This window comes from Paenibacillus sp. FSL R5-0766 (assembly GCF_037971845.1).
In the GTDB taxonomy this organism is placed as follows: Bacteria; Bacillota; Bacilli; order Paenibacillales; family Paenibacillaceae; genus Paenibacillus.
The window spans coordinates 1-57,671 of record NZ_CP150227.1 but is presented as its reverse complement, the minus strand read 5'-3'; the positions used below and the strand labels follow the sequence as shown (position 1 = coordinate 57,671).

Sequence of the window (57,671 nt, the reverse complement as noted above, 5' to 3'; positions counted from 1 at the left end):
CCATTCGATTAATTTGAATTTTCGTGTTTCGTTCTCGATGGTTCTGATTATAGATAGATTAGAAGAAGTAGTTTGTCAGAATAGGTGGGCAGGGTCCAAAAAGTTTACGACAAAAGAAACAAGCCTGGCGCGGTGGAGCGAAACCCCCGGCCTTATTGTGGTTTCATTCCTTCTCCTACTTGATTCCGACAATCGGAATGTCTGATTTTGAACCGAAGATGGTTTGGTCTCGCCATCATTTGAGCAGGATAACTGTGGAATGCCACGGAAACCTGTCGGTAAAAAATGGTAGACGACAAATGTTCTTATGGTTTCATTTTGCCGTGCAGAAAAACCGGGGATATGGAGCTTCACCTTACAAAAAAAGCTATTCAACTCCTTATCTGTGATAGAAACGCAAAAAAACCGCTAGCCCATGGGCTAACGGTTTTACTTATATGTTTAGATCAGGTTGTGACAGATTACACACGCTTGGCCCCACGGCCTCCGCGTTTGCCTTCTGTGTTCTTCTTAAGCGAAGAGATCCGCTCTTCACTATCTTTCAGGAAGCGTGACATTTTATCCTCAAATGAAGGTTTGCCTGCTGCGGGCTTGAAAGAACGGCCTCCGCGGTCACCACGGTTAAATCCACCGCCGCCACCACCACGACCTTGGCCACCACTTGGGCCTCCGCCGCTGAATCGTTCGCGATCTCCTCCACTGCGTTCCGGTCTAGGAGCTCTCGGGGGTCTAGATTGGGTTTGTTGCTCAACCGGTTTGTCAACAGCTTGCTTAATGGAAAGTCCGATCTTGCCATCCTTGTCAACGTTGATAACCTTGACTGTAACGAGGTCATTCAGCTTCAGGTGGTCGTTGACATCTTTGACGTAATTGTCGGCGATTTCCGAGATGTGAACGAGACCCGTGACACCTCCTGACAGATCCACAAATGCTCCAAAATGCGTGATTCCTGTCACCTTGCCCTCTAACTTGGTGCCCACTTCAATTGCCATAGAATAAAATGATCCTCCCTTAAAAATATACAACCCGATTTTTTGAATGCCAAAATCAATGCTGCGCTAATGTAATTATACCTTATGCCGTAAACCAAGGTCAACTGAACACTACCCCATCAGAGAGCCTATTTTTTCCGGTTTAACGGCTTCAGACACACGGATAACAAACCTAGCTCGGTAATGGACCGAATTCCATCAGTTCCCTGACTCTTCAACCTGGATCGGCGTTTCCTCAGGAAGATAATATCCTTTTTTCCGTGCCAGCTGTCCTATGTATTCAGGGTCATTCAACCGGCTGACTTCGTACTTCAACTGTTCCAGCTTCTTCAATGTATCTTCCTTTGAAGCTTGCTGAGTGGCCAGATGAGAACTCTTGTCCGAAATTTGTGCAGTCTGCACAAGGAATGTATATCCTGCCCATATTACAAATACAATCATAAACGTCATCCAAAGCATGAGGCGCCTTTTTGCACCGGCAGATTTTCCTTGGTTAGTTGGAGCCTTTGATCTGCCCACAGGTGTTTTACCCATTACGGACCTCCTTAAAACCAGCGTTTCCATATCGCTGCAATTCTTGTACCCACACGGATCATGAAGCGTGGCGTTACCCAATGTTTCAGGAGCGGCCTAAACATCCAGCGGAACAACTTGCCGAAAGGTACCAAACACTGCAGCACCAGCCTGCCCAGGAATAATAGTATCGCGATTACAAAACCGAATAATACGCGAATTAACTTATAAATTCCTTTAACCGGCATAACGATCAGGATGTTAAGGATATGTCCACACCAATGAATCAGCGTTCTTGCGAGTTTAATTAACATTACCACAAAACGCTGGGTTGTAACACTTAAAAGCCAAAAATAGAAGCAAACCCCTATAATCAGCCCCAAAAAGACATAAAACCGCAACTGTCCGTGGTTTCCGGCGTATAGCATCCGAAAAACGAACAGCGCGGAAGAAACCCAGTACAACAGATCGAGCGTGTGTATACTCCATCTCGGAAATCGCAGCTGTCCGGACAGTACCCGGTAACTGTCGTAGGCCATTCCCATCACGACCCCCGAGGTAAGCATCCACATCAATGTGATCCATTGAGTATCCGGACTCATCGGAACATCTTGCCAAACAGGCCTTTACCATTTTTGGGCTGGGAACCGGGGTCCAGATATTGGAGCGAACTGACTGTGCCTTCAATGGATAACAAACCTTCCTCCAGGCTCAGGTTTTTGATATGTAAATTGTGCCCCCGGATGGTCAGATGCCCAAGTTCAGTCTGCAGCAAAAATTCCTCACTGTCGAAGCTCTCCACGTTGGAGACACCCGTCAGATCCAGCAGTTTCCGATTCTGCATGCTCAGATGATGCTGTTTGGCCTTACCGTGCTCAACCATGGCATGTACCCCTCCTTCTTACACCTAGCTTATGGGTGTGGAGGTTGGAATAGAACCAGCGTTGTTGAACAAATAACCCAGCATCTAGTAAAAACAAAAACGCCCTTCCCTGTTACAGGAGGACGTTTCGATTCAACTTGCATTGAATGAATATTTAATACCAGATGTACTGTTACCAGTTCATTCCGTTATCCTTGGCGATCGGCTCTTCCTTCACCAAGGTGTAGAGGCTGCTCGCCTCATCCTTCTTGGTACTCTCGGCAATTCGTTCCACCCTCACGGTGACCAGTTTCTGACCGAACTGAACCGTCAGCTCATCGCCCACTTTGACAGCGGCGCTGGGCTTTGCTTCACGTCCGTTCACCAGAACACGTCCCTGTTCAGAGACGTCCTTGGCCACAGTGCGGCGTTTGATTAGCCGGGAGACCTTCAGGAATTTATCAAGACGCATTATTTTACGGCTTCTTTAAGTTTGTTGCCTGCTTTGAATGCAGGAACAGTGGACTCAGGAATCACGATTTCATTCCCTGTTTGTGGGTTACGTCCGGTACGACCGGAACGTTTGCGGGTCTCAAAAGTGCCAAAGCCGATCAATTGTACTTTGTCTCCGCTGGCAAGTGCATCTGTAATTTCTCCCAAAAAGCCGTTTAATACGGACTCAACGTCTTTTTTAGTCAAACCACTTTTGGTTGAAATGTTGTTAATCAGATCTGTTTTGTTCATTTTTAAAAGCCTCCCAAATTGAAAAAAAAGTATCTGCGATTCCTGGCAATACATCGATTGCCGCTGATTCGCGTTAGGTTACTACACATGTATTCTGGCTTGGCATCTGAAATCCTGCCTTAGTCCGCGACTTTTTTTAGCTTTTTGTCGATGGTCCGCAGGCAACAGTCTAAGACCAGTACCCGAAACCTTCCGTCGCTAAACACCTATCCCAGTCAAGACAGATGAACACATGTTCGTATATCATAACACACTGCATAACATGATGGAATAAGGTTTATCGGTATTTCCCAGAAAATTGAACCCGTTATAATCCTGCCTTCTTCGCATCCTGCCAGAATTGCTCCATCTCTTCTACATTGCTATCTGCTGGTGTTCTTCCCTGTTCACGCAAACGCTCTTCGATGTACTGGAACCGCCCAACGAACTTGCGGTTGGTCGCAGCAAGCGCCTCTTCCGGGTCCGTATCGATGAATCTTGCAACGTTGGCAGCTGCGAATAATAAATCACCCAGTTCGAGCTTCCGTTCTTCCGCAGACTGGCCTTGTTGCACCGCTTCTTTTAACTCCGCCAGTTCTTCCTCGATCTTGGCAAACACACCTTCAACATCATCCCAGTCAAAGCCTACTTTGGCTGCTTTCTTCTGTAACTTGTATCCCTTCATCAATGCAGGCAAGTCACGCGGTATACCATCCAGCACGGAAACCTTCTGCTGATCCTGGCCTTTGCGCTTCTTCTCCTCTGCCTTCATCTGTTCCCAGTTCTGAAGAGCTTCATTCGCATCTTCTGCCTGATGATCTCCAAAAACATGTGGATGACGGAAAATCAGCTTATCATTCAAACCTTCGATGACATCATACACATTAAATGTGCCGACTTCTTCTTCCATCTGGGAATGCAATATAATCTGCAGCAGCAGATCACCCAGCTCTTCTTTCATATGGTCGGGGTCATCCTCATCGATCGTCTCAATGACCTCATAGGTCTCTTCAATCAGGTTTTTGCGAATGGATTGATGCGTCTGCTCCTGATCCCATGGACAGCCACCCGGACTGCGAAGAATATTGACGATCTCATGCAAGCGCGCAAAGGATCTGCGACGCAGGGCATCATCGGTGTTCTTCGGTACATAGATCAGTGACAGATTACCATACCCTTCGATCCGGTCCAGTTCGTGCAATGGGATCTTGTGAATGACCTCCTGACCCTGCACACCCAACGCATGACCTACAAATACGGGATAATCATCCGGGTAAACCTCCATCAGGCATAGCTTCACATCTGAAGCAGTGAACACATCGTATACTTGTCCGATCAACGTATGTAACTGTGGTTGTACCAGTTCTGTGTTCAGGCTGCTGGCATCCAGGAGTTGAAACCCTTCGATTGGATCGAATCCAAGCCGGATAAAGGCTTCATCCAGGAAGCTCTCCCCGCCCATGACACGCAGTGAGATACCCATCTGCGGACAACGTTCTTTGAGCAGACGTACACTTGCCTCTGCCACCATCGGATGACCGGGTACGGCATACACAATCTCCGTTCCGGCCTCCCCCTTGCGAGCGGCTTCTATCAGTTGATTCGCGATCTCATCATATACTTCGGGGAAGGAGGACTTCGCCTCATATATAGCATCAAATGATGTCATCTCCAGTCCCTCTTGCTTCAGATCATTTAATACGGGATGATCCAGGGTGCGTACATACAGCGTAGCTGCATGTTTCATTTTTTTGATAATACCTACGGTCAGTTGGTCTGCATCTCCAGATCCAAGACCCACTACGGTTAAAGCTGCACTCATTACGTAAACCTCCATCCGGACTATCCTGTTGCAAGCTCACTAGTTCATCGTGCCTGAACAGGACTAATTACACGTATTATACCAGAATCATGCGATATCCTATAATTGCATATTAGCTGTGCTGGGTGCAGAAGCACCGTGAGCATGGAGCTAGCGCAGCACACGCAGTCTGCGCAGCAGCTTGGCAAGGCGAGGCCCCAACTTGGGCACAGCCGCCAGCTCTGCGGCGGTCAGTAGCCCTGTCCGGGCCGCCGCCAGCAAGAACACGGCCGAGCCTGCGGCAATGCCCAGCAGGCTCACGCCCATCGCGGCCAGCCGGCGATCGGCCGCGATACCCATGCCGCCGAGCACGGCTTCGGCGGCCCAGGCCGTGCCTACCGCCGCCAGACTCATGGCGGCGATCACCAGCGCCGGCTTCGCTAGGACGGCGCCAGGGGCAGGGCGCAGGGCGACAAGTCGCGCCAGCAGCGCCACATTCAGGCCAGCCGCCAGCATGTAGGCGACTGCGCCTGCCAGGGCCGCGCCGCTGATGCCTAGCGCCGGCACAAGCATGACGTTCAGCAGCGCCTTGACGCCTGCGGCGGCCAGCATGCTGAACGCGGGTGCGCGCACGGCGCCGAGGCCTTGCAGCAGCGCCGCCGCAATAATGCTGACGGTGCTGCCCGCAGCCGTCAGCGCCATGTACCGCAGTGCTTCGGTGCCTGCGGCATCTCCGTACAGCATGCGGTTAATCGGCTCCGCCAGCACCGCGAGACCCGCGGATGCCACCAGGCCGATCAACCAGAACCAGCGCAGCGCGAGGCCTGCTTGCTGCCGGACGGCTTCTGGCCCGCCCTTTAACCGGGCTTCCGCCATCGCCGGAATAAACAGCACAGACAGTGACGTAGCCAGCATCGTCACCAGTTGAACCAGCGGCAATCCACGGTTGTAGATGCCGAAGGAAACCATCGACTGAACCTCATCCAGCCCTTCTCCTCGCAGCAATCGGGGCACGGTGAAGGTATCCACCAGATTCATCAGTGGCACAGCCAGCGACCCGAGACAGACGGGAATGGCGTACATGAGAAGCGTCTTGATCCACTCCCCATTGGATCGTGATCTTTCTGCCAGACCAGGGTTAATAGCACTCACCGTTTTCTTCTGCGGCGTAACCGGTGTATTCTCCTGACGCTCATGACGATCTGATCCAACCTCTCCGCTGTTACTGCTCCATTCCGAATTCAACTGTTCGGTGACTACTTCCCTGCCTTTCCTCCGATGACGGACCATGTACCCTAACATGGTTAACAGCCCAACCATTCCACCAGCAACGGAGCCCATCATGGCACCAGCAGCAATAGTCTCAAGCGAAGCGTCCCGTCTCATCAACCACAGAAGCAAAACAATCATGACGGTGACACGTATCGTCTGCTCCACCACTTGTGATACCGCTGTTGGAACCATCTGTTGTAATCCCTGAAAATATCCACGCAGCCCTGTCATCACCGGTACGAACAATAACGCCCATGAAGCTGCACGAATCGATGGAACCACATGGCGGTTGCCAATCATGTCAGCGATCAGCGGCGCACCTGCATACATCAAGAGCGCCATTATAATTCCAATTCCCCCGAGCAGTAGGGAAGATAGTCGAATAATTCTTCTGCTCTCGTCTGGTCTTCCGAGTGCGTTCTGTTCTGCTACGAATTTGGATACGGCCAGAGGCAGCCCTGCAGCAGCAAGCGTGATAATGAGCATATATAACGGATACACCGTATTGTAGATGCCAAATACACCGTCTCCCCCCAGATTCTGCAGCGGAATCTTCTGAAAAGCACCAATAATTTTAGAGATAATGGCAGCAAGCCCAAGTATAAATGCACCCTGTAGCAGCCTTGAGCCTGTAGACGGCTGTTTCATAATTCCCTCCTGCGTAATCCTTTTAAGCATACCTTGATATTATACCTGCCTGAAGGCACACAGACTAACCCTCCCAGCACAATTATCCGGATCTACTTCTCTTTGTCCCTTTAAAATGCAAAAACTCCCGTATGCCCAAAACAGGGCACCAGGAGTTGATCTGCGATCTATTGTTCCATTTGCTTGCCAAGGAAACCAGCAGCCGTCTCAGACATCTTCACTTCCATCTGAGACATCTTCACCGATTCATCCTTATTGAACATGATCACCGTTCCGATGGGGTCACCACCCGAGATAATCGGCGCAATAACAAAAGAGGATAACGTCTCGTCATGATCTTTGCTAAGCTCATAAGAACCATTGTTTGTTTCCAAAATGGTCTTTCTGTTTTCCATACACCCCTCTAACAGTTGACCTACCTGCTTGTCCAAATATTCTTTCTTGGAGCCGCCTGCCACCGTGATAATGGTATCCCGGTCAGAAATCATCGTTACATGTCCTGTACTCTCATACAGGGATTCTGCATATTCTTTGGCAAAATCACCAAGTTCGCCAATTGGCGAATATTTTTTAAGGATAACTTCTCCATCACGATCCACGAAAATTTCCAGTGGATCACCTTCACGAATACGTAACGTACGGCGGATTTCTTTTGGAATGACCACACGACCAAGGTCATCTATACGGCGGACAATACCAGTAGCTTTCATTTCACATGTTGCCCCACTTTCTCGAGAAGATTTTTCAACTACTGTTCCTTAATGGGTAGAGGAAAGTCCCAGAACGTTTAGTGTGATATCTTGACCATAGTATTCATCTGTTCCCATTTCCTTATACATGCTTCGGAGAATATAGTTGTGTAACTTTCGAAGAAGGCGACCATGTACCCATACAGCTTGAATATATAAAAAAAGAAGCAAGAAGGAGGTCCTAAGTCCTCCCCTTGCTTCTCTGTATGGTTGTCCATATTTACGTAGCACAAGGCATTCATTCGGGCGAATTCAACCCTGAACGTATGCTAACACAGCAATTTTCCCAGCTTACTTGCTGCTTGTACCTTCATCTGTAGTTGCATCTTTGTCTGTTCCAGTCGTACCTTGGTCAGTCTTGGTATCCGTACCTGTGGAGTCATCCGTTTTTGGTTCGGTTGTTTTCTCTCCTTCAGTTCCTGTACCCGTAGTACCTTCAGTCGTACCTTCTTCAGCTTTTTCTGTTTTTGGCAGTTTAACTTCTTTTACGATTTTGTCCAATTCATTTTGCATGAACGTATCGATTTCAGCTGCAGCCAATTGGCTCTTCAGACTTTCTTTTTGTTCAGCCGACAATTTAGTAAAGTCCGCTTCCGTACGGGATTCTACTTTTATAATGTGATAACCATATTCTGATTCTACAGGATCACTGATCTTATTCAATGGCAGTGTTTTAGTTGCTTCTTTGAAGGAATCGACCCAGTTGGCCACTGGTGCATCTTTAAATAACCCACCATCAGCAACTGAGTTGGTATCGTCAGAATATTCTTTCACCACTTCTGCAAAGTCAGCTCCACCATCCAGTTTGGCTTTAACTTCTTTTGCAATTTTAAGTGCATCTTCTTTTTTACGCTCTTTTTGTGTTTTGGAATCTGTAAATCCAATCAGCACGTGACGAACGGAAGCCGTTGTGAACTGATCTTTGTTTTTCTCAAACTCAGCCTTGATTGCGTCGTCCGTAACGCCTGTTTCTTTATCTTTGATTACTGTCATGATCCGAGTCATGTAGTCTTTAATGTTGTCGTCAGTCAGTTTCTGAGCTTTGAGCATTTCTGTCCATTGATCTGCCTGAACAGAAGCTTTCATTTTATCGAATTGCTCAGTTGCCGCTTTTGTACCTGCTGTTTTGGCTTCTTCACTTGCTTTGCCACTCAGATATTCATAAGCAACTTCCTGTTTTACCAGATACTCTTTGAAATCGTCCATATCCATCATTTGTGCATACTCCGGATAGAGGAATTTCATGACACGTTGCTCCATATCGAATTCATTGGCTGTAATGGTACCACCATCATACGTAGCGACTACAGCACTTGTATCCGTGGATTCAGGTGTTTTTGCTTCTTCCTTCTTGCCACATGCAGCAAGCAGTGATAAGGATAGTACTGCAACCATGCTCACAGACAGTACTTTTCCTACTTTTTTATACTTTGGTAACATCCTTTAGTTCCCCCTTTGATTTAAAAGCAGTTTTCATGGACTCCAGAATTTTCTCTACCAGCTCCATCAGTTGCTTATCCCCAAGCCCCTTGCCTTTTGCGTGAATCAGCATATGGGGTCCTTGTTCAAATTGTACACGTCTTTCGAACTGATTTCCAATGTGCGCGATTTTCGAGAGTTCAAAGGCATGTTCACGCCCTTCATAGAACTTCACGGTAATGTCCTCACCACGTTGGGAAATGGACTCAATACCGTAGATTTTGCCGTATACTTTCATCCGCGCAACAGCCAGCAAGTTATTGACAGCTTCCGGAAGATCACCGAATCGGTCAACCAATTCGTCTTCCAACTCCATCGCATCGTCGAAGGATGCAATGACCGCCACTTTTTTGTAGATCTCAATCTTCTGAATACTGTCATAGATATAATCGGACGGCAAGTAGGCATCGATACTGAGATCCAGCGTTGTGTTCCACTGGTCTGAAGGTACCGGCTCTTCGCCAAGCATCGTAACTTTGCGTTTGTTGATCTCCTCTGCGAGCATCTGGGAATACAGATCAAACCCGACGGAAGCGATGAAACCATGCTGCTCCGCTCCTAGCAGATTTCCCGCACCACGAATTGACAAGTCACGCATGGCAATTTTGAATCCTGAACCCAGTTCGGTGAATTCCTTGATTGATTGCAAACGTTTCTCAGCAACTTCAGTAAGCACTTTATCCCGTTGGTACGTAAAATAGGCATACGCAATACGGTTGGAACGACCCACACGTCCGCGCAGTTGATACAGCTGGGAGAGTCCCATTTTATCCGCATCATGTACGATCAGTGTATTTACGTTTGGAATATCTACCCCGGTCTCGATGATACTTGTGCTCACAAGCACGTCATATTCACCATCCAGGAAGTCCAGAATCGTTTTCTCCAGCTCTGTTTCCGACATCTGACCATGTCCTACACCAACTTTGGCTTCAGGCACAAGTTCAGAAATTTCGGCTGCCATCTCCTGGATTCCCTGAACACGGTTGTAGAGGTAATACACTTGCCCACCACGGGCAAGCTCACGCTCAATCGCTTCACGTACAAGCGCCTGGCTGTGTTCAACCACATAGGTCTGCACCGGGAAACGATTCTCTGGTGGAGTCTCGATAACGGACAGATCACGCACACCCAGCATGGACATATGAAGCGTACGCGGAATCGGCGTTGCCGTCAGCGTCAGCACGTCCACATTGGTTTTCAGCTTCTTCAGTTTTTCCTTATGGGTTACACCGAAGCGCTGTTCTTCATCAACAATGAGCAGTCCCAGGTCCTTGAACACCAGATCCTGCGACAGCAATCGATGCGTCCCGATGACAATATCCACTGTGCCTGCCTTGATGCCTTTGGCTGTTTCATTCTGCTCTTTACGGGAGCGGAACCGGCTAAGCACATGAATGTTGAACGGATAACCGGAGAAACGCTCACGGAACGTCTCAAAATGCTGCTGTGCCAAAATGGTTGTTGGCACGAGTACAGCCACCTGTTTGCCTTCAATAGCTGCTTTAAATGCAGCCCGAATAGCGACCTCGGTTTTGCCGTAACCAACATCCCCACACAATAAACGATCCATTGGACGGTTTTGTTCCATGTCCTTTTTGATTTCTTCGATCGCACGCACCTGATCACGTGTCTCATCGTAAGGGAACATGTCCTCAAACTCCTGCTGCTCCGCGGAATCCTTGTCGAATCCAAACCCTTTGGAGGTCTGACGCTCTGCATACAGCTTAATTAGATCATCAGCAATATCCTGTACGGATGTGCGGACTTTATTTTTAACCCGTGTCCACTCATTGCCGCCCAGCTTGTATATTTTCGGTTCTTTTTCTTCGGAACCAACATATTTCTGAATCAGATCGATCTGCTCAATAGGTACAGACAGTTTGTCTCCACCCGCATAGAGAATATGCATGTAGTCCTTATGAATACCGCCAACCTCGAGGGTGCCGATCCCCAGGTACTTACCAATCCCGTGGTTCTGGTGAACGACATAATCGCCCACTTTTAGCTCGCTATAGGATTTGATCCGTTCAGCATTATCTACATTCCGAATCGGTTTGCGTACTTTACGTTGTTTTTGCGAGAACATCTCGCCCTCGGTCACAACAGCCAAATGAATGGACGGCATTTCAAATCCCGTTTGCAAGTTACCGATCATCATCTCTGGCTCTGGAATATCATAGTCCATCAGTACCCGGCGCATCCGCTCGAGTCGTTCCTCACCGTTCGCCAGCATGAGTACTTGAACTCCGGCCTTCTGCCAGCGCTCCATCTCTGCCTTCAGTACGTTCATCTGTCCATGGAAATCCTGCATGCCACGACTGATGAAGTTCAGAATGTTCTGTGGTTGGGTATGTGGAACTTGGCGCAAAAAGATCGACATAAACAGCGTCTGGAATGGACGCTCATACAAGAGTTCATCACCGTCTGCGGATAATGGAAGATCCGGAAGTGTTTTTCCGTTTTGCATCAAATGCAGGTTCCACTCTGATTCATCACGGTCGAGCTGTTTCGATGTCTCCGATAGTCTGGCAGGCTCATCAAGAACCAGCAGGGTATCTTCTGGCATATAGTCGTAGATCGTTTTGTTCTCCGGATAGAGCGGAGAAATATATTTATACATTTCGGAGAAATACACGTGTTCCCGCAAAAGCTCAATCTCCCGGTGAATTTCCTCACGAAGACGCAACTTCGCCTGCCGGTCCGTCATTTTCTCCAGCTGTTGCTCCAGCAAAAGAGCAGCCGCGTCGGCAGCCTTTTCCATACGTTCACGATCTGCAATTAACTCCTTGCATGGTAAAACCGTAATTTCTTCAATCCGTTCAATCGAGCGTTGATCTGCTGGATCAAATGTCCGAATGGAATCGATTTCGTCATCAAATAACTCCACTCGATATGCGATCGATGAAGTAACCGGATAGAAGTCGATGATACCTCCGCGTACACTCATCTCACCACGAGATTCCACGCGTTCCACACGCTCATATCCGAGCTTTACCATCTCCAGCAGGAAGGAGTCCAGTTGAAGTGTGTTGCCCTGTTTAATCAAAATTCGAGCATTGGCCATCACTTCCGGAAGTGGAACATAACGTCTTACCCCGGAAAAAGGAATAACAACAACGCCCCTGAATCCCTGGGCGCAGCGGACCAACACATCAATACGCTGACCCAATGTTTCCGGGCTGGAAACAGCAGCTTCCGCAGCGACAAGTTCGTTGGCAGGATAGATCAACACCTGATCAGGTGAAAGCGCTTCCTGTAAATCTTCTGCAATTTTTTGAGCTGAAAACATATTATGTGTTACTACGAGCAATGGTCGGTTCATTTCCTGATGCAAGGCAGCCAGCATAATCTGACGCGCCGAGCCGGATAAACCCGAAACCAATTGTTCCTTCATGCCGGACTTGATTCCGGCTGTAATGGATCCGAAGTCCGGATCTTTGGAAAAAGCCTGTATAAGTGCTTGTAACAAAAGGGGCACCTCTCTTATAACTTACTTGATTATCTCACGCATACGCGTAGCATCACTATTAAAATGGATACAAATTCCTTTTTGTCCTGTTTCATCATATCGGATTACTCGCAACATTGCCACATCTGTTGATGCGGCTGGGCCTGATTTCGAGATAGCCATGACTTTCATGCCAACTGAAAAGAAGCCTCAGCAGGCTGCCAAGGCTATAAAAGGTGGAGCGTTATTACGCAACCGCCCTCAACTGTCATTCGATCCTGTACAGGCGATGTCTACTGAAGCGGACTCGCGAGCAGGCTAAGCTCCGGATTGTGCTCCAGGGCTTCCTTACAGTAATCACATGTAATCCGAACGGTAATGTCACCACCGGAATTATACGCTATTATATCCCTCCGCTCGTCGGGGGTCAAGAAATGAAAGCCGAGTTCTACTTCCGTTATCCGGGCAGAATCGATTCGTCCAATAAAGGTACGGCAATGCCGACATACGTAATTCACTGACATGTTTATGCCTCCTGAACATGGTTTATACATCCAGTATGTCCAGTATGGCTGAATCGAACCCGTCTTTTATGATCATTTTACCAGTATGTCTTACAAAATTAACCGTTAAACTTCGCCATTGTTTGTTCAAACGTATGAGTCAAGCTATGCTCCAGAGCATCACACGTTTGCTCAATGGTCTGATCCAGGGCTTCTTTTTCTTTCTTCATGAATGTCGACAGTACATAATCAACAATGGCATGTCCTGGTTCGGGCCGGGATATTCCCATGCGTACGCGGTTAAACTGCTGTGTACCGGTATGCTGAATAATGGACTTGATTCCATTATGTCCGCCTGCACTACCTTGATAACGCAATCTGACTTTGCCAATCTCTGTATCCATGTCGTCGTACACAACAATCAGATCTTCAAGACTAACTTTATAAAAATCCATATATGCTCGAACCGATTCACCAGACAAGTTCATATAGGTCATTGGTTTGATCAGTACGGTTTTCACACCGCCAATATTGCCTTCTCCAATCAGCGCCTTACATTTATTCTGTGTAATGGAGATATTATGACGATCAGCCAACCGATCCAGTGCCATAAAACCGATATTATGACGGGTTTTGGCATAGTTCGAGCCTGGATTTCCAAGTCCGACAATCCACTTCATCTTGTTCCCTCCTTCGGATTAGCTTGAGGTGAGGCATAGACTTCGAATGTTATATTTCATATAATATCAGGAAAGTAAAGATCGATTTACTGTAGTGTTCACAGTTAATATTTTATCGACCCAGGAAGGTGAGCGGGTTTTGCGCGAAGACAATGGACAACTGACTCAACATAGCGATTTTATCTATCATCTCGAATATCACGTACCTGTACAGGTATACGACCGCGACACCCATATTGAGATTGGTCTAATCACACGTTTCGATAATCAATTCGTTGAAATTGCCAACACGCTTTTTCATCGGCGTCGTTTCCGATTTATCTCCCGCCCCGGGTATTAACCATATAAGATGAACGAACCATTTTACACTGGATCACTGCGCGTGCAGAAACATCTTCCGATCGCTGTTATCCCCAGATTTTTTTTATTCCCTTTTCAAAGGGAAAATCCGGTGATAAAGGCGAACGCTTCACTTCTTCAGATCTTTTCTGCCCTCTCCGTTATTGTGTAAAGTAGTAGTTCAAATTATATGGACTGACCAGCGTCTGTTTCACTTTTAATAAAACGGCACGCCGACAGGGGTTACATTTTCCATTGAGCCGGAAAACGTAACCCCTCTACTACTTTATGCAGACATCCTTATTCAATTTCAAACAGCTTGCTGATTGACAATTCCTCATGAACCCGGATAATCGCTTCTCCGAGCAAAGGCGCTACAGACAACACTTTGAGTTTGCTTGTCGGATTAGCATGCGTAATTGGAATGGTATCCGTTACGATGACTTCCTTCAATGGTGCATTCTCCAAACGTTCCATCGCAGGTCCGGACAATACCGGGTGAGTACAGCACGCGTATACTTCTTTTACGCCGCCTTCCATCAGAGCATTCGCTCCCAGTACAATCGTTCCCGCCGTGTCAATAATGTCATCGATCAGGATAGCTGTTTTACCCTCGATGTTACCAATAATGTTCATCACTTCGCTCACATTTGGCTCAGGACGACGTTTATCGATAATCGCCAGGGGTGCATTCAGGAAATCAGCCAGTTTACGTGCGCGCACTACGCCACCGTGGTCAGGCGACACAACAACCGGATTTTCGATCTGTTTCGACCGGAAATATTGGGCCAGAATTGGCACGCCAAGCAAATGGTCAACCGGAATGTCGAAGAATCCCTGGATCTGCATTGCATGCAAGTCCATCGCGATGACACGGGTTGCACCCGCTTTTTCAATCAGGTTAGCAACCAGTTTCGCTGTAATCGGGTCACGCGAACGTGCCTTGCGATCCTGTCTTGCATAGCCATAGTAAGGAATAACGACGTTAATCGTCTTGGCAGATGCCCGTTTGAGTGCATCAATCATAACGAGCATTTCCATCAGGTTATCATTAACCGGCAAGCAAGTGGACTGCACGATATAAACGTGACAACCCCGAACACTCTCGGAGAGTTTCACTTGAATCTCGCCATCACTAAAGCTGGTTGTGTGAGATTCACCCATAGGGATCCCGATATAATCAGCAATTTGATGGGCAAGCTTGGGGTTAGAATTGCAAGTAAATATTTTTAATTTCGAATCAAAATAAGTCATAAAATAAAAACCCTCCGTGCTGGTTCATTGGAATCAATAAGCGTCTGCGACATGTCGGCACCTCCCGGATCTTCGGGAGGCAATCTTGTTATCAAAACCCCTTATTGGGGTTTGGCATTTTGTTTCTTGGCTTTGGCACGTCCGCGAATCTTCTCCGCATAACCAGGTTTATTCTCCTGACGTGGACGAGCAATGGCCAGATCATTCTCGGGAACGGAATGGGTAACGGTGGAGCCAGCAACCACATAAGCGCCTTTTCCTACCGTAATCGGTGCAATCAGATTGACGTTGCTGCCTACAAAAGCATCATCTTCAATCGTTGTCACAGCTTTATTATAACCATCATAATTGACAGTTATTGCCCCGCATCCAACATTTACGTTTTTCCCTACTTTGGCATCTCCAATATAGCTGAGATGAGATACTTTGGAACCTTCATCAATTGTAGCATTTTTCACTTCAACAAAGTCACCAATTTTTACGTTGCGACCCAGTTTAGTCCCTGGACGCAAATTAGCAAATGGACCAACCGTTGCATCAGAACCAACCTCGGCATTGGATACTACCGAATGTTTAATCGTAACTCCGTCCTGAATAACGCTGTCTTCCACATCTGCCTGAGGACCAATATGGCATGCTTCACCAATGGAAGTTGTGCCTTTGAGAATCGTCCCCGGATACAAAACTGTATCTGATCCAATCGTAACATCCGCTCCGATATATGTCGATGACGGATCAATGATTGTAACACCGTTCAACATATGGCGTACGGCGAGACGTTCACGCATGAAGGCTTCGGCTTGCGAAAGTGCAAGTCGGTCGTTAACCCCGATGGATTCTGCGATGTCATCCGACATGTAAGCCTCGACCACATCTCCATCATTACGCAAAATGCCGATTACGTCTGTGAGATAATATTCTCCCTGAGCGTTCTGGTTCGTTACCTTATCCAGCGCAGCGAACAATTTTGCATTATTGAAACAGTATGTGCCCGTGTTAATCTCATTCACAGCATCTTCCTGTTCGTTGCAATCCTTCTGTTCTACGATCCGCTGTACGGAACCATCTTCTCCACGTATTACTCGGCCGTAACCTTTGGGATTGTCCAACTGAGCCGTAAGTACTGTCGCTGCTGCCCCGCGACTCTCATTGTGATTCATCAGACCTTCCAATGTCTCACGAGTCACGAGCGGTGTATCCCCACAGACCACAATTGTGGATCCTGCTTCGCCGCCAAGCAAGGATTTAACTTGCTGTACTGCATGACCTGTACCCAGTTGTTCCGCCTGGAGTGCATACTCTGCTCTCGAACCCAAAAATGACTGCACCGCTTCGGCACCATGACCGACTACAACTACACTGCGTTCAACGCCTGCGCTGAGCGCTGCATCCAGCACATGTCCAACCATAGGTTTACCGCATACGGGATGCAGTACTTTGTACAATTTTGATTTCATTCGTTTTCCTTGCCCTGCGGCAAGAACGATTGCCATTCGTTTCAAAATTAACGACCTCCTGTTCTGAAAATCCCATTGAAATGCATTGCTGATCTATATCCAATGAGTATCGTTCAGCCGGCTTCAAGCCGGTCCTGTTCATCGCCTGCTGTCTCTGTAATCACACGTAACAACGCGGACACCAACGAATCGTGACCTATATGTATACGCCGTGTACCTGCGAGCTTAACCGAATCCCAATGATTCCTAAGATGCCGCCCTGCCACCAAGCGCACGATGCGCTTTTTGTTCTCTGCTAATAAACTCAATACTGAATATATCTTATTCCGGTCAAAAAGAAAAGAGAGCCATAAGACATGGCTCTCTTTTCCTTCGAACCCCAATAATGTTCTCAGGCACCTTCTTCAATGACTTCTTCCTCAGTTGCTGCACGATCGTATTCAGTCAAAACTGCTGCCTGAATCTTCTCACGCGTACCGGAAGAGATCGGGTGGGCGATATCACGGAACTCTCCATCAGGAGTACGTTTGCTCGGCATAGCAACAAACATTCCGTTGTTACCATCAATGACACGAATGTCATGAACGACGAATTCGTTATCGATGGTAATGGATGCGATAGCCTTCATTCTCCCCTCCGAGTTAACACGGCGGAGTCTGACATCCGTAATTTGCATGTGTGTGTTCACCACCTTTTTCCATCAGAACTTGGTGTATAATTCCACACAGCATATACGAACTCCTTCTTTTTATAACCACAAAAATTTCCTAATTTCAGGAATTTTTTTATTTAATACACAATTCGACAACGTTAGTGCCAGGTCGATGGAAAAGACCTTTTAACGACATAACATTCGTCATCTTTCTACAGGTCAAAATAGTTGCCAGGCTTGACGGAAATCTGTCTGCTCTTGGCATCAACCGCTGTCAGTTTCGCCAGAGATACGTAATCTGTTAACAGGCGTTCTTCTGAATCTACAGAACCAGATTCCACCAGTACCCCTACCCCGGCAACTGTAGCATTAAACTCGGCCAAAAGATCGATCATTCCTTGCACCGTACCCCCGGCCTTCATGAAGTCATCCACAATAAGTACTCTGGAATGCTCACGCATCGCCCTACGAGAGAGGGACATCGTATGCAGACTTTTATGGGACCCGGATACATAATTGATACTTACGGCCGATCCTTCTGTAGCCTGATGGTCCCTGCGTACGAGCACGACAGGCAGGTTGAGCTGGGCTCCGGTCGCATAAGCCAGTGGAATTCCTTTGGTTTCTACCGTCATAACCACATCAATATTCATGTTGCCAAAGGCCGTTGCAAAAATCTTGCCGGCTTCATTCATCAATGCGGGCTGTCCGAGCAGATCAGACATGTACAGGTATTCTCCAGGCAAGATCCGATCAGGCTGCGCGAGCTGGGTCGAGAGTCGCTCTGCAAAAGCCAATGCCAGCTCTCGGGACACCTTCGGAATCCATCTAACTCCCCCGGCTGCTCCAGCCAGTGTATTCAGTTCTCCTGACCCACCTTCTTCGAACACTTCCTTGATAATCGCCAAATCTTCACTAATTGAAGACTTTGCGGCACCATAACGTTCGGCAAATGTGGTCAACGGAATAACCGTATGCGGTCTGGACAATAAGTATTGCGTCATTTCAACCAGCCTTGCGCTTCGTTTTAACTTCTTCACAGAGATCCATCCTCACGATCACGGAAACATCCAAATCCGAATAATTATTTAAGAATATAACACCTTTATACGTGTTTGTACATTATAAAAGCGAATTTTACGTTAACATACGTACAGCGTACACTTCTTTACAGAACCCACGCAGACCATTGTATATCCGGGCAACCTTGGATTCTTTGGAAACGAGACCAAATACCGTTGGACCGCTACCGGACATTAACACGCCGTCTGCACCCAATCGAATCATGGCATCCTTCAGATGCTGAACTTCCGGATACAGCTTCAACGTTACATCTTCAAGCACATTGCCCATCTGGTCACAGACTTCCGTAAATGATTGATTGCGAATAGCCTGCTCCATTTTAGCTGCACTCGGATGACGAACAATCTTGTCACTGCGGAACCTTCCGTACACATCGGCTGTAGACACATTAATCGGAGGCTTGGCCAGAATTACCCAGCATTGCGGCGGATTAGGAATGGGAGTTAACTTCTCACCACGGCCTGTAGCGAGCGCAGTCCCTCCTGTGATACAGAATGGAACATCCGACCCGAGTTCAGCTCCAAGCTCCTGCAGTTCGTGATCCGGTATATTCAACCGCCACAGACGGTTCAATCCACGCAGCGCTGCTGCTGCATCACTGCTGCCGCCGGCAAGTCCGGCTGCAACTGGAATCTTTTTATCCAGATGAATATGGACGCCCGTACGCACGTTATAGCGCTCCTTAATGAGTCTGGCTGCCTGGAAAGCCAGATTCTTCTCGTCGAGCGGGATATAACCCGCCTGACTGGAGATGAAAATAGTATCTCGCGGCAGCTCCGACATTTCCAGCCGATCAGCCAGATCGACCATGGTCATGATCATTTCAACTTCATGGAATCCATCGCTTCTTTTATGTAAAACGTCCAGCATCAAATTAATTTTAGCAGGCGCTTTTTCGTAAATTTTCAAGGCGTTCACCCGTCCTCACCTTTTCCCTAAGACAACTTAACATATTATATCAAAATGGGGCTGTCAAGTCATTTGTATTCCACATCTAAGGGGAAAAAGCGGGGTTATTCCTGACGGATTTCCCCGCTTTTCAGTCTGCTTGAACCGGATTAAGATTTGCGCGCAGCCTGCTCAGCAAGTTGAATGGCTCTTTTCACCATGTTTCCTGCATCCTTGGCTTTAATTCCGCCCCAACCTTCCTGTTGCACAGTATCATAGAAGCCCAGGTCTTTCGCGAGCTCATTCTTCAGATCCTCTGACATGACACTTCTTCTTCTGCGACTCATGAACCATCCTCCTCCAAAGTATCCTTCATAATGTGATGAGTTCGTTCACGTTTTGGACATCTTGCCATCAGGCCAAATTCAGTTTCCTGCTCTGCTTAAGAAACTGACTCTTTACCTGTCCATATAGTATGCCGCGACCGTTCCTTGCTCATTCCTGAGTATGTATGGGTTACGTTAGAGGGCGAATTGGTGTTTAAGAAAAACAAAAAAGCGATCCGCCTTGTGGGGCGAATCGCCTGTAAATCGATACTTACGTCTCCATATAGGAGCTATGCGTCTGGCTGCCCGGGTCATAAACCATGACTTCCACCGACTCCGTAAGTATATCCGCATAACTATAAGAAACTCGCTTGAAGGTTTCTTGCTCCTCATCAAGCTTAACAATAAAAACAGAAGGGTACGTTTCTTCCAATACACCCGTACGCTCAATGGTCTTACGGCGGCCACCATTAGCCCGCAACATAATTTTCTGACCAATATGTGCATCGAGATTGCGTTTGATATCCAACAGCGTGTTTTTAGCCATTGTCGACGACCACCTCTTTTCTTGTCCATTATACCGGATTTTACAGTCATTGTCAAATCAAAACTAATTATTATATCAGCATCAAAAAGTTGTTGTCAATGAATTTTTTTGCAAACAAAAAAAGCCCCAAATTGGGACTTTAAATGGCCTACATCAGACTGCCGACGGGTTCACTTTTAACGTAGATAAATCATTCAGCCCAGGCAGACCTACCCGGTAACTCCCCCGTGTCTCGACACCACCCACACCCTGGCTGCCACTGACGGTATTGTGCAGAACATCACTCATGTTGACCGTATCGCGCACAGAGGTAAAGGAGGCTTTAGCTGCCACATAGACCGGATCAAGTGCATGAATGAGAATTCTGCCTGGAGAACTGGCAAAGTTCGCTCCAGCGCGCAGCAGTGCCTCAAAATGGGACTGACAAGCCCCTGCAACAATAGTGAGGGCGTCCAGATGGCGTTCATATTGTCTGGCCACCTGAATGGCCGACACAAAATTTTGCGAGTTCTTGTAGCTACCAAGACTATATAAGTCATAGGGCTGACGTGTCTTTAACACCCCATCATGACCCGTAATAACTACGATATCCGGACGTACTTTGGGTAATAAGCGGTATAAGGTATCTGCCATTGCCGATTCATGGACATACTGTCCCTCTGCGGGCACACGAAGTTGCTCATAGAGATCCATACTTTTTTTCAAATAGTTCGGATCTCCATCCAGATGAAGCACCTTTCCAGGCATTTCAAAATAAGCCGGTTCCTGCTGGGCAGACCAATCCTGTACCAGACCTTCACGATTCCGCTCAGCCTGTTCCATACGATTCTGCTGCAGACGGGACAGGGTCTGATGTGCTTTAATATGCGCCTGTCTGGTCTTGGCGCTTTGTGGTTCGTAGGGAACCTGTATCAAATCGTCCACCGGGGAATCGGCAATCAGCCGGAACTCAGTCCCTTTAATGACCGCAGCATCCAACTGGAGGCCTTCCACCCGAAAAGTCACATCGCCGCCGTATGACTTCCGAACGACCAAGTCTCCGATATTCATCAACGTAATCACCTCTACCCCATCGTATGGGCAAAGACCCGGTTTGGTTCATTCAAATTTTACAGCGCTTTACGTACCCCTGCTTCCCACATTACGGTGCTGAGTGTGGCATACTCTTGCAGACTCAATGTCTCTCCACGCCGGGACGGTTGAATACCTGCCTGCTCCAGCAGAATGTCTGCCTGTTCCCGGTTCTCCTTTGTGAAGAAACGTGCTTTCAAGTTGTTTGAGATTGTTTTTCTCCGCTGGGCAAAAGAAGCCTGTACCACTTCGAAGTAGTGTGCTTCATCCGGAATCTCCACTGGTGGCTGCTCACGCACTTTCAGCTTAATGACAGCTGATTCCACATTAGGTTGTGGAATGAAGACCGTAGGAGGCACAATACACACAAGTTCCGGCATACTGTAGTACTGAACTGCGATGCTCAGACTACCGTAGTCTTTTGATCCAGGTGCAGCAGCCATGCGTTCAGCCACTTCTTTTTGGATCATGACAACAATGCTGTCTACCGGCAGTTTCTCTTCCAGAAGTTTCATCATGATTGGAGTCGTTACATAATAAGGCAGGTTAGCCACAACACTGACTTTGTCCACGGATGCAAAATCCGTATTAAACAACTCAGCCAGATCAAGCTTCAACACATCCCCATGATGAACACGTACATTTGAATAAGGCTGCATCACTTCTCCCAGGATTGGGATCAAGCGCTGGTCAATCTCTACGGCTGTGACGGGACCGGCTACCCGAGCCAGTCGCTCCGTGAGGGCTCCAATACCAGGCCCGATCTCCAGTGCGCCCTTGGACTCGTCCAGATCGGCTGCATTAACGATTTTGTTCAGTATATTTTGATCGATCAGAAAGTTCTGACCCAGACTTTTCTTAAATGAGAATCCGTGTCTTTGAATAATCTCTTTGGTTCGCTTGGGCGTTGCAATTTCTATCGTCTCTTCCATATCCTTCATATGCTCACATTCCTTCACGTTCAATTTGCGCTAATGCTGTAGAGAACTCTTCCCGTGTAATCTGAAATACACTGAGACGTTTGTGGAACTGCTTACCGTTACAATAACCGATGCCCAGCAGATTGCCCATCTCCATGCGACGTGCAGCAGCCTGCGGATGCACAATAAGTCCTGCCGCGATCAGGTCCTCCCAATCAATCAGGCTCGGAGCACCTTCGTATGAAGTATGTACACGCGCCAGAGCATGACGGATCGCCTCTGGTGAGGCATTCTCCACCCCAATGTCCCCTTTGCGCGTTGCATCGGCTTCCGGAATGAAGGCATGTTTGCAGCCTGGCACCTTGTTCGCAATAATTTTACGAATGCGTTCGCCAGCATGATCCGGATCTGTCAGTACAATGACTCCCCGTCTCTCCTGAGCAAGCGCAATCCGCTTCAGAATGCGTTGGTTGATTGCTGATCCACCTGTTTCTATGGTATCGGCTTCAACGGCCCGACGGATAGCTACCGTATCGTCACGGCCTTCCACCACAATAACTTCTTTTATCATGTTCCATTTCTTCCTTTCTAACGCAAAAAGAAGAGGAATATCCTCTTCTCTGGCAAACGGCGGGGGAGACTGAATTCAGACTCCTCCGCCGCATATTCCGCATGAATCATTCATGCAACTATTTTATAGCATTCCCATTTCAAAGTAAAACGATTTTAGTTCGCTTCCGGCTTCACCGGACCGATCACGTAGACCGTCTTGCCTTTCTTACGTCCAAAATTCAGGGCATGCTTCACACTGTCATAATACACATCAATTTTGTTGCCTTTAATGGCACCGCCTGTATCTTCCGCACGACGGAATCCCAGACCTTCGATATATACCCACCAGCCAATTGGAATGACTTTGGGATCAACCGCAATGGTGCGTCCTTCCGTTACACGAGTACCGGAAGCTGTTTTAGTTCCAATGCCAGGCTCTTCGGAAGAGTAGGCAGTCATGGATACATTTTTTAGTACTTTGGAGTATTTAAAAGAAGTCCCGGATACGGTAATCACTTTGCTGCCCGAGGCAGATGTTTTCTTCGAGTTCGTTGTTGTAGCCTTTTTGGTTGTTGACGTTTGAGCCGATACGGTCTGAATCTCAGGTTCCTTCACGACCGGTTTTGCTTTGGTGCCGACAGCGATCACTTTATCTACACGATTATTAGCGACAGATTTGCCGACCATTTTTTTGGAGACCAATTCTCCATCCTGAAATACCTTTTCGATATGCTGTACAAGTGTGCCTTCTTTGCCGTTCACAACGACACGGTTATCACCTTTGTACAAGCTAGGGTCAGCCGTTTTAATGACTTTGTAAGCGATCGGTTGCTCTACATCCACTGTACGCTTTGTTACGCGCACTACACGGATCTTCATCTCCGCTTTGATCGCAGTTCCAAGCGCTGGATACACTTTATCATTACTTTCAACTTGAATACCTGATTTTTGAATTGCATCTTCTACCGATGAATCGGTTGTATACAGAGTCTTGGTGTCTCCGTCTGCCGTAATGTTAACTGGAACGGCCCGCTCAATAACGATTCGGTCTCCATCTGTAATCGCCCCATTCATGGACATGGATACCTTATCGTGAGGGCTGACTGTGATCGACTGCTCCTCCAGCATTTCCTGAAGCATTCCTGTACGAGTCTCTACCACCTGAGCTTTGCCATCAATAACCAGTGAAATTTGTTTCCCGGCCTGACCGTAAACGACTAACAAGATCATGATTGTAAGCGCAATTGAGAAAATCGCGATCAATGCCATTTGACGCATGTTCTCATGCTTCCACCGCAACGCGAAAGACTTACTGGATGATCGTGACTCATGGGTCTCTTCTGGTTGGAATGTGCCCACTTCTCCGTCCTCCTTCATAGCCTCGCCGTCTAAAGTAATGCATGATGTCTTTGACGTGACTATACCAAATTTTCTACAGAACACAGATTGGACCAACATAATCCGGTTCTGCACCATGAATCAATCTTCGCAACATGATGTCATCCTCCTGAATACCTACCGTATGATGACAATATTTCTTTTATTCAAAAACAAAAAAGCCAAAGAAAGAGTGTAAGAGGAACTCTTTCGTGGCTTCCGAATGATTCTGAATATCGGAAATTCATGCACGAGGTTGCCTCTCTTTTTCCGCTTGCGAGGTTAGCTGTCGGGTTCGGGCGAAAGAGAGCCGCCCTATCTTGGGACACCCGCTCATGGCGGACGCCCTTGAATTCACCCCGAGACCCAAAGAAGAAATCAAATACGGCTTCGCAGTTCCCTTCGCTGCTCTTGGGTCAGCGAACGTTGCGCATCGGCCAAATACACCGATGTTTAAGCCCTATTGGTTCCCCCGCTCTCCGTTAACGGAGACTCAGCGAGACTGATTCATGAAAGTAATGTTGTTTCATCGGAAAGTGTCCCTTTGTTCATCCCCCGAACATCTGTCCAATTTTCCGCACAACAATTCACTGAAAAGATGATATCCTGTTTTGATGCATGTTGTAAAGCGTTGATCAAGTACGTTTTTCTGAATATTTGGTTAAAATATTGTAATATTCTTGATTTATTTGGATCAAAGGGCAAATTACCTCCGCTTACCTGCCTTTTTCACCTCATTTGCTCGTTTTTTTAACGAATCCCAAATCGTTCCATGGCATTTTTGGTTGTTATTGCAGCAATTTCCTCCACCGAAATGCCTTTAATTTCCGCAGCTGCCTCTGCAACCAGACGTACATGCGCTGTCTCATTTCGCTTCCCACGATAAGGGTGAGGTGTCAAATATGGAGCATCTGTTTCAATGAAAAACCGGTCCATAGGAACCTTCTCCAGCACCTCTTTGGGCTGCTTTGCATTTTTGAATGTGATCGGTCCTCCGAAGGAGAGATGGAAGCCCATATCGAGACAACTTTTTGCTGTTTCCCAGCTGCCCGAGAACGAGTGCATCACACCACCAACTTCCCCCGCCTTCTCTTCACGCAAAATTCTTATGATATCCTCATGTGCATCCCGATTATGGATGACAATTGGCATGTTCACTTCACGCGCCAAAGCAATTTGTTGTCGTAATACGCGATGCTGTATTTCTTTTGGTGAAGTATCCCAGTGATAATCCAATCCAATCTCACCGATCGCAACCACTTTTTCATGCTTGCATAAAGATGCAATCCGCTCCAAATCGCCCTCCTGCATTGTGATCGCATCTACGGGATGCCACCCTACAGCTGCATATATAAAGTCATATGTTTCAGCGAGTTTCATTGTGGTTGGAATCGTCTCCCGGTTAAAGCCAATGTTGATCATGCGACCAACTCCTGCATCCACAGCACGCTGAATCATGTCCTCGCGGTCCTCGTCGAATTGTGGTGCATCCAGATGTGTATGTGTGTCGAACAGCATCATGTCTGTATCTCCCTTCATGTCGAAATAACGACTATCTTCTTTTGTAAATTCAATTTGTAAAATTCAATAATTCAATGAACCATACATAAAACATTTTGGGTAATCTGTGTATTACATCATTACGTTTGTTTCTTCACAACTACAATATACAGAAGATATACGGATATTCTGATCTATATATTGATGATTGTACTCATTCTGCCTGCTTGCATTTACAAAATTATGTCGATCTACATATACTCCCCATTAAAGCAGATTACTGTATCATGAAAAATAGCTCTTTTAGAAAGTGTTTTGATATCAAAATTCTTCATCGGATTATACCCACATGATTACAAGAAATAGGGGCGTATATGTGACGGTAATTCGTGAATAATCGCATCCACCTTGTTTTGCGGGTAATACAAATGATGTTTCCCTCGGTGAAGCCCACTGATGGAACGGACAATGTCAGATACTTCTGACAACTCACGTAAATTGTCCTGTCGATCCAGTAGAAGAATCTGCTTATCTGTGGATTCATCCGGACGAAACACATCATACGGATTATCCGAAGGAAAATCAATTTCAAGATCATATTCGGGATCGAGGCCAGCCTGTACAAAAGCTTCCCGAATCTCTTCCATCATTGTCAAGTCGACCTGTTCAAGCTCTACATACTTATATAACTTGCGATCCATAAAACGTTCGCATAACTCACTCAGAACAGTATCGTCCTCCTTGCGCCACTGCGTAAATGCCGTCTGAATTAATGCTTCATCCAACTGCAAATATTCATCTACGGATAATTCCCCTTCAAATAGTTGAGGGAGTGGATCAATCATGAAGCGGAATTGAAAACCATGTTGTAGGAGTGTTTTCGCTCGCTTGAATATTTGCCGCAATATAATTTCAGAACTACGAGTTACCGGATGGAAGTAAATCTGCCAATACATCTGATACCGAGACATTAGGTAATCCTCCACAGCATGCATGCCTGACTCCTTGACTACAATCCGCCCATGATAAGGACGCAGCATCCGAAGGATACGATCAAGGTCAATCGTGCCGTAATTTACACCTGTAAAATAGGCATCCCTGAGCAAATAATCCATTCGGTCTGCATCAAGCGGACTGGTCACCAAGTTCACCACAATCGGCTTTTCATACGTTTTTTGAATGACAGACGCTACTTTCTCAGGAAAATCAGGAGCATACCGTCTTAAGATCGCCCCTACTTCGGTATCACCTGTAATAATGCGGCAAGTCCAATCTTCGTGATTCATGTCAAAAGCTTCCTCGATGGAGTGAGAGAATGGCCCATGCCCGAGATCATGAAGCAGAGCTGCACACAGAGCTACAATCTTTTCTTCCTTCGGCCAATCCGAATAATGACTTCTCTCAAATTGAGAGATGATCTTGCGTGTGATCTCATAAACACCTAGTGAATGTGAGAACCGACTATGCTCTGCTCCGTGAAAGGTAAGGTAAGAAGTACCCAGCTGACGAATCCGGCGTAAACGCTGAAATTCCGGGGTGTTAATTAACTGCCATATAACCGGATCTTGCACGTGGATATAATTATGTACCGGATCTTTGAATACTTTCTCTTCGGTTAAACGTTGTTCCATGTCGACTCACTCCTTTAATTTCTTTTATATTAACGCTTTGAGCTCTGCGATTCACCTAAGATTCGACACCATATGACGAACTTTGTCGAATGAAGTAGTTTTGTCGTTTTCCAAATCGACAAAGCTGACATTGAGGTTTAAATGCGAAAAACAGCTTCCAATCCCTTACCACCAGTAACCTTGTGAAAAACAGCCTTAATTTTAAGCTAATTTTAAGGTTGACTGATTTGGGAATCGTTGGTATGATGAGTATCATAAAACATAAAATAATGTCGAATAATGACAAAGATAGTTAGCTGAGAGGAGCACTGATTATAATGATGAAATCAACAGGTATTGTAAGAAAAGTGGACGAACTGGGACGGGTAGTTATTCCAATTGAATTGCGCCGTACGCTCGGTATTGGTGAAAAAGATGCTCTGGAAATCTACGTTGACGGCGAGCGCATCATGTTGAAAAAATACGAGCCTGCTTGTATCTTCTGTGGTAATGCAGAGAACGTTACTTACTTCAAAGGTAAAATTGTTTGTAACGAATGTATTTCCGAAATCCCTGCACCTGTAGCAAAATAAAAAATTACAGGTATACTGGACTTATCTAAATTGTTATTTCTAACCTTTTTAATATTCCTTAATGACCTTCCCGGTGTGAACCCCACCGCGGAAGGTATTTTTTTGCCTTGTTATGGGTTCCATTACCCAAAATGATTCTGTCACACGCGAACTGGGAAAGAACGATGAAATTTGTTCGGAATTTTTTTTAGACACTCTGCTCTTTTTAATATTCCACTAAGGTTGGATATAAGCTTCTTTTCAGGTTATGTTCCCCACAACAGAAGGTATTTGATTAGATTACTGCTCGATTAATGCATTATATACATCACGCTTCGTCAGGCCGCGATCAGTAGCCGTTTTTTTCATTGCATCTTTGCGGTTATGTCCTTCACCCTCATAATGGCTGACATGATCCGCGAGTGACATGAGTTGCCACCATGCTTCGCGCTCAGCCTTACGCTCCTCTTCCTTAATGCCTTCTACCAGCAAACAGTACTCGCCGAGAGGCGGATGTTCTTCAAGCCAGTCTATACATTCCTTCACGGTGCCCCTTGCGAATTCCTCATGACGCTTGGTTAGTTCACGAGCCAGGACAATCGAACGATCACCCAGAATCTCTTCGAGGTGGACTAATGTTTTCCGAATACGGTGAGGCGATTCATAAAATAACAAAGTCCCGTTGGATTCGTCAAAAGCCTCCAGCACTTTTCGCATGTCCTTTTTCTCCCGCGGCAAAAAACCGCCGAATGTAAAACGCTCCGTCGGTAATCCGGACACGATCAGAGCAGACAACGCAGCGTTGGGCCCCGGGATGGGAATGACCGTTATTCCGGCTTCCAGTGCAAGCTGTACAAGGTCAGAACCAGGGTCCGAAATAGCTGGCAAACCGGCATCACTGACGAGTGCCAAATTTTTTCCTTCTATTATATAGCGTATCAATTCAGGGCCACTTGCTCCCTTATTATGTTCATGATAACTAAACAGCATCGAAGGTGTAATTTCAAAATGCGTAAGCAGCTTTCGGGTCTGACGTGTATCTTCTGCTGCAATGATGTCACAACTCTGCAATGTCTTGATCGCCCGGAAGGTCATATCCTCCAGATTACCAATGGGTGTTCCAACCAGATATAGCTTGCCTGAACCTTCAGGCTGCTCCACATAGCTTTTCTGAATATGCAAAGTCATCTAAAGTCCTCCTTTCGTAGTACGCTCAGCATGTTGCTGACCATAATAAATATCCATAATCTCTTCGCAGTATGTCCCCTCTTCATTGTAGACAATGAGTGGAGGAAGCATCCTCACTTCTGGTTTACCATCTTTCATTCCTTCAATTAATACCATGTTGGCTTCCAGATGAGCACGGGGATGTACCATCCGAATCCGTTTTGGTTCCAGCTTATATTCGCGCATGAGCGAGATAATCTCTGCAAGCCGCTGCGGACGATGAACCATCGATACTTTGCCGCCATTACGAACAAGTCGACTGCAAGCCTGAATCACTTCTTCCAGCGTACATCCGATCTCATGACGTGCCATGGCCTGATGTGTGTTCATTTTAAGATCACTGCCATTCAAAGGCATGTATGGAGGATTAACCGTTATTGCATCGTATACAGCATGTCCTGTTTCTTTCACGAGTTCTCGCAAATCACCTTCACGAATCATAATCGACTCGTCCAGTTCATTCAACTGCACACTTCGACGCGCCATATCAGCCAAACGTGGCTGAATCTCGATCCCTTCCAGACTGGCCTGCGTACGCGTTGTAAGCAGTATGGGAACCACCCCGTTACCCGTACACAAATCAAGTACACGCCCCCGTTTAGGTACGGAAGCAAACCGGGCTAATAATACGGCATCCATCGAAAAACTAAACACTTCATCACTTTGAATGATTCTCAGATCATGAGAGAGCAGATCATCAATCCGCTCTGACTCATGTAACACAACTTCATTTGCTTTCATATGTTACGCTCATCCTCCGGTACTCTATATCTCATGTTCGTTTAGTTTAGGTTTATAACCTTGAAAAAAAACCGTAGGGAATCCCTACGGTCACTTCATTTATTCAAAAAAGACAGGCAGAACAGACAATCGCCTTCCGTCCGCAAATGTCCATAATAGACGTTGCAGATATGGAAGCCTTCGTGATACAACCGAGCCAGATTATCATACCCTTCACCCACAACATCCTCGCCTGTAGCCGGACCTGCTGGTCTCGCTACAGGAGCGAGTGCTGAGGAGATCGGCAGATCTGCCGGAGCCTCACGTTTGAGCAGTTTGCGCAACTGCTCATTCTCGATGGTAAGCCGCTGATTATCCTCAAGCAGCTCCTTCACAATCATTTTTAACTCTCCTAAATCACCGTGCAACTGACCCAGTTGGGTTTCCATTTCATGAATGTGCGTAAACAGATTTTTCTTTTCCAAGTTTCCACCCCGAAGCAACCTTTATGGTTTACTTGATAACGACGTCATCCAGCGGAAGTTCTTTGACTTTACTGATGTCGAACAGTTGAACATGGACTGTGCGGCTACCGGCATTAATTCCGACAACTTTTCCTTCACCCAATGAGGTGACGACCAATTTGCCTACAGCTGGCAGTTCTTCTCTCACACTTTCATAGTTATCATGCTCAAATTTCAGACAGCACATGAGTCTTCCGCACAACCCTGAAATTTTCGTCGGATTCAGTGACAGGCTCTGATCTTTAGCCATCTTGATTGATACCGGCTCAAAGTCTCCCAGCCAGGAAGAACAACACAACACACGGCCGCAAGGTCCGATTCCGCCAAGCATCTTCGCTTCATCACGTACACCAATCTGTCTCAGCTCGATTCGTGTCCGGAATATGCTTGCGAGATCCTTGACCAGCTCCCGGAAATCAACTCTTCCTTCAGCTGTAAAATAAAATATAATTTTATTGCGATCAAACGTAAATTCCACATCGACCAGCTTCATTTTGAGGCCATGGTCTTTGATTTTATTTAAACAAGTACCGAATGCTTCTTTGGCTGCACGCTTGTTCTCATCAACCACACGGGCATCTGTCTCGCCCGCAACGCGGATGACTTTCTTCAGCGGCAACACCACATCGGACTCGCCCACTTCCTTCTTACCAACAACAACCTTACCGTACTCTACCCCCCGCGCTGTCTCCACGATAACGCAGTTTTCTTTCTCAATGGGAAGGTCCAGGGGATCGAAGTAATAAATTTTGCCCGCTTTTTTGAAACGGACACCCACTACACTGTACAAAAAATTAACCCCCTTGTAAGCCAACCCCACTTCGTCTGAAGCCCCGTCTTCTTAGGGAACCGGCCGAAGTTATAACCGTTTGCATATGATTGGAGCTAACTCTGCCCTCTCCCAGTCTTATGCCAAACCGATCAAAAATTGCTCCAGACAAAGCTGGCCATTGACGTTGAAACGCAATTTTTTTCTGCATGCTGCGGCCATATCCATATAGGAGACCCACTGCTCTGTGCTGCGGGTATGTGCCAACTGAGATAACATGTCTAACTGATCTATAAAAACGATATGTTCATGCCTATCGTACTGAACATACAGCATGTCCCTAAACCATAGATGGAACAAACTAAGCAACATGTCCAGATGTTCAGAGAGTCCGGTTTTAAAAAGCTTCTGCTGTGCAGAGATCAATGATGTACTTCCTCTACCCAGGGACTCCTTCCCTAATTGTAACATTACGTTTCTAATTTCTGCAAACCAATTCTGCTGGAGAATTTCTCTACATGCTTCCAATCCTGACGCTAAATGGACGGCAGAGCGAGCCAGATTGGCAGGGTGCCCTTCCTCGATCAGAGATTGCAGCATCTCTTCCGGATTCAGTGCACTGAACGGCACCAATTGGGAGCGTGAGCGGATCGTTGGCAACATGGCCTGTCCATTATCTGTAATCAGGATGCCAACCGCTGGTACCTGCGGTTCCTCCAGAAATTTGAGCAAACTGTTTGCTGCCTGCACCGTCATTTTCTCAGCTTGTTCTATAATATATACTTTGGGATGGCCTGCCTCTGATCGGTATGAAAAGATACGCTGCAGATCCCGGATTTGGTCTATTTTAATGTTGTTTCCATCTGGTGCAAGCATGGTTAGATCCGGATGGTTACCATGATCCACCTTACGGCATTCAAGACACTGCCCGCATGCGTCATCTTCAAGCTCTGTACAGAATATTGCCTTGGCAAAGGTAATTGCCGTCTTCCGTTGCCCGCTACCAGCTGGACCGCTAAACAAATACGCATGGCTTATTGCATGACGTCTTAAACTGCTTTGTAACATTTGCTTGGCCGCTTGTTGACCCATAATCTGTTGAAAGGACATACTTCCTCCTCAGAAGCTTAAATTAATAAGCATCCCCCGAATTTCGCCAACTTGTTGTAATAGAGAGATTTTTCCTTCTTCTGTATCCAGCAATTCATCAGCCATGGATAACAGAGCGGAGTCAATTTCATCAATCAGCTTATACCGCTTGCCTCTGCCACGACGATCCCAACCCCTTGTCTCTTTCATGGATACACCGCGACGAACGGTCTCTTCCAGGAACCTTTTAACAAGTTGCTTATACGCCTTCAGTTCACGAATCGTCATGGAACGTGCCAAGCGATCGCCCTGAAGCTGGATTTCACTAAACCGGCGATTCAGTTCAGCTTGTGAGGCCCGTTCCCCCTGGTGATTCATCATATCAGAGAAATTTTTGGATTGAACCGGTTTGGAACCTGAATCAGTAGTACTGATCCCGCTCTGAATCGGTCTGAATCCAGGATTGATTTTCATGGATACGCCCGCTTTCTATCATAGTTAGCCAATCGCCCATCAGCACAGTGCGCGTTGCGCCTGTGCGTGAGAATGAGGCTTTTATATATGCTGATCACACTCTATATATAATGGTAGATACACATCACCATCAAGGACTTGTTCTTTGTAGTCAACCTCTTTCCGAAAGGAACCATTCCCAGCTGGGAAATGGTCATCCGGAAAGAGTATGCTGATTTTTCTCGTCAAGAAAGGCGTTCCGTAAGTGGCACGCACGAACTCTGTTAACTCTTCTTGCATCCATCGTTTCCAACATGCTATCGATCATGAAGGACCCTCATGGGATCCATGCAATAGGTTTAATTAGAAATGTTCGAAGCGATCTACCGGGAGAACAAATACAGTAGCTCCGCCTACTTGAACTTCAACAGGTAGCGGCAGGTAAGAGTCGGTTGTTCCACTCATCGGTGTGACCGGAGTCACGAGCTGTTCACGAACCTTACAGCTGCTGCGAATGACGTTCATTACGGATTCGACTTGACCATCATCGACACCGATCATAAACGTCGTGTTGCCTGCCTTCAAAAATCCGCCCGTACTGGCAAGCTTCGTCGCCCGAAAGTTTGCTTTGACCAATGCGCTGGATAATCGGTTGCTGTCTTTATCCTGTATAATCGCAACAATCAGTTTCATCCTGCATAACCTCCTTTAGAATAAGCACCTTTATCAAATGCCCTGTCTATATATTAGACAATTACTCGTCAAAATCCTTCAAAATCCCTGTCTCCAGCGACAAAATCATTGCTGCCAAGACATCCTCCTGCTTCATGGAAGCATCGATAACTCTGATTCGTTCCGGGAACTGCTCTTTTAATAGGAAGTAACCCTCTCGCACTTTACGGTGAAACTCCAGATTTTCCAGATCCAGACGGTTCACTTCGCGGCCATCATGAGCATCGATCCGGGCAAGCCCCACTTCAGGCTCAATGTCCAGATATAAGGTCACATCCGGCATGAGATCACCAATCGCAAAACGGTTAATGGCCCATACATTCTTTATCCCGAGTCCACGGGCGTAGCCTTGATAGACCAGACTGCTATCGACAAATCGGTCACAGATGACTGCCTTTCCAGCTCTCAGCGCAGGCTCTACTTTCTCCGCCAGATGCTGGCTGCGTGCAGCTGCATACAATAGCGCTTCGGTTCGAGCATCCATTGCCGTATGAAGAGGGTCCAGAATAATTGAACGTATTTTCTCCGCAATCTCAATTCCACCAGGCTCTCGCGTAACTACGTAAGGTATACCCCGTTCTTCAAAATAAGAACCTATTCTACCGATCATCGTTGTTTTACCAGAACCCTCTCCCCCTTCCAGCGTAATGAATTTACCTCTGCCCTGCATATGCTTCCCTGCTTTCTATGTCGATAATTGCATCTATTGCTGCTGTAATTGAATATGCTTAGACCCTCTTGCTACAAGATATGATATCCTCCGCCCAGAGGTGTATAGCTACAGCTATATCGGTACGTATTAATAACACCAAGATCATACAAGCTTGTTTCTTTCTATAATACTATAGGTCAGCAGTTACTCCAACATGAACAACAAAGTAAAGCGTTCAACCGTAGATAATCCATACCCATAATGGAAGCATAATTGATCCGGCAATGGCACTGACAATCATGGAAACTGAACTGAGGGCTACCGCATTCTCTCCATATTCAAAAGACCTTGCCATGCCGAGGGCATGAGATGCTGAACCCAGTCCAATCCCATAGGCATGTTTACTGCGGACTTTGGCCCATTTCAAGAGCATCGGCCCCAATAATATCCCTGAGAATCCTGCAATCATCACAAACAGAGATGTGAATGAGGCATTCCCTCCAACCTGATTAGCGAGTTGAATAGCCACAGGAGTTGTCACTGATTTTGGCAATAAAGCGATGACCATCTCTTGAGGATAACCAAGCAGAATGGCGATTAAAGCACCTGTGGAGACACCTGTAATACTTCCTCCGATTGTTCCACCCACAATTGGAATGATATTTTGCTTCAGCACATGCAGATGTCTCGACAAGGGAAAAGCGAGAGATACAACTGCTGGACCCAAGAGCTCCTGTATCCATTTGCCACCCAGCATGTACGTATCCAGCTTTATACCGGAAATCACCAAAATCAGGATCAGTATGGCAGTCGTTGTGAGTACAGGCATAAGTATTGGCCATCTCAGCCTTTTATATAGTCGAGTGGCTGGAATGTATACAGCGATGGTTAGTGCGATCATTCCAATTCCGAGGATGAATGCTGACAAGTGATCGCCTCCTTTTTACCTGAATGAGACGATCTCCATGTCATGAGCCACTCACTTACTTTGGCAGATATCAGACATGTGATTAATGTGCTAACGATCAAACCCAGAACCAATAACAAGGTGTTCGCTCTAAAAAAATCAAAATGATTAATAATGCCCACAGTTGGCGGGATGAACAACAATTGCAGATGAGATTGAAGCCACGTCGACCCTTCTTCTCCCCAGCTCATTTTGATCCATCCCAGTTGAATGGTGATAAACAATACCAGCATGCCCACAATACTGCCTGTTAACGGCAGATGTAATACAGCTTGAATCAAGTTTCCAATCCAATAAAAACCGTACATCAACAAAACTTGCAGGACTATTCCTGTATATTTTTTTAGCGGAATACCCAAAGTGTTCCCTTCTTTCTTATGTCTATCTCTATAAGTTGAACTAGAGCGTGTCTTCAAACTGAACGTGTCTGGAGCAGGGCACCGAGCGGGAGCGCTAACGACCCTGTGACGCCTTATTCAGCGATTTGAAGCGCCCGCAGCAATAAGGAATCTTGAAACACGCTATATTGGAATAACCAGCCGTTTACAGCGTGTTTGTTAGGTGAATTTGGTTAATAACGTGTCTCAGGTTCCTTACAAAATAAAAGAAGGACTCGAAGGCTAAATAAGACGTCCTCGCTTCCTTAGAAAATCGTCTGGACAATTCGCCAGGATCAGCAATCCTTGACTTCAAGATGTTGGACCCTGACATCCTTCAACGTATTGCATGCCTGAGTTTGAAGACACACCCTAGCAACTAGATTAATGACCAAGAGACCCACACATGAGTAGGGTCCGGTATCGCTATCCGTATTGGTCATATAGACTACCTATTGGTGAATGCAATTCAGTTTTTCATCTGTCCTTCAATCCTTCATGACCCTCAATGACTGTAGAGATGCATCGGATACCCCATGAAACTTTGCACCCTCACCCCGCAGCAGTTGTATACGAGCCACCATCGATGGACTAATACGCTCACCCGGATATACAAGCGGAATCCCTGGAGGGTATGGAATAACCATCTCGGCTGATCGACAACCCGCGCTTTCTTCTATCAGGACATTAATCGTATCCGTCTCCACAATCGGTTGCAGTGTAAAGGAGATCGGTTCCGAGTAGCGAGTGTTTTCTTGTAAATTGTTCCACGTGGAAATATAATGCGTTGAACCTTTCGCAAGCCGATGAGATGACTCTGCATTAGATTGGATCTGCTCATGCCCATCCGCAGAGCTGATATGATGTAAAGCTTGCAACAGGTGCTGAGCATCTTGCACCGTTGAGCCCAGGCTGAAGAGCAAGACGACGTACCGTTCGTCGCTCATCTCAGGCACACAGCCGCATGCTTCCAGCTGCTGCTGTAGCCCATAACCGCTCAGCACCCCTGCGCCGTCATAGATGACGGCCTTGAATGGGTCCTGAGCGGTATACCCCGCGGCAGCTGGCATAGCCGCCGCGGTCAGCCCCTTCCGTGTCTGCTGCGCAGCGGACACGGACATGCCAGCCGGCTTCGCAGTTCCGGCTGGTGGTTCTGGCTGCAGCGGCTGTGCAGGCTGCAGCAACTGAAAGCGCGGCAGCTCCGCGAGGCCGCGCTTAAAGGCATTCACGGCGGTGAGCCCCGCCGTGAATGTGTTCGCGCCCTGCACATGCAGCAGCCGGCGCGCCAGATCAAGCGAAGCCATCACCGGGTATGATGGGCTTGAGCTTTGCACCATGGCCAGACGTTGCCTTAACAGGGACCGGTTTAACCTCGGCCCCTGAATGTGCAGCATGGCACCCATGGTGAAGGCCGTCAGCATCTTATGCGTCGACTGCACGACACCGTCTGCTCCGCATGACAGTGCAGAGACTGGCAGCTCCGGATGCTGCCCATAATGCGCGCCATGCGCTTCATCCACGAGCAATAGCATGCCAGCACCGTGGCACACCTCGGCTATGGGCGTCAGATCTGCGCCCATGCCGTAGTAATTAGGCAAAGTGACTAGTACGCCCTTTGCCTCAGGATAGGACTGGACAGCAGCCTGAACCGTCTCCACCGACGGCATGACCGCAAGTCCAGACGCAGGATCGACCCACGGCTCCAGAAATACAGCTCTTGCACCGGCCAGCATCAACCCGTGAATAACGGATTTGTGCACATTCCGTTGCACCAGTACAATACTATTCGGCTCATCACACACAGTTAGCAATAAAGACAGATTACCTGCAGTACTACCTCCCACAAGGAAGAAACTCTCCTCCGCACCAAAACAATCTGCCGCAAGCTCCTGTGCTTCCTGGATTACACCTTCTGGATGGTGCAAATCGTCGGTGCCCGTAATCTCCGTAACATCCATCTCCATCATCTCCAGAAATGAACGATCTGGCACCAATCCTATTTCCGACAGATTCCCTTCGCCATCAAAACGTTTCCCGCTCTCCAGATCAGTCCCATGTTCATCCATCGAACTGAATTGCTCTATCCTTCGGTTAACGTTCCCCCCTGCATCTCTCTGAATCTCTCCGTTGTGGTGGTGTTCCTCATTAACGATATCCTTAACTGGAGGTTGCCCTGCTTCTACTTGTTCCAGCAAATGTCGGTAAGCTTGTCCATTCTTATGCCCAGGCACATGAAAAGAACGCTGCTTCGAATCACGATACGCAAGCAACGCTTCATATAAAGGGGCACTACTTGATTTATTTTTATGATCCATGAAATAACCATCCTGTACTTATATAATGTGCGCCCTATGCGCTCCAAAAGCTTCCTAATCCAAGGAACGCTCTTTTTCCCTATCTCCACACGCATTACTGCAAATGATCTATACCATTATATCAGCATACGCCTTCCCAAGATGGCAAACAAGACATTCTCTCCTCATACAAACAGAAAAAGGCCCATCGGGCCTCTATACACATCAGCATCGTTAACAATGTGATGTTTCGCTTCTACTTCTATTAGCAACATTTATTATGCGTTTTTTTGTACCCAAATTTGCTTCATTTGATGAATAAAATAATTGTACTTGGCATCCTGCGCGTCGGTATGAACCATTTCTGCTTCACAAGTGTCACATATGAATTCAGATACAATAAAAATGCCTTCTCTTTTTCTTTGCTCGCAGATAATACATGTGTGTTCGGCATGTTCTTCCATGAACCATCCCACCTTGTTTTACGTTTACTATCAGTATTGCACAGTTTCTATTATTTTAAACATTTTCATAGTGCTTTCTTTCTATAAAATATATATATTCGCCCACCCCCTCTTGGGTGTCTGTACCGAAAAATACATTCATTCTCCCTACAAGAACATCACCTGCTTATGTATATACAGTAATCCTACAAGCCATCGCCATTTACCTCTACATCACGTATCCCTTGACCTGACTCAAACTTATATTCAATTTCCTTAAAAAAACTTGGAATCCCAGCCGATATATAATACATGATAACGATATCAAAGCCTGACAGTCCATGTATTCGGGAGTATACTGAGATAAGCTCCATCGAATCTCAATATCTTGTACAATTGTCATGGCGTGAGATACAAGGTTCATATATACATACATGCATGATTCATTCCCTTTTACTCGTGTAAGCAAACAAATACCTACCCCACACAACGTGAATCCAAGGAGGATATATAATCGTATGATCGCCGAACCGGAGAATAAAGCAACATTTTATCAATACCGGCTTCTGAAAAAAAAGGCTATCGCCCGCAGTGTCATTTACAGCTATCTGTGTCTGCCGGTCATCATGCTCTTATTCAATCTACTCGCCTTCTCCTGGACTGGCCTCTTCTTTTTTGTACTGGCAGGTCCAATCACTATCTGGATTCATTATGTCATCGCCAGAACGATATTACTGCTGGTCCGTACCTCTTACGCCAAACGCTGGCGCTGGAATCTGCGTATGCCCTGGTTAGGTTATATCCCTGATCAGCATTTCAGCTTCCGTATGTTTGTCCGGGTACACCTTAATATGAGCTGGATTGGACTATGTATCATTACAGTATGTTTGATATGGTCGCCATTGTCCTTCACCCTTTCGCTGATCTTCTGGCATTTGTGGTTGCTGGGTCCTCGCTTGTATGTTGTAATGGTGCTCTCCCGTGAGCGCAAAGATGGACTCATCAAATTGAATGAACAAGATGTCTCATATTATCTGCAATAACACTCCCTCATTTATGCAATACTCAATGTACCTTACTTACTTGTAATACATAACCGCTGACCCCTTCGAATAATCTGATGCAAAAACATAATCATGTATCGTTCAGTTGACTCATCCTCATATGCTCAAATAAAGGTTATCCACAGTGGATAACCTTTATTTATTGTTCCCTTCTCATCCATTATCCACAGCATGGGTATAGTAAAATGAGTTATCCCCACTCGAGGCTCCATTCTTCTCCTCTTTTCCTCCGGCGTTCCATATCCTCATAACTCCAGATATCTCGCAGATCTTACACCTCTGAGCGATCTTTGCCTCAGTCTCAGCTCTATCTGCCTTCTAGCTGCTTCCCATCAGCCATTCATTACCTCAATACCTTTATACAACTTATATCTCTCCCCCTCTACTTTTAGCGCTCTACACTCCCCTATGATTCAAGCACACATACCACCTATACATGTACGAAAGAAGCTGCTCCATTCCTTTTGTACCTTTATGACCTCTGATCCACCATACGTGACGGGTTCTCCCATCATTACTAAAGTCTACTTCGCTAAATAACAAAAAGCCCCCGTTCAAGTACACGGGAGCTTTACTATATTATAAGGAACATCACAACGTTAATTAATCATATACAACCTTACACACAGCAGCTCAATCGTCTTCAGCCAATGATTTAACTGTCGTTTGAGTAGCATCATTTCTAGGAACCATTAGTGTAAAGGAACCATCATGTACTGCTAAATGCACAGTATGTCCTTCCTTTGCAAATACACGCAAGGTACTGGATTCATTGGATGTACCCTTGGCTTGCCTCTCTGTCCAACCCCAGCTTTTAATCTCGTCTAGATATACCTCAGGCAAGCTAGTACTCTCACTAATACCAGACAGCGTATATCGAACATAATCCATATCCGAATTATTTTCAGACTGGTCAGATTTATTCGCTACTTTAGGTACCGGAAAACTCTTTTCGTTCACCGCACCTTCATATGAAGTCCATACAGATCCTGAAGCTTCACCGCATCCTGCCAGAACAACGGTCAAACAAAGCAACAGAAATGATTGTAGTCCAAGTCTCCGCCAACTTAACACACACACCCTCCTTTTCACAGCTGCACATTCCAGCTCTGTGGTCAGGTACTTTTAGCATATTTAACATAGTCCTATTATACTGGTTTTGCCGCTGTTATCCGTAACAAAAATGTTACCTTCCAGTATCGATCATGTCAGAGCTTCCGTTCACCGTATCTAATCCTTATAAACAAATAAAAACCACCACCGAATAACATCGGCAGTGGTTCTTTGCTTGGCGGCGTCCTACTCTCCCAGGACCCTGCGGTCCAAGTACCATCGGCGCTAGAGGGCTTAACGGTCGTGTTCGGGATGGGTACGTGTGGAACCCCTCCGCCATCGCCACCAAACGCATAGCTTAGCTTACATTCAGAGATCGTTCTCTGAAAACTAGATTCGAAACGAAACATGCGAATTATCACTTGCTATTGGATAAGCCCTCGACCGATTAGTACTGGTCAGCTCCATGCATTGCTGCACTTCCACCCCCAGCCTATCTACCTCGTCGTCTTCAAGGGGTCTTACATACTGGGAAATCTCATCTTGAGGGGGGCTTCACGCTTAGATGCTTTCAGCGTTTATCCCGTCCGTACATAGCTACCCAGCGGTGCTCCTGGCGGAACAACTGGTACACCAGCGGTACGTCCATCCCGGTCCTCTCGTACTAAGGACAGCTCCTCTCAAATTTCCTACGCCCACGACAGATAGGGACCGAACTGTCTCACGACGTTCTGAACCCAGCTCGCGTACCGCTTTAATGGGCGAACAGCCCAACCCTTGGGACCTACTTCAGCCCCAGGATGCGATGAGCCGACATCGAGGTGCCAAACCTCCCCGTCGATGTGGACTCTTGGGGGAGATAAGCCTGTTATCCCCAGGGTAGCTTTTATCCGTTGAGCGATGGCCCTTCCATGCGGTACCACCGGATCACTAAGCCCGACTTTCGTCCCTGCTCGACTTGTAGGTCTCGCAGTCAAGCTCCCTTATGCCTTTGCACTCTTCGAATGATTTCCAACCATTCTGAGGGAACCTTTGGGCGCCTCCGTTACTCTTTAGGAGGCGACCGCCCCAGTCAAACTGCCCACCTGACACTGTCCCCGCACCGGATTACGGTACCAGGTTAGAACCTAGATACGATCAGGGTGGTATCCCAACGTTGCCTCCACGCAAGCTGGCGCTCACGTTTCAAAGGCTCCCACCTATCCTGTACAGATCGTACCCAAATTCAATATCAAGCTGCAGTAAAGCTCCATGGGGTCTTTCCGTCTTGTCGCGGGTAACCTGCATCTTCACAGGTATTAAAATTTCACCGGATCTCTCGTTGAGACAGCGCCCAAGTCGTTACGCCATTCGTGCGGGTCAGAATTTACCTGACAAGGAATTTCGCTACCTTAGGACCGTTATAGTTACGGCCGCCGTTTACTGGGGCTTCGGTTCACAGCTTCGGGATTGCTCCCTAACCACTCCCCTTAACCTTCCAGCACCGGGCAGGCGTCAGCCCGTATACTTCGCCTTACGGCTTCGCACAGACCTGTGTTTTTGCTAAACAGTCGCTTGGGCCTTTTCACTGCGGCCCCCTCGTGCTATTCACACTACCGGGGCACCCCTTCTCCCGAAGTTACGGGGTCATTTTGCCGAGTTCCTTAACGAGAGTTCTTCCGCGCGCCTTAGAATACTCTTCTCGCCTACCTGTGTCGGTTTGCGGTACGGGCACCATCACCTGGCTAGAGGCTTTTCTTGGCAGTGTGAGATCATGACCTTCGCTACTATAATTTTCGCTCCCCATCACAGCTCAGCCTTACAATGTGCGGATTTGCCTACACATCAGCCTTACTGCTTAGACGGACATCCATCAGTCCGCGTCACTACCCTACTGCGTCCCCCCATTGCTCATAACGGCTTACGGTGGTACAGGAATTTCGACCTGTTGTCCTTCGACTACGCCTTTCGGCCTCGCCTTAGGTCCCGACTTACCCTGAGCGGACGAGCCTTCCTCAGGAACCCTTAGGCTTTCGGCGGATCAGATTCTCACTGATCTTTTCGTTACTCATACCGGCATTCTCACTTGTATAATGTCCAGCGCTCCTTACGGTACACCTTCAACCCTTATACAACGCTCCCCTACCCCTGATGCAAAGCATCAAGCCATAGCTTCGGTGGTGTGTTTAGCCCCGTTACATTTTCGGCGCAGAGTCACTCGACCAGTGAGCTATTACGCACTCTTTCAATGGTGGCTGCTTCTAAGCCAACATCCTGGTTGTCTGTGCAACTCCACATCCTTTCCCACTTAACACACACTTGGGGACCTTAGCTGATGGTCTGGGCTGTTTCCCTTTTGACAATGGATCTTAGCACTCACTGTCTGACTCCCGGAAGTAAGTCTATGGCATTCGGAGTTTGACTGAGCTTGGTAACCCTTGCGGGCCCCGCACCCAATCAGTGCTCTACCTCCACGACTCTGTTTTCCGAGGCTAGCCCTAAAGCTATTTCGGGGAGAACCAGCTATCTCCGAGTTCGATTGGAATTTCTCCGCTACCCCCACCTCATCCCCGCATTTTTCAACATGCGTGGGTTCGGGCCTCCAGTGCGTGTTACCGCACCTTCACCCTGGACAGGGGTAGATCACCCGGTTTCGGGTCTACGTCCACGTACTATGTCGCCCTATTCAGACTCGCTTTCGCTGCGGCTCCGGCTCTTCACCTTAACCTTGCACGGGAACGTAACTCGCCGGTTCATTCTACAAAAGGCACGCCATCACCCCTAAAACGGGCTCTGACTTTTTGTAAGCACACGGTTTCAGGTTCTATTTCACTCCCCTTCCGGGGTGCTTTTCACCTTTCCCTCACGGTACTGCTTCACTATCGGTCGCTAGGAAGTATTTAGCCTTGGCAGATGGTCCTGCCGGATTCATACGGGGTTTCACGTGCCCCGCACTACTCGGGATCCGTCTCGGAGGGAACAGACTTTCAACTACAGGGCTTTTACCTTCTTTGGCGGGCCTTTCCAGACCTCTTCGCTTAACCGGTTCCTTTGTAACTCCATGTGAGACGTCCCACAACCCCAAAGAGCAAGCTCTCTGGTTTGGGCTTCTCCGCGTTCGCTCGCCGCTACTGACGGAATCACTATTGTTTTCTCTTCCTCAGGGTACTTAGATGTTTCAGTTCCCCTGGTATGCCTCTACACAACCTATGTATTCAGTTGTGAGTAACTGGAAATTACCCCAGCTGGGTTTCCCCATTCGGACACCCCCGGATCAAAGCTTGCTTACAGCTCCCCGAGGCAGTTTCGTTGTTCGCCACGTCCTTCATCGGCTCCTAGCGCCTAGGCATCCTCCGTGTGCTCTTAGTAGCTTAACCATTTTGTTCCGGTTTCGGTCGCTCGCTTCCCTTGTTTTGCTTGCGCAAAGCCAAAAGTCGCTCTCACCCGATACCATCACAAAAGCAATTTAACTACCTTTATACACTTGACTTGTTTGCACAAGTTTAGCTTAAAGGAATGTTCTAATTCGCGTTTGTTTCGTTTCGATATCTAGTTTTCAAAGAACAAGCTCCATGCAAAAGCAAGCTGTTTTGAGAGTTTGAGCTCTCAAAACCGAACAACGAGTGAGTGTTTTGCAGCTAAGCTGCAGTTTTGAATGTTTCCACTCGGGAAACGATTCTCCATAGAAAGGAGGTGATCCAGCCGCACCTTCCGATACGGCTACCTTGTTACGACTTCACCCCAATCATCTATCCCACCTTCGGCGGCTGGCTCCTTGCGGTTACCCCACCGACTTCGGGTGTTATAAACTCTCGTGGTGTGACGGGCGGTGTGTACAAGACCCGGGAACGTATTCACCGCGGCATGCTGATCCGCGATTACTAGCAATTCCGACTTCATGCAGGCGAGTTGCAGCCTGCAATCCGAACTGAGACCGGCTTTGTTGGGATTGGCTCCATCTCGCGATTTCGCAGCCCGTTGTACCGGCCATTGTAGTACGTGTGTAGCCCAGGTCATAAGGGGCATGATGATTTGACGTCATCCCCACCTTCCTCCGGTTTGTCACCGGCAGTCTATCTAGAGTGCCCACCCGAAGTGCTGGCAACTAAATATAAGGGTTGCGCTCGTTGCGGGACTTAACCCAACATCTCACGACACGAGCTGACGACAACCATGCACCACCTGTCTCCTCTGTCCCGAAGGAAAGATACATCTCTGTACCGATCAGAGGGATGTCAAGACCTGGTAAGGTTCTTCGCGTTGCTTCGAATTAAACCACATACTCCACTGCTTGTGCGGGTCCCCGTCAATTCCTTTGAGTTTCAGTCTTGCGACCGTACTCCCCAGGCGGAGTGCTTAATGTGTTAACTTCGGCACCAAGGGTATCGAAACCCCTAACACCTAGCACTCATCGTTTACGGCGTGGACTACCAGGGTATCTAATCCTGTTTGCTCCCCACGCTTTCGCGCCTCAGCGTCAGTTACAGCCCAGAGAGTCGCCTTCGCCACTGGTGTTCCTCCACATATCTACGCATTTCACCGCTACACGTGGAATTCCACTCTCCTCTTCTGCACTCAAGTCACCCAGTTTCCAGTGCGATCCGGGGTTGAGCCCCGGGATTAAACACCAGACTTAAATGACCGCCTGCGCGCGCTTTACGCCCAATAATTCCGGACAACGCTTGCCCCCTACGTATTACCGCGGCTGCTGGCACGTAGTTAGCCGGGGCTTTCTTCTCAGGTACCGTCACCTTGAGAGCAGTTACTCTCCCAAGCGTTCTTCCCTGGCAACAGAGCTTTACGATCCGAAAACCTTCATCACTCACGCGGCATTGCTCCGTCAGGCTTTCGCCCATTGCGGAAGATTCCCTACTGCTGCCTCCCGTAGGAGTCTGGGCCGTGTCTCAGTCCCAGTGTGGCCGATCACCCTCTCAGGTCGGCTACGCATCGTCGCCTTGGTGAGCCGTTACCTCACCAACTAGCTAATGCGCCGCAGGCCCATCCCCAAGTGACAGATTGCTCCGTCTTTCCAGTTTTCTTCAGGCGAAGAAAACAACTATTCGGTATTAGCTACCGTTTCCGGTAGTTGTCCCAAACTTGAGGGCAGGTTGCCTACGTGTTACTCACCCGTCCGCCGCTAAGTATCAAGGAAGCAAGCTTCCTATCAACTCCGCTCGACTTGCATGTATTAGGCATGCCGCCAGCGTTCGTCCTGAGCCAGGATCAAACTCTCCAATAAAGTATTGAAAAGAGCGATAAGCTCATTTTGAATCTGACGAGATTAAAAATCTCATTTGTGCTCCAGTCGATCCAAGCCAAGGCTTGTTTTCAACTTTCGCGTTCATTCTGCAAGCAGAATGTTTACTCACTCGTTGTTCAGTTTTCAAAGATCAAACTTATTTTGTTACCAAATGTCGTTCTCTTCAGCAACTTTTATATCTTATCACATCCGAACCAACTTTGCAAGCTCTTTTTTCAAGTTTCTTTCGAAGCTTATTTCATTCGCTTGCCGCACCGTGTAAACCGTGTTTTCTTGGCCGGAATTAGAATATACCATGTACAGATATTGAATGCAAGTCTTTTTTTGATTAATTATATATCTTTCTATAATCTTTCTGGTTTTTCTACATTTGCACATTTATCTCACGTAAAGAGCCTCTCTATAAAAGAAAGGCCCTCTCATCAAGTCACTGTAATATCTACTGTTACCCGATAACCTCTTGGATGTGAAGCTGCCGTTGCTGCATCAGGTTAATGATGTTTCCTTCTACTGACACCATAGGCCGTGTAGGATGATCTCGATCAGAGAATACGATCTCTCCAATCTGGTTATTGCTGAGTTTTACTCGGATGCCATTATGGATCTGGGTCGACCGTTGAACAAATACACTTACGATTGCAGGGTCCAACTTCCCAAATGCCTCACTTTGGATCTGTTCCAGGACTAGATATGGGGACTGTGCCTTGCGGTAGATCTTCTCCAGCGTCATGGCGTGGAAAATATCAGCGATAGCTACAATCTTGGCATAAATATGAATCTGAGTCCCACTAAGCTGCAACGGGTAGCCTGATCCATCCACTTTTTCATGATGCTGCAAAGCTGCAAGTCTGGCTCCCTCATTAATGGCCTTTGCCTGTTTAAGGATCTGATAACCATATTTCGTATGCTGACGAATCTCTTCCTGCTCTGTAGCCGTCAACGTGGATGGTTTATGGAGAATCTGCGGATCTACCTTGTTGTTACCAATATCATGGAACAAGCCTGCAAAAGCCACTTGCATCCAATCCTTGGAGGGGAGATCGATCCATTGAGCCAGTTGATAGGATGTGATCGCACTCAGTACGGCATGATGATATACATAATCATGTTCTTGCATTACTCGTGGACTGAAGGTAAGCACATTATATTGTTTGAGATGTGCAAACACAGCCTCCAACTGTGTACGTAACTCATAGACCGGTAATTCAGCCGCCAGAGAGGACAGGAAAGCATTTTTCGTTAGTCCGACCATCTTCTCATACTCATCCTGCAAAGACGTTACTACAGGAGCTGTGGTGACGTTTCCTGTCTTCCCAGCCCGTTCACCATTGTTGTCATTCGCAGAACTTCCTGCGGACACAGATGCACCTTTGGTTCCTGTACTACTCGACGCCATTCTTTCTTGTTCAATATCTACCTGTTGAATCATAAAGGCTCTGAGCACTTCCATATCCTTGGGTAAAATGACTTTTCCCTTCTGAAGCAGAACGTTGCCGCGAAGTGTTTGCACATCACTCCCAAGTTTGAGTCCTGGTTTGACTTCTGACAGGGTGATTAATCCCATGTGTATTCCCCTCACTCATCGTTCTTCTATGTTAATACAAACAAGACCATAGTCCCGGTTTTTCATGATATTTCCCATTATATTACTCAGGAATCAGGCTGTACATCCCAGATTCGGAAGAATAAAAGAAGAGATTCCTTTATACAGACAAAAGGGCTCCCGGTGGGAGCCCTCGCAATCTTCTTCCAATCTCAAAGAGATCAGTCTTTATAAAATTCTATTTTATGCTTCCGAACCGGAATCGTCGTCGCCCTCAACTTCATTAACCTCAGCGTCAGAAACGGTGCCTTCTTCCAAGCTTACTTCCGGAGCTTGGGACTCCTCGCCTTCCAAGCCTTCAAGCGACTCATCGTCTGGTTCCTCTTCATTTTTGTCAATTCGGCTGACTGTAGCTACTGAATCCTCGTCACGAATATGAATCAGCTTCACACCCTGCGTGTATCGACCCATAGTGGATATGCCTTCCATGCTCATCCGGATCAACGTACCACTGGACGTGATAATCATCAGATCCTCTTCGGTTTTAACCATTTTGAGGCTGACTACTGAGCCGTTCTTCTCTGTGACATTAATAGTCTTGATCCCTTTACCGCCACGAGTCTGCATCCGATAATCACTGACAGGTGTACGTTTACCGTAACCTTTGGCTGTAACGATCAGAACATCAAGCTCTTTATCAACTACATCCATGCCGATAACAGCATCCTGTTCATCCAATGTAATCCCTTTGACCCCGGTTGCGCTACGTCCCATGGAACGTACGTTACCTTCCGAGAATCGAATAGACATTCCGTGAGCTGTACCCATGATGATCTCTTGCAATCCATCGGTCAGCTTAACATCGATCAGAACGTCATCATCACGTAAGGAAATACCGATCAAGCCGCCTTTGCGGATATTGGTGTAATCCTCAAGTGGCGTCTTCTTCACAACCCCTTGGCGGGTAGCAAAGAACAAGTATCTGTCACTTTCGAATTCCTGGACCGGAATTACGGCATTGACCGACTCGCCCTGCTCGATCTGGATCAGGTTGATAATCGGCGTTCCCCGTGCGGTACGTCCAAGCTCTGGAATCTCGTAAGCTTTGAGACGGTACACTTTACCTTTGTCAGTGAAGAACATGAGGTAATTGTGGGAGTTGGTCACAAACAGATGCTCGACAAAGTCGGTATCTTTCGTATCCATACCCACGACCCCACGTCCACCACGTTTCTGGCTGCGGTATGTGGATACCGGCAGACGTTTCACGTAGCCTGTATGAGTAATCGTAATGATAACCTCTTCACGTGGAATCAGGTCCTCATCCAGAATGCTCTCTTCACCTACCGTGATCTCTGTACGACGATCATCGCTGAAGCGGTCGCGGATCTCTTGCAGCTCCGTACTGATAATCTCAAGCACCAGATGCTCATTGGCCAGAATTTCGCGATACTCTCTGATTTTGACCATCAGTTCGTTATATTCATTTTCAATACGTTCGCGTTCCAGACCTGTGAGTCGTTGCAAACGCATATCGAGAATAGCTTGAGCCTGATCATGACTGAGTGAGAAGCGCTCAATCAAACCTTCTCTTGCTGCATCCGCATTACTGGATGAACGAATCAACGTAATAATCTCGTCGATATGATCCAGCGCAATACGTAAACCTTCTAGAATGTGTGCACGAGCTTCAGCCTTTTTCAGTTCAAACTGCGTACGTCTGCGAATAACCTCAATCTGATGCTGCAGGTAGTGATACAACACTTCACGCAAGTTCAGAATTTTAGGTTCTTTATTAACAATCGCAAGCATGTTAATCCCGAAAGTGGATTGCATGGATGTATGTTTGTACAGGTTGTTCAGGACAACCCCCGGATTCACGTCTCTGCGAAGCTCAATTACAACTCGCATACCATTACGGTCAGACTCATCACGAAGGTCAGTAATACCATCAATCTTTTTATCACGTACCAACTCGGCAATTTTCTCAACAAGTCTCGCCTTATTTACCTGATAAGGCAACTCTGTAACGATAATTCGTGCCTTGTTGTTGTTCTCTTCGATGTTGGTTTTGGCCCGCATCGTTACTGAACCACGTCCGGTCTGATACGCCTGGCGAATGCCTGAACGGCCCAAAATGTAGCCGGACGTAGGGAAGTCTGGTCCTTGAATGTAATCCATGAGTTCCATGGATGTAATGTCCGGATTTTGAATCATGGCCTGTACACCATCAATGACCTCACCCAGGTTATGAGGAGGAATATTGGTAGCCATACCTACCGCGATCCCGCCGACCCCATTGACAAGCAAGTTAGGAAAACGAGCAGGCAGAACGATTGGCTCATGTTCTTCTCCGTCATAGTTTGGTTGGAAATCAATCGTATCCTTGTTGATATCTCTGAGCATTTCCATAGCAATCTTGGACAAACGTGCTTCGGTATAACGCATGGCTGCTGCCATATCACCATCGACCGATCCAAAGTTACCATGTCCATCTACATGCATATAACGCAGGGAGAAATCCTGTGCCATCCGTACCATCGTCTCGTAAACAGCAGAGTCACCGTGTGGGTGATACTTACCGATAACTTCGCCGACGATTCTGGCTGATTTTTTATGTGGTTTATCGGGTGTCATGCCGAGCTCTGACATCGCGTACAGGATACGCCGGTGAACCGGCTTCAATCCATCACGCACGTCAGGTAAGGCACGGCTAACGATGATGCTCATCGCATAATCCATAAACGATTCACGCATCTCGACGCCTATATCCCGATCTGTAATCTGAGAGTTCATTTCTTCCGCCATGCTGGACCTCCTTCTTGTCCTTCAACAAACGTTCCATTCCGTCATGCAAAAAAGTTGATTATATGTGAAAAGCCTAACAAGGCTAAAACCGCGCAAGAACGCTACTCTTTATTATATTACTTTCACAAAAGTTACACAATTAAACGTCCGCTGGGCAATAGCCTTTCTTCCGGGAACTTCCGCGTGTCTGGGGATACGCCCTGCCTTCCTCCCCAATTGCACATACAATGCTAGAAAAACGGCATATGTACTGTGCCTACCGAGGCTAAAGCCATTCCCGTCCTACGATCAAACTGCAAATTGTGCAGCTCATCGCACAAAACGCCATATTTCTCTATTATACCACTGAAATCGTCTCTTGTCCTTTGATTTCTCCGTGTCTGTCCCTCTTTAGAACTGAACAAAACATGAAAGGACTGATGAATCTTGGGTATCCAACGCGTCTCCAGCAAATGGGCCAAAACAGCTGTGTTACAACGCAGTCGCATTGTGAATGAATATATCCCAGTGACCCGAAAATATAGCCGTCAAACTCTGGAACGAATGACTGAGTTATTTGAGTCCAACTATATCAAACCGGACCGTGGCACTTACGGTAATGGCGTTATGCGGGTGAGAACAACCCGTTTATACGAACCTGTTGTTAATTCCGAAGATTCCACCACAGATGCAGAGGTTTCGGAAGAAACCAATGATCGGAACCTGCCTGATGAACCCGAAGCAAGTGCTGTTATCTCCAGAGATACCTATCTCACAACAACATATCAACTCCAATACGGTACAGAGGAGAGATCATTTCATTCCCTGGACGAACTCGAACGAGCACTGAATGATCGTATTCAGGAACGTGAATATATCATTCAACAGGGAATCTCGCTGATGAAGCATGAAAATTTGCCTTTTGACTTGCGTGTGTTAACTCAGAAAAATCTGCAACACAACTGGGAAACAACAGGTGTTCTGGGACGTATTGCTGCCCCAGGCAAAATCATCACTAACATTCATGGTGGTGGGCGATTGGCTACGTTTGAAGAACTCGTACTCCCCCATCTTCACCAGGATGGCTTCAAAAAACTTCGCACTGAGCTGTACCGCTTAGGTATTCATACCGCTGTGCAATTGCAAACATCATTTCCAAGGCTCAAAGAGATCGGTATTGATATTGCGCTAGACGAAGCAGGGCGTCCCTGGATCCTTGAAGTCAACACACTGCCAGGCATTTATGCCTTTGGCTTATTACCGGACAAGGAGGCATACCGGAAGATCAAACGTTATGCGATTGCGTACGGTCGTTTGCCCTCCAAAAAGGGTAAGAGCTCCCGTCCATCCCCTAGAGCACAGGCTTCGTCTGCCAAAAAACGTGTACGCAGATAACAAAGGGATACGGAAGTCTAAGTATACGCCTTATCTGTTCCATACCTTCTCTAATATAAAAAAAGGCGCCCTCTCAGGCGCCTCTTCGAACGTGTTAAATGTCGAGGTTTTTCACGTATTTCGCATTTTCCTGGATAAAGTCACGACGCGGTTCAACATTATCCCCCATCAGGGTGTCAAACATGGTATCAGCAAGGATGGCATCATTAATCGATACTTGCATCATGGTCCGGCTCTCCGGATCCATCGTCGTTTCCCACAATTGTCCGGCATTCATCTCGCCAAGACCTTTGTAACGCTGAACGTTGAATTTCGCATTTTCCCCGAGCGTTGCAATAATTTCATCGCGCTCTTTCTCGGAACCGGCATAACGAATCACTTTGTTACGCTCAATCTTGAACAATGGCGGCTGTGCAATATACACATAACCTGCCTCAATGATTTTACGCATGTACCGATACAGGAATGTCAGCAATAGTGTCCGAATATGAGCACCATCGACGTCGGCATCGGTCATCAAAATAATTTTGTGATAGCGGGCTTTGGCAATATCGAAGTCATCACCAATACCTGTACCCATTGCCGTAATAATTGCTCTAATCTCCGCATTACCCAAGATGCGGTCGAGACGAGCTTTTTCCACGTTTAGAATCTTACCACGCAGCGGCAAAATCGCTTGGAAATGACGATCCCGACCTTGCTTCGCTGATCCGCCTGCAGAGTCACCTTCGACGATGTACAATTCGCTGATTGAAGCATCCTTGGATGAACAGTCTGCCAGTTTACCTGGAAGTGAGCTTACTTCGAGTGCACCTTTACGACGTGTCAGTTCACGGGCTTTACGGGCAGCTTCACGCGCACGTGCTGCTTGCAGCCCTTTTTCCAAAATGCGACGGGATACGGAAGGGTTCTCTTCCAGGAACTCCTGCAGCTTCTCGGCAAACAAGGATTCGACAATCCCACGCACTTCGCTGTTGCCCAGCTTGGTCTTGGTCTGTCCTTCAAATTGCGGCTCCGGAATCTTGACCGAAATAATAGCTGTCAAGCCTTCACGCACGTCATCCCCGGAAAGGTTCCCCGTGCTGTCCTTGATTACCCCCGCCTTACGGGCGTAGTCATTGATAATCCGCGTAAGGGCACTCTTGAAACCTGATTCATGCGTTCCGCCCTCATGCGTGTTGATATTGTTCGCGAAGGAATAGATATTCTCGGTGTAGTTGTCATTGTATTGCAGAGCAACTTCCACCTGGATGTTATCTCTGGAACCTTCAACGTAAATTGGATTCTCATGCAGTACTTCGCGCTTCTGGTTGAGGAAGGAGACGTATTCGATAATGCCGCCTTCATACAGGAATGAGTTGGTTGCACCTGTACGCTCATCCGTCAGTGTAAGACCAATACCCTTGTTCAGGAACGCCAGCTCACGAATACGGGCCAGCAAGATGTCATATTCATAAACTCTTGTTTCCGTGAAAATTTCAGGGTCCGGATGGAATCTAACCGTTGTTCCTGTTTCGTCGGTTGTACCGATCACTTTCAGGTCGTACTGTGGAGCTCCACGGCGATATTCCTGTTGATAGATATGTCCCTCACGTTTAACCGTTACAACCACTTTTTCAGAGAGTGCATTCACAACGGACACACCAACACCATGCAAACCACCGGATACTTTATATCCGCCGCCGCCAAATTTCCCCCCTGCATGGAGGACAGTCATAACTACCTCAAGTGCAGGACGTTTCATTTTGGTATGTTCGCCGACAGGAATACCCCGTCCGTTATCGACGACAGTCACGCTATTGTCTTCATGGATACTGACCTCAATGTGGTCACAGTAACCTGCAAGCGCTTCGTCAATACTGTTGTCCACTACTTCCCAGACCAGATGATGCAGGCCCTTGGAACTGGTGGAACCGATATACATCCCCGGACGCTTCCGTACGGCTTCCAATCCTTCAAGGACCTGAATTTCATTCGCATCATATGACGGTTGATTCATAGACATGCCTTTCACCTACTTCTATAGATTCAATATCGTAAATATGCGCTAACTAATAATGTTTGCTGAAATAGGCAACGTCCTTCATTTCAGCCAGATGTCCACATAAAAACAAGCAGAAAAAGACATACCTTATGCGACACAAACGCTAGAGATCAGGAAAAATGTGAGCCCGCTTTTTCAGCGTGGCTGAGGAAATAGGCGAGTAGTACACAATGTTTTTGGTAACCACAATGGACTTCGCTTCCTCTTCACCGATGTGTTCCACTGTTTTTTCCTGCTCGGCATGCGTGACATACTGCTTGGAGATCTTTGAGGATTTTTCAATCGATATATCAAAAATAGCGACCAATTCGGAAGAACGGATGATCTTCTCACCGCCCAGATGAATGTACATAAGCCCCTCACTCCTTAGCGTTCAACCTGTCCGGCATGAACGTGATAAATACTGGCATCTTTGAGCTTGTCAACGTTCAGGCTCTCGATCCCCGTAGCCGTAATAAAGGTTTGCACCTTGCTCTGGAACGTTTCGATCAGCTGCGTCTGGCGAAAAGGATCCAGCTCGGACAAAACATCATCCAGCAACAGAACTGGATATTCTCCGATTTCTTCATGAATCAGTTCAATTTCCGCAAGTTTAAGGGACAACGCTGTTGTGCGCTGCTGCCCCTGCGAGCCATATGTTTGTACTTCCCGATCGTTAATGAAAAAGGACAGGTCATCCCGATGCGGCCCACTAAGGGTTGTGCCTCGGCGAATCTCCTGCTCTTTCATTTGTGATAATTTTATCATAAATTGGTCCATTAAGACAGCTTCATCTTCCTCAGCGGCTTCGCTGAAGGAAGGAAGGTAGGCCAGCCGCAAGACTTCTCCGCCTCCGGTGATCCCCTGATGAATCGTTTCTGCCCACTTTTGCAGTTTCTTTATGAATTGTTTCCTTTTTTTGACGATTTTAACACCATGCTCAACCAGTTGTTCGTTCCACACCTCAAGCATGGTCTGGGCTGATGCCCCTTGTCCCCATAACTGCTTAAGCAAATTGTTTCGTTGGACGAGCACTTTTTGGTATTGCTGTAGGTGATACAGGTAACCTGGTGCTACCTGCCCGATCTCCATGTCAAGAAACCGGCGGCGGACCCCCGGTGTGCCTTTTACAATTTCCAGATCCTCCGGTGCAAACATCACAACATTGAGCGCTCCGACAAAATCACTTAACTTGCGCTGCTCCAGGCCGTTAATCTTTGCTTTTTTGCCTTGTTGCGACAAAGATAGTTCAAGCTTGACCGATCCATACTTTTTGTCGACCTCTGCTGCAAGTCTGGCACGTTCCTCACCGAAACGGATTAACTCCTTGTCACGGGATGTACGGTGACTCTTGGTGAGTGCGAGTACAAAAATCGCCTCTGCAAGATTGGTCTTGCCTTGGGCATTTTGCCCGATCAACAAGTTTACGGGACCAAAAGAATCCAGTCTCAGATGTTCATAATTGCGGAAATTCTGCAGATCAATGCTGTTCACAAACACGCGGTAACCTCCCTTTTATCCCGTCCGTCAGGAGGCAGCAGGATCGAACTGGTCTTCCTATTCTGCAGCAACTTCGAATGTACCTTCTCCGTCCACCTCAACGATATCCCCAGGGTATAACTTCCGTCCCCGGCGTTCCTCAGGCTCTTTATTCACACGTACAAGACCTTCCTGAAGCAAAGCTTTGGCCATACCTCCAGTTGGGATGCAATCAGCCAGTTTCAAAAATTGATCAAGCTTAATATATTCCGTACGAATCGTAACTTGGTTCACGGTGATCTTCCTTTCGTTAGTTGGTCGTCCGATATGGCAATATCACGTAAAGGCTGTGACTGTCATCCAGCGGTTTCAAGATAATTGGACTCATGACTCCTGTAAAAGCGATCATCAGCTGCTCACTTTCAACAACTTTCAGCACATCCAGCATGTATTTGGAGTTGAACGAGATTTTTAACGGATCTCCTGTAAACTCGGCAGGTTCGATTTCTTCTCTTACTTTACCTAGCTCGGAAGAGCTTGAAGAAATTTCAACCGATCCCGAATCCATCGTTTGCATACGCACGATGTTTGTTTTCTCTTCACGCGACAGCAAATAAGCCCGGTCAATGGATTCACTTAATTTTTTTGTATCTAAAACAAGTTCTGTTTTGTATGACGTTGGAATAATTCTAGAAGTATCGGGATATGTTCCGTCCAGAATACGAGAGTAGAACAATACACGGTCGATTTTGAACAGGACCTGGTTATCTGCAACAACGATATCCACAAGGGTATTTTGATCCGGAACAATTTTGCTGAGCTCGTTCAGCGTTTTACCGGAAATGACCACGTTGTTGAAGCGGATACCTTCTGCATTATCCAGCATTGCTGATCGAGTAGCAAGACGGTGACGGTCTGTTGCCACAAATTTCAATTCGTTGTCACCCAAACTCCAGAGTACACCTGTCAGGATTGGAGTAGTCTCATGTGTGGAAATGGAGAAGACCGTTTGTTTGATCATATTTTTCAGCAAATCTCCTGGAATGGAGACCGTTTGGTTTTCTTCGATGCTTGGAAGTACCGGGAATTCTTCCGGATCAAGACCTACCAGTTGAATCTCGGTAGCACCTGCGGAGATAAAGGTGTTGAAGTTCTCTTTGACTTCCATGTGCACTTCCTGTGATGGCAGCTTCTTGATAATCTCCACGAAAAACTTGGCTGGCAAAACTACACTGCCGGGTTGATCTACCTGAACTACGCTTTTGTCTCCATCTTCAAGTGGGATGAAGGATTGAATGGATATATCGGTGTCACTTGCTGTCAACGTTACACCTTGATGATTCACGTCGAATTTGATACCGCTCAGAATTGGAATTGTTGTACGACTTGAAATCGCTTTGGATACTTGCTGTATGGAATCGTTTAAGTAGTTTTTCATTATGCTGATTTTCATGGTTTCACTCCTAGCTGATTTTTTGGGTGTTGGGGTGTTAAAAGGTGTGTTTCAAAGGCCGAAGGCTAAGCTCCGAAATGGCTATTTTGGAGATGATATCTTTAAGATCTTTTTAGTAATAATAGTAATAGGGGCACTGAATATGTGGATAAGTGGGTATAAACCCGTACACCCAAGCCTATCCACATGTGTATACGTTGTGCATAGGCTTGGGACTTGTTCAGGTTGGATTCTTAATTTTTTCGGTTAAGTTGTTGATAACTTTATAGAGATCCTGATCGTTTTTAATCGCTTGGGAGATCTTTTCGTGAGCATGTATGACAGTGGTGTGATCTCGTCCTCCGAATGCTTCCCCAATTTTGGGCAGAGAAAAGTCTGTCAGTTCACGAGAGAGATACATGGCAATCTGTCTTGGAAAAGCAACTGCCTTGGTCCGTTTCCGTGCTTTGAAATCTTCAAGCTTAAGGCTATAATACTCGCCGACCTTTTGTTGGATGTCATGAATAGTGATCATTTTGGGACGACTGGACGGAATAATATCCTTCAGTGCTTCAGCTGCCAGATGAGTGGTTACATCTTGATTAGTCAGTGAAGAATAAGCAACGACCCGAATCAGGGCGCCTTCCAGTTCACGAATGTTGGTGTCAATCTGGTTGGCAATGTACATCATCGCTTCATTCGGAATATCCAAGTTTTCCGCACGTGCCTTTTTACGCAAAATTGCAATCCTCGTCTCCAAATCTGGAGGCTGGATATCCGTAATTAACCCCCATTCAAAGCGAGAACGAAGCCGTTCTTCCAGTGTCGGAATTTCCTTTGGTGGTCTGTCGCTGGAGATGATGATCTGCTTCCGTTCCTCATGCAGCGCATTAAACGTATGGAAAAATTCCTCTTGTGTTGATTCTTTTCCCGCCAAAAACTGAATATCATCAATGAGCAAAATGTCGACGCTCCGGTATTTGTTACGGAAGCTCTCCCCGCGGTTGTCACGGATCGAGTTAATGAATTCGTTCGTGAATTTCTCAGACGACAAATAAACGACTTTGCTGCCCGGATCATGCTCCAGAACATAATGTCCGATCGCATGCATCAAGTGAGTTTTACCGAGACCTACCCCTCCATACAGAAAGAGAGGGTTGTAAGCTTTGGCGGGCGCTTCAGCGACCGCCAGCGATGCGGCATGGGCAAAACGGTTGCCCGGCCCGATGACAAATGTATCGAACGTATATTTCGGATTCAGCATGCTGAGTACCGCTTCTTCCTGTACAACTGTAGGCGTTGGTGCTGGCAGTTGCGGATCCGGTTCAACAGGCTTGTTCTCTTCGATGACAAATTTCACATCGACTTGCTTGCCAAGCAGCTCGTATACCGTCGAGCCAACCAATTTGGTGTAACGGCTCTCCAGCCATTCGACGGCAAACGTGGTTGGTGCGGAAATGACGATTGAACGGTCATTCAGCTTGGTGGCTTTGGTTGCTTTGAACCAGGTGTCAAAGCTGGGTTTGCTGAGTTTGTTTTGTATGATTGATAAAATTTGCTGCCATAAATCAGAAGTATGGCTGTCCAC

General features: G+C 47.0%; 52 protein-coding genes, 3 rRNA genes and 1 riboswitch. Of the genes, 4 read left to right on the top strand and 51 right to left on the bottom strand.

Annotated elements, in window-relative coordinates:
• Positions 1 to 461: 461 nt before the first annotated feature.
• The 13 genes from MKY66_RS00275 to pth all read right to left on the bottom strand — a co-directional run bounded on the left by MKY66_RS00275 (position 462) and on the right by pth (position 13,673).
• Positions 462 to 992, bottom strand: coding sequence for a S1 domain-containing RNA-binding protein (locus MKY66_RS00275; RefSeq protein ID WP_017691357.1), 531 nt, complete (start codon positions 990 to 992; stop codon positions 462 to 464).
• 198 nt (positions 993 to 1,190) lie between these two features.
• Positions 1,191 to 1,526, bottom strand: a complete 336-nt coding sequence (locus tag MKY66_RS00270; RefSeq protein ID WP_017691358.1) for a septum formation initiator family protein — start codon at positions 1,524 to 1,526, stop codon at positions 1,191 to 1,193.
• Between the two features lie 11 nt (positions 1,527 to 1,537).
• Positions 1,538 to 2,107, bottom strand: a complete 570-nt coding sequence (yabQ, locus tag MKY66_RS00265) for a spore cortex biosynthesis protein YabQ (protein ID WP_076216756.1) — start codon at positions 2,105 to 2,107, stop codon at positions 1,538 to 1,540.
• Entirely contained in the window at positions 2,104 to 2,388 is a 285-nt protein-coding gene (gene yabP, locus MKY66_RS00260; protein ID WP_076216757.1) for a sporulation protein YabP, read from the bottom strand. Before yabP ends, yabQ begins: the two co-directional genes overlap by 4 nt.
• 172 nt (positions 2,389 to 2,560) lie before the next feature.
• Positions 2,561 to 2,839 (bottom strand): RNA-binding S4 domain-containing protein, encoded by a 279-nt coding sequence (locus MKY66_RS00255; protein ID WP_017691361.1) that lies wholly within the window; start codon positions 2,837 to 2,839, stop codon positions 2,561 to 2,563.
• Positions 2,839 to 3,111, bottom strand: coding sequence for an HU family DNA-binding protein (locus MKY66_RS00250; protein ID WP_017691362.1), 273 nt, complete (start codon positions 3,109 to 3,111; stop codon positions 2,839 to 2,841). The genes MKY66_RS00255 and MKY66_RS00250 overlap by 1 nt, the downstream gene beginning before the upstream one ends.
• A 307-nt stretch (positions 3,112 to 3,418) precedes the next feature.
• Positions 3,419 to 4,912: a nucleoside triphosphate pyrophosphohydrolase gene (mazG, locus tag MKY66_RS00245; RefSeq protein WP_076216758.1), complete on the bottom strand. Its 1,494-nt coding sequence runs from the start codon at positions 4,910 to 4,912 to the stop codon at positions 3,419 to 3,421.
• 150 nt (positions 4,913 to 5,062) lie between these two features.
• A complete protein-coding gene (locus tag MKY66_RS00240; RefSeq protein WP_076216759.1) occupies positions 5,063 to 6,811 on the bottom strand; it encodes a polysaccharide biosynthesis protein in 1,749 nt (582 codons plus the stop codon).
• 167 nt (positions 6,812 to 6,978) lie between these two features.
• Entirely contained in the window at positions 6,979 to 7,521 is a 543-nt protein-coding gene (spoVT, locus tag MKY66_RS00235; protein ID WP_076216760.1) for a stage V sporulation protein T, read from the bottom strand.
• Between the two features lie 330 nt (positions 7,522 to 7,851).
• Positions 7,852 to 9,000 (bottom strand): peptidylprolyl isomerase, encoded by a 1,149-nt coding sequence (locus MKY66_RS00230; RefSeq protein ID WP_076216761.1) that lies wholly within the window; start codon positions 8,998 to 9,000, stop codon positions 7,852 to 7,854.
• A complete protein-coding gene (mfd, locus tag MKY66_RS00225; RefSeq protein WP_076216762.1) occupies positions 8,984 to 12,511 on the bottom strand; it encodes a transcription-repair coupling factor in 3,528 nt (1,175 codons plus the stop codon). The genes MKY66_RS00230 and mfd overlap by 17 nt, the downstream gene beginning before the upstream one ends.
• Positions 12,512 to 12,783: 272 nt before the next feature.
• Positions 12,784 to 13,014 carry an anti-sigma-F factor Fin family protein gene (locus MKY66_RS00220; RefSeq protein ID WP_017691368.1) on the bottom strand — a complete coding sequence of 77 codons (231 nt, stop codon included), beginning with the start codon at positions 13,012 to 13,014 and terminating at the stop codon, positions 12,784 to 12,786.
• Between the two features lie 98 nt (positions 13,015 to 13,112).
• The gene (gene pth, locus MKY66_RS00215; protein WP_036606126.1) at positions 13,113 to 13,673 is read right to left on the bottom strand and encodes an aminoacyl-tRNA hydrolase; all 561 of its coding nucleotides are present in this window, start codon (positions 13,671 to 13,673) and stop codon (positions 13,113 to 13,115) included.
• Between the two features lie 139 nt (positions 13,674 to 13,812).
• Here pth and MKY66_RS00210 point away from each other — a divergent pair, with 139 nt between their 5' ends.
• On the top strand, positions 13,813 to 14,013 hold the full coding sequence (locus MKY66_RS00210) for a hypothetical protein (RefSeq protein WP_076216763.1): 201 nt from the start codon (positions 13,813 to 13,815) through the stop codon (positions 14,011 to 14,013).
• Positions 14,014 to 14,312: 299 nt separating this feature from the next.
• On the opposite strand, the gene MKY66_RS00205 is transcribed toward MKY66_RS00210, so the two are convergent.
• From MKY66_RS00205 to MKY66_RS00140, 14 genes are all read right to left on the bottom strand, one after another.
• The gene (locus tag MKY66_RS00205; RefSeq protein ID WP_017691370.1) at positions 14,313 to 15,266 is read right to left on the bottom strand and encodes a ribose-phosphate diphosphokinase; all 954 of its coding nucleotides are present in this window, start codon (positions 15,264 to 15,266) and stop codon (positions 14,313 to 14,315) included.
• A gap of 101 nt (positions 15,267 to 15,367) precedes the next feature.
• Entirely contained in the window at positions 15,368 to 16,768 is a 1,401-nt protein-coding gene (gene glmU, locus MKY66_RS00200) for a bifunctional UDP-N-acetylglucosamine diphosphorylase/glucosamine-1-phosphate N-acetyltransferase GlmU (RefSeq protein WP_076216764.1), read from the bottom strand.
• Between the two features lie 68 nt (positions 16,769 to 16,836).
• Positions 16,837 to 17,031, bottom strand: a complete 195-nt coding sequence (locus MKY66_RS00195) for a hypothetical protein (protein ID WP_124118801.1) — start codon at positions 17,029 to 17,031, stop codon at positions 16,837 to 16,839.
• 83 nt (positions 17,032 to 17,114) lie between these two features.
• On the bottom strand, positions 17,115 to 17,399 hold the full coding sequence (spoVG, locus tag MKY66_RS00190) for a septation regulator SpoVG (RefSeq protein ID WP_017691372.1): 285 nt from the start codon (positions 17,397 to 17,399) through the stop codon (positions 17,115 to 17,117).
• A 188-nt stretch (positions 17,400 to 17,587) separates the two neighbouring features.
• Positions 17,588 to 18,415, bottom strand: coding sequence for a pur operon repressor (gene purR, locus MKY66_RS00185; protein ID WP_076216765.1), 828 nt, complete (start codon positions 18,413 to 18,415; stop codon positions 17,588 to 17,590).
• Between the two features lie 97 nt (positions 18,416 to 18,512).
• Entirely contained in the window at positions 18,513 to 19,367 is an 855-nt protein-coding gene (gene ispE / locus MKY66_RS00180) for a 4-(cytidine 5'-diphospho)-2-C-methyl-D-erythritol kinase (protein WP_026081373.1), read from the bottom strand.
• Positions 19,368 to 19,516: 149 nt separating this feature from the next.
• Positions 19,517 to 19,693 (bottom strand): small, acid-soluble spore protein, alpha/beta type, encoded by a 177-nt coding sequence (locus MKY66_RS00175; protein ID WP_017691375.1) that lies wholly within the window; start codon positions 19,691 to 19,693, stop codon positions 19,517 to 19,519.
• Positions 19,694 to 19,943: 250 nt separating this feature from the next.
• Positions 19,944 to 20,219, bottom strand: a complete 276-nt coding sequence (locus tag MKY66_RS00170; protein ID WP_017691376.1) for a Veg family protein — start codon at positions 20,217 to 20,219, stop codon at positions 19,944 to 19,946.
• 153 nt (positions 20,220 to 20,372) lie between these two features.
• Positions 20,373 to 21,269, bottom strand: coding sequence for a sporulation peptidase YabG (gene yabG, locus MKY66_RS00165; RefSeq protein WP_076216766.1), 897 nt, complete (start codon positions 21,267 to 21,269; stop codon positions 20,373 to 20,375).
• Positions 21,270 to 21,328: 59 nt separating this feature from the next.
• The gene (rsmA, locus tag MKY66_RS00160; protein WP_305956092.1) at positions 21,329 to 22,231 is read right to left on the bottom strand and encodes a 16S rRNA (adenine(1518)-N(6)/adenine(1519)-N(6))-dimethyltransferase RsmA; all 903 of its coding nucleotides are present in this window, start codon (positions 22,229 to 22,231) and stop codon (positions 21,329 to 21,331) included.
• Positions 22,232 to 22,235: 4 nt separating this feature from the next.
• Positions 22,236 to 22,781: a ribonuclease M5 gene (gene rnmV, locus MKY66_RS00155; protein ID WP_076216767.1), complete on the bottom strand. Its 546-nt coding sequence runs from the start codon at positions 22,779 to 22,781 to the stop codon at positions 22,236 to 22,238.
• A 155-nt stretch (positions 22,782 to 22,936) separates the two neighbouring features.
• Entirely contained in the window at positions 22,937 to 24,121 is a 1,185-nt protein-coding gene (locus tag MKY66_RS00150; protein ID WP_076216768.1) for a 3D domain-containing protein, read from the bottom strand.
• A gap of 273 nt (positions 24,122 to 24,394) precedes the next feature.
• Positions 24,395 to 24,648: riboswitch (cyclic di-AMP (ydaO/yuaA leader) on the bottom strand.
• Positions 24,649 to 24,889: 241 nt separating this feature from the next.
• Positions 24,890 to 25,660: a TatD family hydrolase gene (locus MKY66_RS00145; RefSeq protein WP_179088589.1), complete on the bottom strand. Its 771-nt coding sequence runs from the start codon at positions 25,658 to 25,660 to the stop codon at positions 24,890 to 24,892.
• A 332-nt stretch (positions 25,661 to 25,992) separates the two neighbouring features.
• Positions 25,993 to 27,270: an HD domain-containing protein gene (locus tag MKY66_RS00140; RefSeq protein ID WP_036606129.1), complete on the bottom strand. Its 1,278-nt coding sequence runs from the start codon at positions 27,268 to 27,270 to the stop codon at positions 25,993 to 25,995.
• Between the two features lie 317 nt (positions 27,271 to 27,587).
• Between MKY66_RS00140 and MKY66_RS00135 the strand changes: the two genes are divergently transcribed.
• Positions 27,588 to 27,842 (top strand): AbrB/MazE/SpoVT family DNA-binding domain-containing protein, encoded by a 255-nt coding sequence (locus tag MKY66_RS00135; RefSeq protein WP_017691383.1) that lies wholly within the window; start codon positions 27,588 to 27,590, stop codon positions 27,840 to 27,842.
• 279 nt (positions 27,843 to 28,121) lie between these two features.
• Here MKY66_RS00135 and rsmI read toward each other — a convergent pair whose 3' ends face one another.
• The 12 genes from rsmI to MKY66_RS00075 form a co-directional block, all read right to left on the bottom strand.
• Positions 28,122 to 29,009 (bottom strand): 16S rRNA (cytidine(1402)-2'-O)-methyltransferase, encoded by an 888-nt coding sequence (gene rsmI, locus MKY66_RS00130; RefSeq protein ID WP_076216769.1) that lies wholly within the window; start codon positions 29,007 to 29,009, stop codon positions 28,122 to 28,124.
• The gene (locus MKY66_RS00125; RefSeq protein ID WP_076216770.1) at positions 29,010 to 29,789 is read right to left on the bottom strand and encodes a tRNA1(Val) (adenine(37)-N6)-methyltransferase; all 780 of its coding nucleotides are present in this window, start codon (positions 29,787 to 29,789) and stop codon (positions 29,010 to 29,012) included.
• Between the two features lie 95 nt (positions 29,790 to 29,884).
• On the bottom strand, positions 29,885 to 30,253 hold the full coding sequence (gene yabA, locus MKY66_RS00120; protein WP_017691386.1) for a DNA replication initiation control protein YabA: 369 nt from the start codon (positions 30,251 to 30,253) through the stop codon (positions 29,885 to 29,887).
• A gap of 28 nt (positions 30,254 to 30,281) precedes the next feature.
• The gene (locus MKY66_RS00115) at positions 30,282 to 31,082 is read right to left on the bottom strand and encodes a stage 0 sporulation family protein (protein ID WP_053778939.1); all 801 of its coding nucleotides are present in this window, start codon (positions 31,080 to 31,082) and stop codon (positions 30,282 to 30,284) included.
• A gap of 117 nt (positions 31,083 to 31,199) precedes the next feature.
• A complete protein-coding gene (holB, locus tag MKY66_RS00110; RefSeq protein ID WP_076216771.1) occupies positions 31,200 to 32,171 on the bottom strand; it encodes a DNA polymerase III subunit delta' in 972 nt (323 codons plus the stop codon).
• A gap of 9 nt (positions 32,172 to 32,180) precedes the next feature.
• Positions 32,181 to 32,624 (bottom strand): YaaR family protein, encoded by a 444-nt coding sequence (locus MKY66_RS00105; RefSeq protein WP_076216772.1) that lies wholly within the window; start codon positions 32,622 to 32,624, stop codon positions 32,181 to 32,183.
• 342 nt (positions 32,625 to 32,966) lie between these two features.
• Positions 32,967 to 33,296, bottom strand: a complete 330-nt coding sequence (locus MKY66_RS00100) for a cyclic-di-AMP receptor (RefSeq protein ID WP_017691391.1) — start codon at positions 33,294 to 33,296, stop codon at positions 32,967 to 32,969.
• A gap of 61 nt (positions 33,297 to 33,357) precedes the next feature.
• Entirely contained in the window at positions 33,358 to 34,005 is a 648-nt protein-coding gene (gene tmk, locus MKY66_RS00095) for a dTMP kinase (RefSeq protein WP_076216774.1), read from the bottom strand.
• 217 nt (positions 34,006 to 34,222) lie between these two features.
• Entirely contained in the window at positions 34,223 to 34,915 is a 693-nt protein-coding gene (locus tag MKY66_RS00090) for an LrgB family protein (RefSeq protein WP_083657392.1), read from the bottom strand.
• Positions 34,885 to 35,235 carry a CidA/LrgA family protein gene (locus MKY66_RS00085; RefSeq protein ID WP_339806649.1) on the bottom strand — a complete coding sequence of 117 codons (351 nt, stop codon included), beginning with the start codon at positions 35,233 to 35,235 and terminating at the stop codon, positions 34,885 to 34,887. Before MKY66_RS00085 ends, MKY66_RS00090 begins: the two co-directional genes overlap by 31 nt.
• Before the next feature lie 584 nt (positions 35,236 to 35,819).
• Positions 35,820 to 37,646 (bottom strand): aminotransferase class I/II-fold pyridoxal phosphate-dependent enzyme, encoded by a 1,827-nt coding sequence (locus MKY66_RS00080; RefSeq protein ID WP_076216776.1) that lies wholly within the window; start codon positions 37,644 to 37,646, stop codon positions 35,820 to 35,822.
• 257 nt (positions 37,647 to 37,903) lie between these two features.
• On the bottom strand, positions 37,904 to 38,089 hold the full coding sequence (locus MKY66_RS00075) for a sigma factor G inhibitor Gin (protein ID WP_017691396.1): 186 nt from the start codon (positions 38,087 to 38,089) through the stop codon (positions 37,904 to 37,906).
• 497 nt (positions 38,090 to 38,586) lie between these two features.
• On the opposite strand from MKY66_RS00075, the gene MKY66_RS00070 reads away from it, so the two are divergent.
• Complete coding sequence (locus MKY66_RS00070) at positions 38,587 to 39,111, top strand: hypothetical protein (protein WP_076216777.1); 525 nt, start codon at positions 38,587 to 38,589, stop codon at positions 39,109 to 39,111.
• A gap of 654 nt (positions 39,112 to 39,765) precedes the next feature.
• Here MKY66_RS00070 and MKY66_RS00065 read toward each other — a convergent pair.
• From MKY66_RS00065 to gyrA, 6 genes are all read right to left on the bottom strand, one after another.
• Positions 39,766 to 40,206 (bottom strand): hypothetical protein, encoded by a 441-nt coding sequence (locus MKY66_RS00065; RefSeq protein WP_017691399.1) that lies wholly within the window; start codon positions 40,204 to 40,206, stop codon positions 39,766 to 39,768.
• A gap of 212 nt (positions 40,207 to 40,418) precedes the next feature.
• Positions 40,419 to 40,535, bottom strand: a 5S ribosomal RNA gene (gene rrf / locus MKY66_RS00060).
• A gap of 78 nt (positions 40,536 to 40,613) precedes the next feature.
• A 23S ribosomal RNA gene (locus MKY66_RS00055) occupies positions 40,614 to 43,541 on the bottom strand.
• A gap of 309 nt (positions 43,542 to 43,850) precedes the next feature.
• Positions 43,851 to 45,403, bottom strand: a 16S ribosomal RNA gene (locus MKY66_RS00050).
• Together the 16S, 23S and 5S rRNA genes form the textbook arrangement of a ribosomal RNA operon.
• 466 nt (positions 45,404 to 45,869) lie before the next feature.
• The gene (locus tag MKY66_RS00045; protein ID WP_076216618.1) at positions 45,870 to 46,988 is read right to left on the bottom strand and encodes an HD-GYP domain-containing protein; all 1,119 of its coding nucleotides are present in this window, start codon (positions 46,986 to 46,988) and stop codon (positions 45,870 to 45,872) included.
• Between the two features lie 222 nt (positions 46,989 to 47,210).
• Positions 47,211 to 49,775 carry a DNA gyrase subunit A gene (gene gyrA, locus MKY66_RS00040; protein ID WP_036612002.1) on the bottom strand — a complete coding sequence of 855 codons (2,565 nt, stop codon included), beginning with the start codon at positions 49,773 to 49,775 and terminating at the stop codon, positions 47,211 to 47,213.
• A 426-nt stretch (positions 49,776 to 50,201) separates the two neighbouring features.
• Here gyrA and MKY66_RS00035 point away from each other — a divergent pair, with 426 nt between their 5' ends.
• The gene (locus MKY66_RS00035; RefSeq protein ID WP_076216620.1) at positions 50,202 to 51,149 is read left to right on the top strand and encodes a YheC/YheD family protein; all 948 of its coding nucleotides are present in this window, start codon (positions 50,202 to 50,204) and stop codon (positions 51,147 to 51,149) included.
• Between the two features lie 94 nt (positions 51,150 to 51,243).
• Here MKY66_RS00035 and gyrB read toward each other — a convergent pair whose 3' ends face one another.
• From gyrB to dnaA, 6 genes are all read right to left on the bottom strand, one after another.
• A complete protein-coding gene (gene gyrB / locus MKY66_RS00030; RefSeq protein WP_076216622.1) occupies positions 51,244 to 53,154 on the bottom strand; it encodes a DNA topoisomerase (ATP-hydrolyzing) subunit B in 1,911 nt (636 codons plus the stop codon).
• A gap of 142 nt (positions 53,155 to 53,296) precedes the next feature.
• Positions 53,297 to 53,545 carry an extracellular matrix/biofilm biosynthesis regulator RemA family protein gene (locus MKY66_RS00025; RefSeq protein ID WP_017691405.1) on the bottom strand — a complete coding sequence of 83 codons (249 nt, stop codon included), beginning with the start codon at positions 53,543 to 53,545 and terminating at the stop codon, positions 53,297 to 53,299.
• A 14-nt stretch (positions 53,546 to 53,559) separates the two neighbouring features.
• Positions 53,560 to 54,672 carry a DNA replication/repair protein RecF gene (gene recF, locus MKY66_RS00020; RefSeq protein ID WP_076216624.1) on the bottom strand — a complete coding sequence of 371 codons (1,113 nt, stop codon included), beginning with the start codon at positions 54,670 to 54,672 and terminating at the stop codon, positions 53,560 to 53,562.
• 57 nt (positions 54,673 to 54,729) lie between these two features.
• Entirely contained in the window at positions 54,730 to 54,945 is a 216-nt protein-coding gene (gene yaaA / locus MKY66_RS00015; protein WP_036611994.1) for a S4 domain-containing protein YaaA, read from the bottom strand.
• Between the two features lie 16 nt (positions 54,946 to 54,961).
• Positions 54,962 to 56,104 (bottom strand): DNA polymerase III subunit beta, encoded by a 1,143-nt coding sequence (gene dnaN, locus MKY66_RS00010; RefSeq protein ID WP_017691408.1) that lies wholly within the window; start codon positions 56,102 to 56,104, stop codon positions 54,962 to 54,964.
• A 220-nt stretch (positions 56,105 to 56,324) separates the two neighbouring features.
• Entirely contained in the window at positions 56,325 to 57,671 is a 1,347-nt protein-coding gene (dnaA, locus tag MKY66_RS00005) for a chromosomal replication initiator protein DnaA (RefSeq protein WP_062327668.1), read from the bottom strand.

Excerpts from the sequence above, each read along its gene's own strand:
- MKY66_RS00275 (WP_017691357.1), bottom strand. The coding sequence starts at position 992 with ATGGCAATTGAAGTGGGCACCAAGTTAGAGGGCAAGGTGACAGGAATC.
- MKY66_RS00270 (WP_017691358.1), bottom strand. The coding sequence starts at position 1,526 with ATGGGTAAAACACCTGTGGGCAGATCAAAGGCTCCAACTAACCAAGGA.
- yabQ (WP_076216756.1), bottom strand. The coding sequence starts at position 2,107 with ATGAGTCCGGATACTCAATGGATCACATTGATGTGGATGCTTACCTCG.
- yabP (WP_076216757.1), bottom strand. The coding sequence starts at position 2,388 with ATGGTTGAGCACGGTAAGGCCAAACAGCATCATCTGAGCATGCAGAAT.
- MKY66_RS00255 (WP_017691361.1), bottom strand. The coding sequence starts at position 2,839 with ATGCGTCTTGATAAATTCCTGAAGGTCTCCCGGCTAATCAAACGCCGC.
- MKY66_RS00250 (WP_017691362.1), bottom strand. The coding sequence starts at position 3,111 with ATGAACAAAACAGATCTGATTAACAACATTTCAACCAAAAGTGGTTTG.
- mazG (WP_076216758.1), bottom strand. The coding sequence starts at position 4,912 with ATGAGTGCAGCTTTAACCGTAGTGGGTCTTGGATCTGGAGATGCAGAC.
- MKY66_RS00240 (WP_076216759.1), bottom strand. The coding sequence starts at position 6,811 with ATGAAACAGCCGTCTACAGGCTCAAGGCTGCTACAGGGTGCATTTATA.
- spoVT (WP_076216760.1), bottom strand. The coding sequence starts at position 7,521 with ATGAAAGCTACTGGTATTGTCCGCCGTATAGATGACCTTGGTCGTGTG.
- MKY66_RS00230 (WP_076216761.1), bottom strand. The coding sequence starts at position 9,000 with ATGTTACCAAAGTATAAAAAAGTAGGAAAAGTACTGTCTGTGAGCATG.
- MKY66_RS00220 (WP_017691368.1), bottom strand. The coding sequence starts at position 13,014 with ATGTCAGTGAATTACGTATGTCGGCATTGCCGTACCTTTATTGGACGA.
- pth (WP_036606126.1), bottom strand. The coding sequence starts at position 13,673 with ATGAAGTGGATTGTCGGACTTGGAAATCCAGGCTCGAACTATGCCAAA.
- MKY66_RS00205 (WP_017691370.1), bottom strand. The coding sequence starts at position 15,266 with ATGACTTATTTTGATTCGAAATTAAAAATATTTACTTGCAATTCTAAC.
- spoVG (WP_017691372.1), bottom strand. The coding sequence starts at position 17,399 with ATGCAAATTACGGATGTCAGACTCCGCCGTGTTAACTCGGAGGGGAGA.
- MKY66_RS00175 (WP_017691375.1), bottom strand. The coding sequence starts at position 19,693 with ATGAGTCGCAGAAGAAGAAGTGTCATGTCAGAGGATCTGAAGAATGAG.
- MKY66_RS00170 (WP_017691376.1), bottom strand. The coding sequence starts at position 20,219 with ATGGCTAAAAACACGCTGTTGGATATCAAACGCAATCTCGATGCACAT.
- yabG (WP_076216766.1), bottom strand. The coding sequence starts at position 21,269 with ATGAATATCGGAGACTTGGTCGTTCGGAAGTCATACGGCGGCGATGTG.
- rsmA (WP_305956092.1), bottom strand. The coding sequence starts at position 22,231 with ATGAAGGATATGGAAGAGACGATAGAAATTGCAACGCCCAAGCGAACC.
- rnmV (WP_076216767.1), bottom strand. The coding sequence starts at position 22,781 with ATGATAAAAGAAGTTATTGTGGTGGAAGGCCGTGACGATACGGTAGCT.
- MKY66_RS00145 (WP_179088589.1), bottom strand. The coding sequence starts at position 25,660 with ATGATGCTGTTCGACACACATACACATCTGGATGCACCACAATTCGAC.
- MKY66_RS00140 (WP_036606129.1), bottom strand. The coding sequence starts at position 27,270 with ATGGAACAACGTTTAACCGAAGAGAAAGTATTCAAAGATCCGGTACAT.
- MKY66_RS00135 (WP_017691383.1), top strand. The coding sequence starts at position 27,588 with ATGATGAAATCAACAGGTATTGTAAGAAAAGTGGACGAACTGGGACGG.
- rsmI (WP_076216769.1), bottom strand. The coding sequence starts at position 29,009 with ATGACTTTGCATATTCAGAAAAGCTATGTGGAGCAGCCTGAAGGTTCA.
- MKY66_RS00125 (WP_076216770.1), bottom strand. The coding sequence starts at position 29,789 with ATGAAAGCAAATGAAGTTGTGTTACATGAGTCAGAGCGGATTGATGAT.
- holB (WP_076216771.1), bottom strand. The coding sequence starts at position 32,171 with ATGTCCTTTCAACAGATTATGGGTCAACAAGCGGCCAAGCAAATGTTA.
- MKY66_RS00105 (WP_076216772.1), bottom strand. The coding sequence starts at position 32,624 with ATGAAAATCAATCCTGGATTCAGACCGATTCAGAGCGGGATCAGTACT.
- MKY66_RS00100 (WP_017691391.1), bottom strand. The coding sequence starts at position 33,296 with ATGAAACTGATTGTTGCGATTATACAGGATAAAGACAGCAACCGATTA.
- tmk (WP_076216774.1), bottom strand. The coding sequence starts at position 34,005 with ATGCAGGGCAGAGGTAAATTCATTACGCTGGAAGGGGGAGAGGGTTCT.
- MKY66_RS00080 (WP_076216776.1), bottom strand. The coding sequence starts at position 37,646 with ATGGATCATAAAAATAAATCAAGTAGTGCCCCTTTATATGAAGCGTTG.
- MKY66_RS00075 (WP_017691396.1), bottom strand. The coding sequence starts at position 38,089 with ATGGAAGAACATGCCGAACACACATGTATTATCTGCGAGCAAAGAAAA.
- MKY66_RS00070 (WP_076216777.1), top strand. The coding sequence starts at position 38,587 with ATGATCGCCGAACCGGAGAATAAAGCAACATTTTATCAATACCGGCTT.
- MKY66_RS00045 (WP_076216618.1), bottom strand. The coding sequence starts at position 46,988 with ATGGGATTAATCACCCTGTCAGAAGTCAAACCAGGACTCAAACTTGGG.
- gyrA (WP_036612002.1), bottom strand. The coding sequence starts at position 49,775 with ATGGCGGAAGAAATGAACTCTCAGATTACAGATCGGGATATAGGCGTC.
- gyrB (WP_076216622.1), bottom strand. The coding sequence starts at position 53,154 with ATGTCTATGAATCAACCGTCATATGATGCGAATGAAATTCAGGTCCTT.
- MKY66_RS00025 (WP_017691405.1), bottom strand. The coding sequence starts at position 53,545 with ATGTACATTCATCTGGGCGGTGAGAAGATCATCCGTTCTTCCGAATTG.
- dnaN (WP_017691408.1), bottom strand. The coding sequence starts at position 56,104 with ATGAAAATCAGCATAATGAAAAACTACTTAAACGATTCCATACAGCAA.